52 protein-coding genes, 4 tRNA genes, 1 pseudogene and 1 riboswitch (2 of these 58 only partly in view) are annotated in these 57044 nt (G+C 57.6%); of the genes and pseudogenes, 22 read left to right on the forward strand and 35 right to left on the reverse strand.

Translation table 11 applies throughout. The annotated features are described in order from the left end of the window. The 5 genes from AC1MDT_RS15365 to AC1MDT_RS15385 form a co-directional block, all read right to left on the reverse strand. Window positions 1-828, reverse strand: the 5' portion of a protein-coding gene (locus tag AC1MDT_RS15365; protein ID WP_480417963.1) for an amino acid ABC transporter permease. 102 nt of this gene lie to the left of the window's left edge; 828 of the gene's 930 nt are visible here — the first part of the coding sequence; its start codon is at window positions 826-828; the stop codon falls past the left edge of the window. Next, window positions 825-1457 (reverse strand): amino acid ABC transporter permease, encoded by a 633-nt coding sequence (locus AC1MDT_RS15370; RefSeq protein WP_480417964.1) that lies wholly within the window; start codon window positions 1455-1457, stop codon window positions 825-827. The genes AC1MDT_RS15365 and AC1MDT_RS15370 overlap by 4 nt, the downstream gene beginning before the upstream one ends. A gap of 27 nt (window positions 1458-1484) precedes the next feature. Further along, a complete protein-coding gene (locus AC1MDT_RS15375) occupies window positions 1485-2273 on the reverse strand; it encodes a glutamate ABC transporter substrate-binding protein (RefSeq protein WP_480417965.1) in 789 nt (262 codons plus the stop codon). 90 nt (window positions 2274-2363) lie between these two features. Continuing rightward, window positions 2364-3128 carry an amino acid ABC transporter ATP-binding protein gene (locus AC1MDT_RS15380; RefSeq protein ID WP_480417967.1) on the reverse strand — a complete coding sequence of 255 codons (765 nt, stop codon included), beginning with the start codon at window positions 3126-3128 and terminating at the stop codon, window positions 2364-2366. A 50-nt stretch (window positions 3129-3178) separates the two neighbouring features. Continuing rightward, window positions 3179-4201 (reverse strand): asparaginase, encoded by a 1023-nt coding sequence (locus AC1MDT_RS15385; RefSeq protein WP_480417969.1) that lies wholly within the window; start codon window positions 4199-4201, stop codon window positions 3179-3181. Between the two features lie 160 nt (window positions 4202-4361). Between AC1MDT_RS15385 and AC1MDT_RS15390 the strand changes: the two genes are divergently transcribed. Beyond that, window positions 4362-5321 (forward strand): LysR family transcriptional regulator, encoded by a 960-nt coding sequence (locus AC1MDT_RS15390; RefSeq protein WP_480417971.1) that lies wholly within the window; start codon window positions 4362-4364, stop codon window positions 5319-5321. A gap of 202 nt (window positions 5322-5523) precedes the next feature. Continuing rightward, a pseudogene (locus AC1MDT_RS15395) lies at window positions 5524-6411 on the forward strand (AMP-binding protein); the annotation flags it as partial. A gap of 132 nt (window positions 6412-6543) precedes the next feature. Here the strand turns inward: AC1MDT_RS15395 and AC1MDT_RS15400 are convergent. After that, window positions 6544-7824, reverse strand: a complete 1281-nt coding sequence (locus AC1MDT_RS15400) for a haloacid dehalogenase-like hydrolase (RefSeq protein ID WP_480417972.1) — start codon at window positions 7822-7824, stop codon at window positions 6544-6546. Window positions 7825-8088: 264 nt separating this feature from the next. On the opposite strand from AC1MDT_RS15400, the gene AC1MDT_RS15405 reads away from it, so the two are divergent. After that, window positions 8089-8859 carry a DeoR/GlpR family DNA-binding transcription regulator gene (locus AC1MDT_RS15405; protein ID WP_480417973.1) on the forward strand — a complete coding sequence of 257 codons (771 nt, stop codon included), beginning with the start codon at window positions 8089-8091 and terminating at the stop codon, window positions 8857-8859. 178 nt (window positions 8860-9037) lie between these two features. On the opposite strand, the gene AC1MDT_RS15410 is transcribed toward AC1MDT_RS15405, so the two are convergent. Further along, a tRNA-Arg gene (locus AC1MDT_RS15410) sits at window positions 9038-9114 on the reverse strand. A gap of 188 nt (window positions 9115-9302) precedes the next feature. Continuing rightward, entirely contained in the window at window positions 9303-9875 is a 573-nt protein-coding gene (phnN, locus tag AC1MDT_RS15415) for a phosphonate metabolism protein/1,5-bisphosphokinase (PRPP-forming) PhnN (RefSeq protein WP_480417974.1), read from the reverse strand. A 384-nt stretch (window positions 9876-10259) separates the two neighbouring features. Between phnN and AC1MDT_RS15420 the strand changes: the two genes are divergently transcribed. Further along, on the forward strand, window positions 10260-10586 hold the full coding sequence (locus AC1MDT_RS15420) for an Arc family DNA-binding protein (protein WP_003178899.1): 327 nt from the start codon (window positions 10260-10262) through the stop codon (window positions 10584-10586). 99 nt (window positions 10587-10685) lie between these two features. On the opposite strand, the gene mgtE is transcribed toward AC1MDT_RS15420, so the two are convergent. After that, window positions 10686-12128 carry a magnesium transporter gene (mgtE, locus tag AC1MDT_RS15425; RefSeq protein WP_480417975.1) on the reverse strand — a complete coding sequence of 481 codons (1443 nt, stop codon included), beginning with the start codon at window positions 12126-12128 and terminating at the stop codon, window positions 10686-10688. A 319-nt stretch (window positions 12129-12447) separates the two neighbouring features. On the opposite strand from mgtE, the gene AC1MDT_RS15430 reads away from it, so the two are divergent. Continuing rightward, complete coding sequence (locus tag AC1MDT_RS15430) at window positions 12448-12966, forward strand: cell envelope protein SmpA (RefSeq protein WP_480417976.1); 519 nt, start codon at window positions 12448-12450, stop codon at window positions 12964-12966. Window positions 12967-12985: 19 nt separating this feature from the next. Here the strand turns inward: AC1MDT_RS15430 and AC1MDT_RS15435 are convergent. The 7 genes from AC1MDT_RS15435 to ltaE form a co-directional block, all read right to left on the reverse strand. Further along, window positions 12986-13062, reverse strand: a tRNA-Arg gene (locus AC1MDT_RS15435). A gap of 71 nt (window positions 13063-13133) precedes the next feature. Then, window positions 13134-13210: transfer RNA gene (locus AC1MDT_RS15440), tRNA-Arg, on the reverse strand. 107 nt (window positions 13211-13317) lie between these two features. Continuing rightward, window positions 13318-13408: transfer RNA gene (locus AC1MDT_RS15445), tRNA-Ser, on the reverse strand. A gap of 62 nt (window positions 13409-13470) precedes the next feature. Continuing rightward, the gene (gene csrA / locus AC1MDT_RS15450; RefSeq protein WP_002554426.1) at window positions 13471-13659 is read right to left on the reverse strand and encodes a carbon storage regulator CsrA; all 189 of its coding nucleotides are present in this window, start codon (window positions 13657-13659) and stop codon (window positions 13471-13473) included. Between the two features lie 187 nt (window positions 13660-13846). Continuing rightward, entirely contained in the window at window positions 13847-15088 is a 1242-nt protein-coding gene (locus AC1MDT_RS15455; protein ID WP_031319071.1) for an aspartate kinase, read from the reverse strand. 92 nt (window positions 15089-15180) lie between these two features. Next, on the reverse strand, window positions 15181-17805 hold the full coding sequence (gene alaS, locus AC1MDT_RS15460) for an alanine--tRNA ligase (protein ID WP_480417977.1): 2625 nt from the start codon (window positions 17803-17805) through the stop codon (window positions 15181-15183). A 146-nt stretch (window positions 17806-17951) separates the two neighbouring features. Continuing rightward, window positions 17952-18956, reverse strand: a complete 1005-nt coding sequence (ltaE, locus tag AC1MDT_RS15465) for a low-specificity L-threonine aldolase (RefSeq protein ID WP_480417978.1) — start codon at window positions 18954-18956, stop codon at window positions 17952-17954. Between the two features lie 196 nt (window positions 18957-19152). Beyond that, window positions 19153-19324, forward strand: a riboswitch (FMN riboswitch). A gap of 102 nt (window positions 19325-19426) precedes the next feature. Here ltaE and AC1MDT_RS15470 point away from each other — a divergent pair. Further along, the gene (locus AC1MDT_RS15470) at window positions 19427-19936 is read left to right on the forward strand and encodes a 6,7-dimethyl-8-ribityllumazine synthase (protein ID WP_007943897.1); all 510 of its coding nucleotides are present in this window, start codon (window positions 19427-19429) and stop codon (window positions 19934-19936) included. Between the two features lie 168 nt (window positions 19937-20104). Here the strand turns inward: AC1MDT_RS15470 and astE are convergent, their stop codons facing one another. The 7 genes from astE to AC1MDT_RS15505 form a co-directional block, all read right to left on the reverse strand. Next, a complete protein-coding gene (astE, locus tag AC1MDT_RS15475; protein WP_480417979.1) occupies window positions 20105-21115 on the reverse strand; it encodes a succinylglutamate desuccinylase in 1011 nt (336 codons plus the stop codon). A 12-nt stretch (window positions 21116-21127) separates the two neighbouring features. Continuing rightward, complete coding sequence (locus AC1MDT_RS15480) at window positions 21128-21415, reverse strand: hypothetical protein (protein ID WP_033056735.1); 288 nt, start codon at window positions 21413-21415, stop codon at window positions 21128-21130. 58 nt (window positions 21416-21473) lie between these two features. Beyond that, window positions 21474-22820 (reverse strand): N-succinylarginine dihydrolase, encoded by a 1347-nt coding sequence (astB, locus tag AC1MDT_RS15485; RefSeq protein ID WP_480417980.1) that lies wholly within the window; start codon window positions 22818-22820, stop codon window positions 21474-21476. Between the two features lie 164 nt (window positions 22821-22984). Then, window positions 22985-24454, reverse strand: a complete 1470-nt coding sequence (gene astD / locus AC1MDT_RS15490) for a succinylglutamate-semialdehyde dehydrogenase (RefSeq protein ID WP_480422799.1) — start codon at window positions 24452-24454, stop codon at window positions 22985-22987. Beyond that, window positions 24451-25476 (reverse strand): arginine N-succinyltransferase, encoded by a 1026-nt coding sequence (gene astA / locus AC1MDT_RS15495; protein ID WP_480417981.1) that lies wholly within the window; start codon window positions 25474-25476, stop codon window positions 24451-24453. Before astA ends, astD begins: the two co-directional genes overlap by 4 nt. Window positions 25477-25530: 54 nt before the next feature. Next, the gene (gene aruF, locus AC1MDT_RS15500; RefSeq protein ID WP_414907691.1) at window positions 25531-26550 is read right to left on the reverse strand and encodes an arginine/ornithine succinyltransferase subunit alpha; all 1020 of its coding nucleotides are present in this window, start codon (window positions 26548-26550) and stop codon (window positions 25531-25533) included. 197 nt (window positions 26551-26747) lie between these two features. Beyond that, on the reverse strand, window positions 26748-27968 hold the full coding sequence (locus AC1MDT_RS15505; protein ID WP_480417982.1) for an aspartate aminotransferase family protein: 1221 nt from the start codon (window positions 27966-27968) through the stop codon (window positions 26748-26750). Between the two features lie 286 nt (window positions 27969-28254). On the opposite strand from AC1MDT_RS15505, the gene AC1MDT_RS15510 reads away from it, so the two are divergent. After that, on the forward strand, window positions 28255-32970 hold the full coding sequence (locus AC1MDT_RS15510) for a dermonecrotic toxin domain-containing protein (protein ID WP_480417983.1): 4716 nt from the start codon (window positions 28255-28257) through the stop codon (window positions 32968-32970). Between the two features lie 8 nt (window positions 32971-32978). Here AC1MDT_RS15510 and AC1MDT_RS15515 read toward each other — a convergent pair whose 3' ends face one another. From AC1MDT_RS15515 to acs, 7 genes are all read right to left on the reverse strand, one after another. After that, entirely contained in the window at window positions 32979-33959 is a 981-nt protein-coding gene (locus AC1MDT_RS15515) for a GlxA family transcriptional regulator (RefSeq protein WP_480417984.1), read from the reverse strand. A gap of 113 nt (window positions 33960-34072) precedes the next feature. After that, entirely contained in the window at window positions 34073-34837 is a 765-nt protein-coding gene (locus AC1MDT_RS15520; RefSeq protein WP_480417985.1) for an ABC transporter ATP-binding protein, read from the reverse strand. Between the two features lie 27 nt (window positions 34838-34864). Continuing rightward, window positions 34865-35977 (reverse strand): M14 family metallopeptidase, encoded by a 1113-nt coding sequence (locus AC1MDT_RS15525; protein WP_480417986.1) that lies wholly within the window; start codon window positions 35975-35977, stop codon window positions 34865-34867. A 1-nt stretch (window position 35978) separates the two neighbouring features. Next, complete coding sequence (locus AC1MDT_RS15530; RefSeq protein ID WP_480417987.1) at window positions 35979-36677, reverse strand: ABC transporter permease; 699 nt, start codon at window positions 36675-36677, stop codon at window positions 35979-35981. Then, complete coding sequence (locus AC1MDT_RS15535; protein ID WP_090187128.1) at window positions 36674-37363, reverse strand: ABC transporter permease; 690 nt, start codon at window positions 37361-37363, stop codon at window positions 36674-36676. The genes AC1MDT_RS15530 and AC1MDT_RS15535 overlap by 4 nt, the downstream gene beginning before the upstream one ends. Before the next feature lie 91 nt (window positions 37364-37454). Then, complete coding sequence (locus AC1MDT_RS15540) at window positions 37455-38228, reverse strand: ABC transporter substrate-binding protein (protein WP_201120109.1); 774 nt, start codon at window positions 38226-38228, stop codon at window positions 37455-37457. A 700-nt stretch (window positions 38229-38928) separates the two neighbouring features. Further along, window positions 38929-40884, reverse strand: coding sequence for an acetate--CoA ligase (gene acs / locus AC1MDT_RS15545; RefSeq protein WP_480417988.1), 1956 nt, complete (start codon window positions 40882-40884; stop codon window positions 38929-38931). Window positions 40885-41349: 465 nt separating this feature from the next. On the opposite strand from acs, the gene AC1MDT_RS15550 reads away from it, so the two are divergent. From AC1MDT_RS15550 to AC1MDT_RS15575, 6 genes are all read left to right on the forward strand, one after another. Next, complete coding sequence (locus AC1MDT_RS15550) at window positions 41350-41613, forward strand: DUF2790 domain-containing protein (protein WP_201120111.1); 264 nt, start codon at window positions 41350-41352, stop codon at window positions 41611-41613. Between the two features lie 188 nt (window positions 41614-41801). After that, the gene (locus tag AC1MDT_RS15555; RefSeq protein WP_480417989.1) at window positions 41802-42116 is read left to right on the forward strand and encodes a hypothetical protein; all 315 of its coding nucleotides are present in this window, start codon (window positions 41802-41804) and stop codon (window positions 42114-42116) included. A gap of 526 nt (window positions 42117-42642) precedes the next feature. After that, window positions 42643-43893, forward strand: coding sequence for a ribonucleotide-diphosphate reductase subunit beta (locus tag AC1MDT_RS15560; protein ID WP_480417990.1), 1251 nt, complete (start codon window positions 42643-42645; stop codon window positions 43891-43893). 408 nt (window positions 43894-44301) lie between these two features. Further along, the gene (locus AC1MDT_RS15565) at window positions 44302-44835 is read left to right on the forward strand and encodes a BRO-N domain-containing protein (RefSeq protein ID WP_480422800.1); all 534 of its coding nucleotides are present in this window, start codon (window positions 44302-44304) and stop codon (window positions 44833-44835) included. 120 nt (window positions 44836-44955) lie between these two features. Then, the gene (locus AC1MDT_RS15570) at window positions 44956-45672 is read left to right on the forward strand and encodes an HNH endonuclease (protein WP_480417991.1); all 717 of its coding nucleotides are present in this window, start codon (window positions 44956-44958) and stop codon (window positions 45670-45672) included. Window positions 45673-46042: 370 nt separating this feature from the next. After that, entirely contained in the window at window positions 46043-47017 is a 975-nt protein-coding gene (locus AC1MDT_RS15575; protein ID WP_480417992.1) for a hypothetical protein, read from the forward strand. A 6-nt stretch (window positions 47018-47023) separates the two neighbouring features. On the opposite strand, the gene AC1MDT_RS15580 is transcribed toward AC1MDT_RS15575, so the two are convergent. Then, window positions 47024-47839, reverse strand: coding sequence for a sulfite exporter TauE/SafE family protein (locus AC1MDT_RS15580; protein WP_480417993.1), 816 nt, complete (start codon window positions 47837-47839; stop codon window positions 47024-47026). 112 nt (window positions 47840-47951) lie between these two features. On the opposite strand from AC1MDT_RS15580, the gene AC1MDT_RS15585 reads away from it, so the two are divergent. The 4 genes from AC1MDT_RS15585 (at window position 47952) to AC1MDT_RS15600 (ending at window position 49852) form a co-directional block, all read left to right on the forward strand. Then, complete coding sequence (locus AC1MDT_RS15585) at window positions 47952-48719, forward strand: AraC family transcriptional regulator (RefSeq protein WP_480417994.1); 768 nt, start codon at window positions 47952-47954, stop codon at window positions 48717-48719. Window positions 48720-48812: 93 nt separating this feature from the next. Next, window positions 48813-49130 (forward strand): helix-turn-helix domain-containing protein, encoded by a 318-nt coding sequence (locus AC1MDT_RS15590; protein WP_480417995.1) that lies wholly within the window; start codon window positions 48813-48815, stop codon window positions 49128-49130. Window positions 49131-49176: 46 nt separating this feature from the next. After that, window positions 49177-49539 carry a type II toxin-antitoxin system RelE/ParE family toxin gene (locus tag AC1MDT_RS15595; RefSeq protein ID WP_480417996.1) on the forward strand — a complete coding sequence of 121 codons (363 nt, stop codon included), beginning with the start codon at window positions 49177-49179 and terminating at the stop codon, window positions 49537-49539. Further along, window positions 49532-49852 carry a helix-turn-helix domain-containing protein gene (locus AC1MDT_RS15600; protein WP_461953613.1) on the forward strand — a complete coding sequence of 107 codons (321 nt, stop codon included), beginning with the start codon at window positions 49532-49534 and terminating at the stop codon, window positions 49850-49852. Before AC1MDT_RS15595 ends, AC1MDT_RS15600 begins: the two co-directional genes overlap by 8 nt. A gap of 44 nt (window positions 49853-49896) precedes the next feature. On the opposite strand, the gene AC1MDT_RS15605 is transcribed toward AC1MDT_RS15600, so the two are convergent. Together AC1MDT_RS15605 and AC1MDT_RS15610 are read right to left on the reverse strand one after the other, a co-directional pair. After that, a complete protein-coding gene (locus AC1MDT_RS15605) occupies window positions 49897-51375 on the reverse strand; it encodes an amidase family protein (RefSeq protein ID WP_480417997.1) in 1479 nt (492 codons plus the stop codon). A gap of 136 nt (window positions 51376-51511) precedes the next feature. After that, the gene (locus AC1MDT_RS15610) at window positions 51512-52552 is read right to left on the reverse strand and encodes an MBL fold metallo-hydrolase (protein ID WP_480417998.1); all 1041 of its coding nucleotides are present in this window, start codon (window positions 52550-52552) and stop codon (window positions 51512-51514) included. A gap of 215 nt (window positions 52553-52767) precedes the next feature. On the opposite strand from AC1MDT_RS15610, the gene AC1MDT_RS15615 reads away from it, so the two are divergent. Further along, on the forward strand, window positions 52768-53379 hold the full coding sequence (locus tag AC1MDT_RS15615) for a TetR/AcrR family transcriptional regulator (RefSeq protein ID WP_480417999.1): 612 nt from the start codon (window positions 52768-52770) through the stop codon (window positions 53377-53379). Window positions 53380-53505: 126 nt separating this feature from the next. Next, entirely contained in the window at window positions 53506-54045 is a 540-nt protein-coding gene (locus tag AC1MDT_RS15620; RefSeq protein WP_480418000.1) for a DUF1003 domain-containing protein, read from the forward strand. Between the two features lie 6 nt (window positions 54046-54051). Here AC1MDT_RS15620 and AC1MDT_RS15625 read toward each other — a convergent pair whose 3' ends face one another. Further along, entirely contained in the window at window positions 54052-54987 is a 936-nt protein-coding gene (locus tag AC1MDT_RS15625; RefSeq protein WP_480418001.1) for a LysR family transcriptional regulator, read from the reverse strand. Between the two features lie 21 nt (window positions 54988-55008). Between AC1MDT_RS15625 and AC1MDT_RS15630 the strand changes: the two genes are divergently transcribed. Together AC1MDT_RS15630 and AC1MDT_RS15635 are read left to right on the forward strand one after the other, a co-directional pair. Beyond that, complete coding sequence (locus tag AC1MDT_RS15630) at window positions 55009-55716, forward strand: CTP synthase C-terminal region-related (seleno)protein (RefSeq protein WP_480418002.1); 708 nt, start codon at window positions 55009-55011, stop codon at window positions 55714-55716. Beyond that, complete coding sequence (locus AC1MDT_RS15635) at window positions 55713-56036, forward strand: antibiotic biosynthesis monooxygenase family protein (protein ID WP_480418003.1); 324 nt, start codon at window positions 55713-55715, stop codon at window positions 56034-56036. Before AC1MDT_RS15630 ends, AC1MDT_RS15635 begins: the two co-directional genes overlap by 4 nt. Before the next feature lie 125 nt (window positions 56037-56161). Here the strand turns inward: AC1MDT_RS15635 and AC1MDT_RS15640 are convergent, their stop codons facing one another. Further along, on the reverse strand, window positions 56162-56488 hold the full coding sequence (locus AC1MDT_RS15640) for a DUF2025 family protein (protein WP_480418004.1): 327 nt from the start codon (window positions 56486-56488) through the stop codon (window positions 56162-56164). 235 nt (window positions 56489-56723) lie between these two features. Between AC1MDT_RS15640 and AC1MDT_RS15645 the strand changes: the two genes are divergently transcribed. Then, a protein-coding gene (locus AC1MDT_RS15645) for a glycerophosphodiester phosphodiesterase (protein WP_480418005.1) crosses the window boundary here: on the forward strand, window positions 56724-57044 show its start. It continues 807 nt past the right edge of the window; the window shows 321 of its 1128 coding nt (coding positions 1-321); the start codon lies at window positions 56724-56726; its stop codon lies beyond the right edge, outside the window.

The raw sequence follows: 57044 nt of genomic DNA on the forward strand, positions 1-57044 counted from the left end.
AGCGCCCTTTCCTGTTGTTGCTCGGGAGGTATACGCCTGCCGTCGTTCGATCCAACGTCTCAGAGCCAACAGCAGCGCACTGACAAAGCCATACATGACCGTCACGATAAACGCCGATTGAAGCAGGGTTTGCGGAGCGAAGCTGGATATCTGTTGTGACCGGCGCAACAACTCCTCGTAAGGAATGATGTAGCCCAGAGACGTGTCCTGAACAATCGCCAGGACCGCACTGATCAAGGCGGGCAACATGAGTTTCAACGCCTGAGGCAACACGATCCACACCATCGCCTGATGTTCGCGCATACCAATGGACAGCGCCGCTTCTCTCTGCCCACGCCCCAAAGAGAGGATCCCGGTGCGGACGATTTCCGCCGTCATTGCACTATGGTGCAGCACCATGCCGAAAACCAGATACCCCAGGGCCGACCAATTCAACCCCATGGAAGGCAGCAGGATGACGGTAAAAAGGATCAACAACAGCAACGGGACCGCACGAAAGCAGCCGATATAGCTGGCTGCCAGAGTACGCAACCAGAGTTTGGAGGATAACCGCGCAACCGCCAGAGGCAGTGCAAGGCTAAAGGCCAATATCATGCTGACCACTGCCGCCAGCAAGGTCGCCACCAGCCCATCAAACAGAAAGCGAAGTGTTCCAGGATGCAGGAAGATCTCCCAACGCTTGGCGTCGAACTGACCGCTCTCGTCCAACCTTAGACCCATCTCAATCAGGACGCCGAGCAGGAGTACCGCGCCAAACGCCGAGATAATACGGTTACGTCTTCTAGCAATCGGCCCTGGTGGTTCGTAAAGCACGTTATTGAAGCTCATCGTACTACCGCCATTTTTTGCTCCAGGTAGCGAAAGAACAGACCGGCTGGAAGGGTCAGCAGCAAATAGGCGGCCATGGCGCCGAGGAACGTCGGGACGGCCAGGGCGGTGTCGAAGTTGATCCTCTGCGCGGTGTAGGTGATATCCGCGACACCGATCGCAGCACCGATGGCCGATGCCTTGATTTGAATGATGAACAGATTACCCAGCGGCGCGATGACCGACTGCACAGCTTGCGGTAAAACCACTTCGCCGAGTATCTGATCAAAGCGCATCCCGATGCTTCGCGCGGCCTCGATCTGCCCGATCGACACGGTGTTGATTCCCGCCCGCACCACCTCACAAATCCAGGCAGCGCTATAGAGGCCCAGCACCAGAACCGTGGAAGTGAACAGCGAATAGATGAAGCCGAGCTTGGGTAACCCGAAGGTGAACAGCAGCAATAGCGCCAGAAGCGGCATCATCCGCATGAGCTCGACGTAACCGCTGGCGAACCAGCGGAACGTCGGCCATGGGCTTACCCTCATGACGGCTAAAAGCAGCCCGAGGGCTACGGCTATAGCAAAGGACAGCAGGGTCAGCTCGACGCTTATCGCGATGCCCCCAAGAAAGCGTTCGATATAAGACATCAAGGTCACCCCCACTGGATTTCCTTCTTACTGGATGACCGGCACTTGGGGGGCGCCCAAACCGGCTTCCAGATCTTTGTCGTACATTTTTTGCCATTGGCCATTACTGATCGACTTGCTCAGCTGCGTGTTGATCCAGTCACGCCAAACCTTATCTTCCTTAACGACGGCAATCCCGTAAGGCTCCTCGGTGAAGGGCGTACCGACGACGCGCATCTTGCCGGTTTGGCGAAGCGACTCGCCGACAAGCGTGGCGCCGTCGTCGACATAGGCATCGAAACGCTTGTCGATCAGCCCTTCGACGCACGCGGAGGCATCGCTGAAGGTCACTATTTTGGCATTCGGAGCCAACGGCTTGAGGTTACGCTCAACGGTGGTCCCGCTCAGTACGCAGACTGTCTTGCTGTCGAGGTCTGCGGTCTTCTTGATCGAATGATCGTCCGCCCTGACCAGGGTATCTTGCCCCGCGAGGTAATACGGGCCGGCAAACCCTATGACCTGCTTGCGTTCCTCGTTCACCGTCATTGTCGAGATGACCAGGTCAACCCGCTTGTTCTGGACCAGCGGGATGCGGTTTTCCGGCGTCGTGCTGACCCACTCAATGTTTTCTTCCGAACCCGTAAGCTGTTTGGCCAGCATCCTTGCCAGATCGGCCTCGAAGCCTTCGACCTCCCCGGTCATGGGATTACGCGAGGAGAACATCAGCGTATTCAGAGAGGTTCCAACGACCAATTTGCCTCGCTCGTGAATTTTGGCCATCGTCGAATCTGCCGCAAATTTCTCTGGGGTATCGGCGGATGCAAGGGTGGCGAACATGCAGGAAGTCAGAAGGGAGACGCTTAGGGCAACAAATCGATTAGGACGCATGGTTTATCTCTCTTTTTATTGTGGTTTCAACTAATTGATTCAGTGTGCGAGCACTTTGGAAAGAAAATCGCGAGCTCGCTCTGAGCGGGGAGCGCTGAAGAAGATTTCTGGAGGAGCACTTTCGACGATACGACCGGCGTCCATGAAAACGATCCTGTCGGCGGCGGAACGTGCAAAGCCCATTTCATGAGTCACCACCACCATCGTCATGCCGGTGCGAGCCAGCTCAACCATCACCTTCAAAACCTCATTGACCATTTCGGGATCAAGTGCCGAGGTTGGCTCATCGAACAGCATCACACTGGGCTTCATCGCCAGCGAACGAGCGAGCGCTACGCGCTGTTGCTGTCCACCCGACAATTCGGCGGGAAACGATTTTTCCTTGTGCGCCAGACCGACCTGGTCGAGAAGCTGCATGGCCCATGCTTCGGCATCACGACGATTCATGCCGAGCACTTTGCGTGGGCCCATGGCGACATTCTGCAGGGCTGTCCGATGGGCAAACAGATTGAAATTCTGGAAAACCATACCCACTTTGGCACGCATCTTCGCCAACGCACCGCCTTCTTCAGGAAGGCGTTCACCATGCAGAAAGATCTCGCCACTGTCGATCGCTTCCAGACGGTTGATGCATCGGCACAAGGTTGATTTGCCCGAGCCGGAGGGACCGATAACCACCACCACTTCACCCGGCTGCACTTCCAGGTCTACCTCAAACAGGACTTGCTGACTGGCGAAAAATTTGTTCACGGCACGTAGCGAGATGGCCGGGGTTTTCTGATCTTGGGAGCGAGTCGATAGCATGGCTTCTGCTCTGCGTTGGAGGTCTGACTCGTGCCTGCCGGCACCGCTTACTAGACGAACTTCAATTGAACGATGGCTTTCAACTGGCCCACTGGCGCGCCATTACAATTGTTCAATGCAGGATCAGCCCAAGGGGCCAATAGCGCACTCTCGCCTTCATCCTCCAGTACGCCTAACTGCTTGAGTACGGAAATGGTGATGGCAAACACGCTGGGGAAGTCACCATCACTGACCTTCACCGCCACGCCCAATCCGCGACTGCGGATACCCACCGTCTGCACGCCATCGGCGCCCGTTTTTGCAACCCAGTCTCCTTTGGATGCAAGGGTGATGGCAAGATCGGAGCGACCGGTACCGGAAACCATTTGAGGGTTATGACGCATGGCATCGAATAGGCGCTGCAAAACCGGACTGAGACTTGTGTCGCTCCCAGCTTCGCCACTGGCCAGACGCGCCCACAAAAGCGCAAGACGCGAGAGTGGCATTCCAAGATTTGGCGCGTTGCAGCCGTCAGTTCCCGTCCAAAGCTGACTTTCAGGAACTCGGGTCAGCTCTGCGACGACCCGGTGGATATCCCGTTGCAAGGGATGCTCCGGCGCCAGGTAAGAACTGCTCGGTAATCCGTGGAGGCGGCAGTAAGCAAGAAATCCGGTGTGCTTTCCGGAACAGTTGTGGTGACGTTGATCGAAGTGGAAACCCTGGGGTGGGAGATTGTCGCCACTGTAGAAATCCGGCATATGACAGCCACACTGCAGGTCAGATACTTCGTGCCCGATTTTCGCCAGCATCTTGCTCACGGCATCGACATGCGTGTCTTCCCCGGAATGGCTTGCGCACATCAAGGCGACCTGGTCCTCGGAGAAACCAAAGTGCTCTATGCCACCATCACGAACGAAAGGAACGGCCTGAAAGGGCTTGAGCGTAGATCGGGAAAACGTCATGGATGCCGGATCGCCAGCATAGGCTACTAACGCCCCGTCGCTATCAACCACAGCCACTGAGCCCCAATGAATGCGTTCCACATGTTCGTTTCGGGTAGCAATGGCGATTGGAACATGGGCAGGAAAATTCATGGGGATCTTCAAACTCCAATTAGTCACGGGACGATTCGTGGACGGGAAACAAGGATGTGCGCACGGCGATGAAAAATGAGTTTATATTCCGGTAAAAACTGATGGAACATCGAGTAAAGGAATTCGGTTTTGCATCCCGCGCAAAGGTAACTCGTCTGAAATGATGTTCGAAAATGCACGCATCGATCACTTTGGCGCGATGAGGTCGTTGGTAAAAGTCGTCGAATTGGGCAGCTTTTCCGCAGCGGCCCGAGAGATGCACGTCTCTCCTTCCACGTTGACACGCACCATTTCGGCGCTGGAAAAATCGCTGGGCACTACCCTGCTCCATCGAACCACTCATATCGTCGCGCTCACTGAGGCGGGGCAGATCTATCACGCGCGCGCACTGTCGATGATTGCCGACCTGGACGACACCCTGCGTGTGGTCAGTGACCTCAACCTTGCACCCAGTGGGCCTCTGAAACTCACTTCACCTGTGGCTTTCGGCAGGCGTTTTCTCGCACCGCTCATGGCCCCCTTTCTAAAGATGTACCCCGGTATCCAGATGGATCTGCGGCTGACAGACAATCACAACGATATGATCGTCGGGGGCTTTGATCTCGATATTCATGAAGGCGAGAACCATTTGGAGAACTTGATCGCCTATCCGATCTCCCGGAATGATTCGCTGCTATGCGCAACGCCTGAATACCTCGCACAGCATGGCCATCCCCAATCGCCTGCCGACCTGAGCGCACATAACTGCCTGGTGTACCTCCACCAGGACAGCGACCCGCATTGGTATTTTGTACGGGAAGAGGTAAAGCACTCGATTTTCCCGAAAGGCAATCTTCAGTCGGACAACTCGGAGCTGTTGCTCGAAGCGGTCTGTGGTGGCCTGGGAATAGCGGAGTTCGAAATCTGGTTGATTCGCGACCTGCTCTTGAACGGCCAATTGCAGATTGTTCTGCCGGAATATCGTTTGGTTAACTCGCTGACCGGAAGAAAAATTTACATGGCCTACCTGCCCAATCGACGCTTTTCGACAAAGGTCCGCGTGTTGCGCGAATTTCTCGAAGCGCACCTGCAAGGTATTGGCGAATTACCTCCTGGTTTCCTCAAGCATGAGGTGGAATAGACATCGGGTTGGCAACCTGAGCGCTACGTAGCTCGCACCCCTCTCCCCTTTACCGCTGCTGAGTGCCGGAGCGCATGAACGTTCTCGGCACTTGGTGCGCAATTGGCTTGGATCAGAGCACCTGTGTGCATTCCCAGTGACCAGCCATGGGCCCCATTAAAATGCAAGTCGTGTCGATTAGTACCGATAGGTTGCCTGCACTGAGGCGGCGGGCATCGCCATGGCGATCAATCCTATGCTTGAGTCCAAGCAGATGGCCGGCTTGCTGAATGCCGCGAAGGCATCCGTGGTGGTCACGCTGGCGCCGACTGCGGGCAGCGATCTGTGGCCCAAACTGGTTTCGCAGTTGGATCGGTTACCCATGGTCAAGTCTGTCGTTTGGGTCAGCATGGAGTCCTATGTCGCCGAACCGGTGCGTGAGCTCCTGAAAGCCGCGGCCCTGAAAGAGCGAGACTTACACAGGGGTATCGCGATCCACGATTGGCAAACGCTGATGAATGCTCAGGCGCACACACACCTGAAGAGCGGTCGGCAAATCCACCAGGATGAGTGCTCCTCCTACATCTGTACTGGCGGCACCACCGGGCTCCCCAAGATTGCCGCACGTTCCCATGGCTCGGAAGTATTCAATGCATGGGCCGGGGCCGCTCACTTGCAGTCACGCAGTGGTGGCCAGGTTATCTTTTGTGGTCTGCCGCTATTTCATGTCAATGCACAACTGGTGACTGGACTGATGCCTTGGACTCAAGGCGACCATGTGATCCTCGGGACGCATCAGGGGTATCGTGGCGAGGGGGTGATCCCACGATTCTGGGAGGTGGTCGAGCACTTCGGTATCAGCCTCTTTTCTGGCGTGCCAACTGTCTATGCTGCACTTCTGCAAAATGAATGGCAGGGCCGGGACCTGTCCAGTACGCGCAGTGTGTTCTGGGGACCGATGGCAATTGCGATCATGGGCGGCCTTACCGTGGCGACGCTGCTGACGATTTTCTTCGTCCCGGCGTTGTACGCCGCATGGTTCAAGGTTCGCCGCCAGACCGTCGTTGCCACCCAACAGGTGAGGGGTGACGTCGCGCTCGCTTCTGAGTGATGAGTGCCGTGGCACTGTGCTCCCAACCTCACCACTATCAGGAAGGATTGCTCAGCGCCGACGTCTTCAACACAATCGGCGAGTTGCACTGCGGCTCGCGGATGGCCACCGGCCACCCGCGAACCAGCGCCATCACGCCAGCAGCTTAAGCTCGTCTTTACCGTACTTGAGCGATTTCTCGTCTGGAATCATCAGGCCAGTGTGCTCGTCGCGCCCCTGCAGGACGAAGCGGGCGTTCGGGCTGCCCAGTTGGGTAGCGGCCTGTTGACTGTCGGCGCCGATCTCGCCCTTCTTCATGCGGTTGACGATCAGCCCCACCGCCGTATCGTTGAAGTCGCGCAGCATCCAGGCATCGCCATCGCTGTCGCCAGCCACCAACACCGGGCCATAGCCCTTCTGTTTAACCAGTATGTTCTTGATGCCGACGGTCTTGCCCGGACCGTAATTGAAGTGCCAGTCTGGCTGATAGCGACTGGTGTACTTGCCGTCTTCCATCGCCATGCGCAAGCCGATCACGTTCTCGGGCGGCACGCCGTATCCGTAATGGGGATTGCCCGCGAACACGCGTACCACATCGTCGATCGAGGCGGTGCTGACATAAACGTCGATGCCATTGGCGCGCAGCGTGTGCATCAGGCCGCGGATTTCCTCGTGGATGCGGATGCCATGAAAGTGCGTATCCGCCACCACCCCAGCCTTGCCCGGCAATGTGCGTGAACTCTCGTACTTGACCTTGCGCAGCGCGTCGCCGATAGCGTAGTTGTTGGACGCCTGCGCCATCGCCTGCAATTCAGCCGTGGTCATGTTCTTGTAGAAGTACAGAATCCACTTGTAGCCGATCTCCACCGGGTAACTGTCGCAGATTGCGTCGTACATGAAGTAGAGCTTGGCGAGAAAATCCTTGTATTGCTCGCTGGTCTGGATGTCTTCCAGGCTCTTGTCGCCGGCGAGTCCCTTGTAGTTGGCGTGCAACCAGCGGTAATCCGCTTCCACATCACTGGCGATGTCTTCCATCTTGACCGGCTGGCCGTCCACCGTGGTGTAGTCCTTCATGAACGCGCCGTTCGGTACGTCCTGGCGCAACACGGCGGCGAACTCATCGGGCGTCAGCTTGTACTGCAGATGATTGATCTGGTAGACCAGCAGCGCTTCTTCACAGTCGTTCATGATGCAGGTGTTGTCCCAGTCAAACACCGCGTACGGGCGCTGCTCTGGGCGGTAGGACGCGCTCTTGACACCGTGCTGGTCGATCACTGCCTGCAGGCGATTCATGTTGAGCGGCGACCAGCGCGCCGGGTCCAGATCGCCAGGCGTGGCTGGGGGCGTGGCGGCTTGCGTTATGCGGGATGACAACAACAGCGGACTGACGACGGAAACGGTAGCGAGGGTGTTCAGAAACTGGCGACGCTGCATGGCATAGCTCCTACTTCTAGACGAGAGGTTACAACCGAGGCGATGGCGAAAGCGTGTTTCGAAATACGGACGAGGGTAAGAACCCGTCCGGCCACGAGGCTAGCTTCAAATACACAAAATTACAATAATGCCTCAACATTACACAAATATGACGCGCAGGCTGCGCCAACCCAATGATCATGGGGCCGCGCCAAACTTGACAGCGACCGACGCCCCTCCACAATGCGTGCTCGGACAGCGATTCAAACAGCAGGGACACCCGGTATGTGGCAAGAAGAGCGTTATCAGCGGATCCGCGCACTGCTATCGACCTTGCAGCGCGTCACCACCGACCGCATCGTCACGGAGCTGAATGTTTCACGCGAGACTGTGCGGCGCGACCTGGTCGCTCTGGAAGAACAGGGAGAGTTGAAGCGGATACACGGTGGCGCCATCCGCGTTGAGGACGAAGCGCCAATCGCCGAGCGGGCGCAAAGCAACGTCAAGTTCAAGCGCGACCTCGCGCGCGCCGCGGTCAGCCTGCTGTCGCATGGGCAGACGGTGTTCATTGACGCGGGCACCACCACCGTCATCCTTGCCGAAGAGTTGGCCAAGCTGGGAGGGCTGACCGTGATCACCAACTCGTTCAACGTGGCACTGCAACTGCGCAACCCTACGGCGTCGGGCGCCCAGCACAACGAGGTACTCGTGCTGGGCGGTTCACTCGACGACCGTGCGCCGGCGACGGTCGGCAGCACCACGGTGGCGGAAATTGGCCGTTATCGGGCCGACCTCGCACTGTTGTCGCCGGTCGGTATCGACGCCCAGCGCGGCGCCAGCAACTACGACCACCGCGAAGCCGAAGTGGCGCGCGCCATGGCCGACAATGCCGAACGCGTGGTCATCCTCGCCGATTACAGCAAGATTGGCGTGGAGAGCCGCGTCGCCTACTGCCCGCCAGACCGCATCGACGTGCTCATCACCAACCACAAGGCCAGTACCGAAGCGGCGTTCGCCGCACTGAACGCCAAGCTGAAACGTATTGTCCTGGTGTAGCGGTGGCTTGGCGGTTGCATCAGCCAAACCGATCAGCTGATGCAACGCACAAGCGTTTGGCATAAAAAAGCCCCGCCTTGGCATTGCCCGGCGAGGCTTACTTTTTCCTGCTGCTGCCACCTTGCTGTCACAGAAAAACCGAACGGTCAGGAGTATGGCTGCAGAGGCGCAAAATATATGGTGTCCCAGGGCAGGTTCGAACTGCCAACCTTCCCCTTAGGAGGGGGATGCTCTATCCAATTGAGCTACTGAGACACAAGCTGCCCGCGAGGAACGCGGTACAAACAGACGGCGTGCATGTTAACGGCCTGCCCTGCGTTTGTCATGTCGTCCGTTGCGCTTATTAAGTGTAGGCAGAAGCGCAGCGCGGCATCCCTCTGCTCCTCGTGCCCATTGCATCACCCCAAAAAGCCATCAGCTCGCGCTAATCGTCGGGCGCAAAATCAAGTTCGATCCAATAGTGCGTTAACCCTCACCAAGTGCAACAGGCTAGCCACCGTGTTATCGAGGTCGCCCGAGTTATCGAGCCGATAAACCTTGGTATCGCCGATGGAACTGTCTGAAGTGAACAAATCGTTGCGTAGAAGTCTCGATTCAATCTCCGCTTGATTCTCACGACCACGTCGTAGCAGACGCTCTCGCAGGACGTCATCTTCCACTGTTAGAAGTACCGGCATCAGCGTGGGGTAGCGGCGCAGCGCCTGCGCAAAATGGCCGCGGGAGCCGTTGACCAAAACATGCCCGCCACCCTTGAGCCATAAATCCATTTCGATCGGAATACCATAATCAAGACCATTGGCGCTCCAGGACAGCGCGAAGTCCCCCTTAAGTCTGCGAAGCTCAAACTCCTCTCGGGAAACTCCGATGGCATCTTCACCTAATGATTCGGCTGATCGAGTGATGACTCGGCGCACCACTTCGCAATTGAGTGCCCGCAATGGCTCTCTAGCAGCGTCAATGAGGCTGTCCTTGCCGGATCCGGAAGGCCCCATCAAAAAAATCAGCCTGCCATCCATCCTGAATTCGCCTCCTACTGCACGTTTACGCTAGTAAATCGGCCATTTGCCACTATCCTGTACAATAAGGAACAATGATCGAATCCGCATAGCATGCACCTTCAGGCGTCTTCAGACATCCCCTGCAGGGCAAGAGGACGCGGTCAGCGATGCGGACCAGGGCACGCTTTTAAAACCAGCCCGCATTTCTGATAATTGGTGCTGGCATAACGCCTTTATCCAGTTCAATATTTGTCACAGAATTGACGCCAATGATCTGGCTATATTGAGGCATGATGCGAGCCTCTATCAATTCAGGTTGAACATTTGGCCAGAGCGCTTGTCCTATCAGACATCCTGCGGCCAATCCCGAGAACCGCTCCCCTGAACTAACCGGTTAAATATATGCGCCCATTGAAACAGGCAATTTATTCCAGCCGTACGGCTGACAAGTTCGTCGTACGTCTGCCAGACGGAATGCGTGAACGCATTGCCGAGGTGGCTCGCAATCATCATCGCAGCATGAACTCCGAAATCATCGCGCGCCTTGAACAGAGCCTTATTCAGGAAGGCGCGCTGGGTGAAGAATTGAGCATGCGCCTGGACAGCCCAGAGCTTTCGTTGCACGAACGCGAACTGCTGCAACGCTTCCGTCAACTTTCACACCGCCAGCAGAATGCTCTTGTTTCGCTGATTGCCCATGACGCAGAAATGGCCGCAGACGCTTCCTGATTCATCCGAAACTCCCCAAGCCAGCATGATTGCTGGCTTTTTTATGCCTGAAATTCAGGCATAAAAAACCCGCCGATTGGCGGGTTTAAGGCAAAGCGGTCAGAGCAGGAAGATGGTCGCCAGCCCAAGGAAGATAAAGAACCCACCGCTGTCGGTCATGGCGGTGATCATCACACTCGCGCCCATTGCAGGATCGCGCCCAAGCCGCGCCAATGTCATAGGGATCAAAACGCCCATCAACGCGGCAAGCAACAGGTTGAGCGTCATAGCGGCGGTCATCACCACGCCCAGGGACCAACTGCCATACAGCAGATAAGCAACGATGCCAATGACACCGCCCCAGACCAGGCCATTGATCAAGGCTACAGCCAACTCCTTGCGCATCAGGCGCGAAGTATTGCCGGTGCTGACCTGATCCAGCGCCATGGCCCGAACGATCATGGTGATCGTCTGGTTACCGGAGTTGCCACCAATACCCGCCACGATCGGCATCAATGCTGCGAGCGCCACCAGCTTCTCGATCGAGCCTTCAAACAGACCGATCACGCGGGATGCAATGAACGCAGTGATCAAGTTCACCGCCAGCCAGGCCCAACGGTTACGCAGAGACTTCCAGACCGACGCAAAAATATCTTCTTCTTCACGCAGACCCGCCATGTTGAGAACTTCGTTTTCGCTCTCTTCACGAATCAGGTCGACCATTTCATCGATGGTCAGACGACCGATCAACTTGCCGTTCTTGTCGACCACGGGGGCCGAGATCAAGTCATAACGCTCGAACGCCTGTGCTGCATCGTAGGCGTCCTCGTCCGGATGAAAACTCACCGGGTCACTGGCCATGACTTCGGAAACCTGTTTTTCCGGGTCGTTGACCAACAATCGCTTGATTGGCAAGACGCCCTTGAGCACGCCGTCGTAATCGACCACGAACAGTTTGTCAGTGTGGCTCGGTAATTCTTTCAGGCGACGCAGGTAGCGCAACACCACTTCGAGACTGACATCCTCGCGAATGGTCACCATCTCGAAGTCCATCAGCGCACCGACCTGCTCCTCGTCATAAGACAAGGCAGAACGAACGCGCTCGCGTTGCTGACTATCGAGGGTTTCCATCAGCTCGTGAACGACGTCTCGCGGCAGCTCGGAGGCCAGGTCAGCAAGTTCGTCGGCATCCATATCCTTGGCCGCAGCCAGGAGCTCGTGATCGTCCATGTCGGCGATCAGGGTTTCACGAACCGAGTCGGATACTTCGAGGAGAATGTCGCCGTCACGATCAGCCTTGACCAAATGCCAGAGCGTCAGACGATCGTCCAGCGGCAGGGCTTCAAGGATGTAGGCGACGTCGGCGGAGTGCAGGTCATCGAGCTTGCGTTGCAGCTCGACGAGGTTTTGCCGGTGAACCAGGTTCTCGACCCGGTCGTGATGCGGACCTTCCTGGCGGTGAGTCAGGTCTTCGACGACCCGCTGACGATGCAACAGCTCAATAACTTGAGCGAGGCGGTCCTGCAGGCTTTCTTGCGTTTTCTTTACTTCAACTTCAGACATAGGCGAACTCCACTCCCAGCAGCGGGGCACGCCGGAAGGATCAATCAGTCAATTCATGATTGGAAAAACGAGGTACTGAGTAACTACTGGGTAAGTCCATGGAGGTATTCCACAAGCCCCGGCGGGGCTGACGGGCGCAATGATACACCGCCCGACGGTTTTAAATGTTAAAAAATCGCGTCTGAAACAAGCGCTTGCGACACAAACCTGAGCACCGACCTGATCCATCGAAATGCGACGACTCATTCTGAAAAGAAAACACACCGTCACTGAAAATGTAGCAGCTACCCTTGAATCAGACCGTCATGGAGGACGTTTGATGCCATCGAATGCACGATGCTTTTTGCTGATCGCCCTGCTCTACCCCCCTCCCTGCGCGCTGGCCGCGACCATTCACCGATGCGAAGCGGCCAACGGGCGCATTACTTTCACCACGCTGAGCTGCACCACTGGAGAAAGCCTTTCGCTTCAGGAGGTGCGCACCTTCACTCCCGGCAACACGACCGCGCTCATGCCGGAAGCCGACTTCCGTGAAACATCAGGTATGAAAATCAGGAGGCGAGATCCGACGGTCGTCGGCCAGAGCGAGGACAAATGTGGAAACCTGATCAGCGCCCGGGAACGTCGCGAGGCCATCATCAATCAACGGATTGTGGCCGGCATGAGCCAACAGGATGTCGAGAGCGCCCTTGGCAAACCCGACAAGATCAGCATTCGGAATTCGGCCACAAGCTATCGCTACGACACCAAGCGAGGTCGTAGCGCACACGTCGAATTCGATGAGAGAGGATGCACGAAAGGAAAAGCCAAATCCCAGACGGCAAAAAGCCCGCGTTAAACGCGGGCTTTTTGTTGTTTGGTGCACTCGACAGGATTCGAACCTGTGACCGCTCGGTTCGTAGCCGAGTACTCTATCCAGCTGAGCTACGAGTGCATTTGTGTTTTTATACCAGATCACAACTGGTTGGAGCCAAGTCATTCGCATTACTGCAAACAACCCTTAAATGGTGCACTCGACAGGATTCGAACCTGTGACCGCTCGGTTCGTAGCCGAGTACTCTATCCAGCTGAGCTACGAGTGCATTTGTTGCCGCGCATTATAGGCCGTTTAATCTCTATGTAAAGCACTTTTTCTAGTAATTTCAAACACTTACCGAAGAAGCTAGATTACAACGTACTACGCAAATAATGGCGGAGAACGGGGGATTCGAACCCCCGACACCCTTTTGAGGTGTACTCCCTTAGCAGGGGAGCGCCTTCGGCCACTCGGCCAGCTCTCCGCAACACGGGGCGTATCTTAACCAACCTTTTCCCCGTTTGCAAACATAAAAAACGATAAAAATTAATGGCTTGGTTCTTCGTCCTTCTCTTTCTTTATACGCAGGTAAATTTCCTCACGGTGGACCGCAACCTCTTTCGGGGCGTTAACACCGATACGCACTTGATTTCCTTTGACGCCGAGCACGGTCACGGTGATTTCGCCATCACCAATAATCAGGCTTTCTGCGCACCGACGAGTCAGAATCAGCATACCTTTCTCCTCACGCATTTCATTTCAGGAACAACAGTCTGCAAAAAAAAGGCACTCGACCTACAACCGGAGCGATCGCAGCGCTACATGCCTGAGTATTGACCAGCGCGAGCAAAAGAACAGTTCCTGGGTCGCGCCATTCAAAAAAACAAAGGGCGCGGTCAGACCGCGCCCTTTGGCAAACGCATCACTCGCCCTGGCGGGCTGGCGCGTCCAGTTCGAAAGCTGTGTGCAGAGCGCGCACAGCGAGTTCCAGGTACTTCTCTTCAATCACTACGGAGACTTTGATTTCCGAAGTCGAGATCATCTGGATGTTGATGCTTTCCTTGGCCAGCGACTCGAACATACGGCTGGCCACACCTGCGTGGGAGCGCATGCCAACGCCGACGATCGAGACCTTGGCAATCTTGATGTCGCCGACGACTTCACGGGCACCGATCTCGCGAGCGGTGTTTTCCAGCACGGTTTGCGCGGCCTGGAAGTCATTACGGTGCACGGTAAAGGTGAAGTCGGTGGTGTTATCGTGCGCAACGTTCTGCACGATCATGTCGACTTCGATGTTCGCGGCACTGATCGGACCGAGAATCTTGAACGCAACGCCCGGGGTGTCTGGCACGCCACGGATGGTCAGCTTGGCCTCATCGCGGTTGAAAGCGATGCCGGAAATGATCGGCTGTTCCATGGTTTCCTCTTCATCAATAGTAATGAGGGTGCCCGGACCCTCCTTGAAGCTGTGCAGTACGCGCAGCGGAACGTTGTACTTGCCGGCGAACTCGACCGCACGGATCTGCAACACCTTGGAACCGAGGCTGGCCATTTCCAGCATCTCTTCAAAGGTAATCTTGTCCAGGCGCTGGGCCACGGACACCACGCGCGGGTCAGTGGTGTAGACACCATCGACATCGGTGTAGATCTGGCATTCGTCAGCCTTCAAGGCTGCCGCCAGCGCCACGCCAGTGGTGTCGGAACCGCCACGACCGAGGGTGGTGATGTTGCCGTGCTCGTCGACACCCTGGAAACCGGCGACAACCACCACACGACCGGCCTTCAGATCACCGCGAATTTTCTGGTCATCAATCTGCAAGATACGCGCTTTATTGTGCGCGCTGTCCGTCAGGATTCGCACCTGGTTGCCGGTGTAGGACACCGCTGGCACACCGCGCTTGATCAGCGCCATGGCCAACAGTGCAATCGTCACCTGCTCACCGGTAGAGACGATCACATCCAGCTCACGCGGAACCGGTTGGCCGTCGCCACTGATTTGCTTGGCCAGATCGATCAGACGGTTGGTTTCGCCGCTCATTGCAGACAGCACAACCACCAGGTCATCGCCGGCATCGCGGAATTTCTTAACCTTGTCGGCGACCTGCTCGATTCTCTCGACAGTGCCGACCGAGGTGCCTCCAAATTTCTGTACGATCAAAGCCATTTCAAAGCCGCCTCTGCCCATGAAGGGCGCCCAAATAAATCACTCAAACAGCGTTCCGGCCCGCCACTAGACTACGGGCCGGACACACTGCCTTATAAACCCTGCTCTACAAATGGAACAGTCAGGGCCAATGCAGCATCCAGTGCGCCAGCGTCAGTACCACCGCCCTGCGCCATGTCTGGACGACCGCCGCCCTTCCCGCCCACTGCCGCTGCGGCTTGCTTCATCAAATCACCGGCTTTGAGTTGGCCAGTCAGGTCTTTGGTTACACCTGCAACCAGTACGACCTTTTCCTCATGGACACTGCCGAGCAGGATCACTGCGCGGCCGAGTTTGTTTTTCAGCTGATCGACCAATGCCAGCAACGCCTTGCCGTCCTGACCGTCCAGACGCACGGCCAGCACCTTCACGCCTTTGACGTCCAGAGCAGAAGCTGACAGATCGTCGCCCGCCGCACTGGCTGCCTTGGCCTGCAACTGCTCGAGTTGTTTCTCCAGCAGACGGTTGCGCTCCAGCACAGCCGACAGCTTGTCGATCAGGTTGTCGCGGCTGCCCTTGACCAGGTTGGCCGCTTCCTTGAGTTGTTCTTCAGCAGCGTTCAAGTAGGCCAATGCCGCAGCCCCCGTGACCGCTTCGATACGACGCACGCCGGAGGCCACACCGCCTTCGCTGATGATTTTCAGCAGGCCAATGTCGCCGGTACGGTTGGCGTGGATACCACCGCACAGCTCGACGGAAAAATCACCGCCCATGCTCAGCACGCGCACATTGTCGCCGTACTTCTCGCCAAACAGCGCCATGGCGCCTTTTTGCTTGGCGGTTTCGATGTCGGTTTCTTCGGTTTCAACGGCGGAGTTCTTGCGAATCTCGGCGTTGACGATGTCTTCCAGCGCCTTCAACTGCTCTGGCTTGATGGCCTCGAAGTGGCTGAAGTCGAAGCGCAGGCGCTGACTGTCGACCAACGAGCCTTTCTGCTGAACGTGATCGCCCAGCACCTGACGCAGCGCGGCGTGCAGCAAGTGAGTCGCCGAGTGGTTCAGCGAAGTCGCGTGACGCACGTCAGCTTCGACGTGGGCCTCAACCGGAGCCCCAATGATCAGACTTCCCGATGCCAACACACCGTGATGCAGGAACGCACCGCCGGTTTTGGTGGTATCGCGCACGTCGAAACGGCTGTTGCCGGCCTGCAGATAGCCACAGTCACCAATCTGACCGCCGGATTCAGCGTAGAACGGCGTCTGGTTGAGAACGATCACGCCCTCTTCGCCTTCACTCAATACGTCGACTGATTGCCCGTCTTTATAGAGGGCAACGACTTTCGCCGCACCGCTGGTCGCTTTGTAACCGGTAAATTCAGTGGCCACATCAACCTTGACCAGGCTGTTGTAGTCCATGCCGAAGGAGCTGGCGGAACGGGCACGGACGCGCTGGGCTTCCATTTCGCGCTCGAAGCCTGCTTCGTCGATGGTCAGGCTGCGCTCACGAGCGATGTCGCCGGTCAGGTCCATCGGGAAACCGTAGGTGTCGTAGAGTTTGAACACTACGTCGCCCGGCACCACGTCACCTTTGAGTTCGGCCAGATCCTGCTCGAGGATCTTCAGGCCTTGCTCCAGGGTCTTGGCAAACTGCTCTTCTTCAGCTTTCAAGACGCGTTCGATGTGTGACTGCTGGGATTTCAGCTCAGGGAAGGCTTCGCCCATCTCGGCGACCAGGGCCCCGACGATCTGGAAGAAGAAGCTGCCCTTGGCCCCCAGTTTGTTGCCGTGACGGCAAGCACGACGAATGATCCGGCGCAGCACATAGCCGCGACCTTCGTTGGACGGCAATACACCGTCGGCAATCAGGAAGCCGCAAGAGCGAATGTGGTCAGCCACGACTTTCAGGGACGCCTGATTGTCGTTGGTGCAACCGATGGCCTTGGCCGATGCGCTCAGCAGGCTTTGAAACAGGTCGATTTCGTAGTTCGAGTGAACGTGCTGCAGTACGGCACTGATCCGCTCCAGGCCCATGCCGGTGTCGACCGACGGAGCAGGCAGCGGGTGCAACACGCCGTCTGCAGTGCGGTTGAACTGCATGAACACGTTGTTCCAGATTTCGATATAACGGTCGCCGTCTTCTTCCGGCGAACCCGGTGGGCCGCCCCAGATGTCGGCACCGTGATCGTAGAAAATCTCGGTGCAAGGACCGCACGGGCCGGTATCGCCCATGGTCCAGAAATTGTCGGATGCGTACGGCGCGCCCTTGTTGTCGCCGATGCGAACCATACGCTCGGCCGGAACGCCGATTTCCTTGGTCCAGATGTCGTACGCCTCGTCATCGCTGGCGTAGACGGTGACCCAGAGCTTTTCCTTCGGCAGGTTCAGCCACTGATCGGAAGTCAGGAAGTTCCAGGCGTAAGTGATCGCGTCACGCTTGAAGTAATCACCGAAGCTGAAGTTACCCAGCATTTCGAAAAAGGTGTGGTGACGAGCGGTATAACCGACGTTTTCCAGGTCGTTGTGCTTGCCGCCGGCGCGCACGCATTTCTGGCTGCTGACAGCGCGGGTGTACGCGCGCTTTTCCTGGCCCAGGAAACAGTCCTTGAACTGGTTCATCCCCGCGTTAGTGAACAGCAGGGTTGGGTCGTTGCCCGGAATCAAAGAGCTGGAGGCTACACGGGTGTGGCCTTGCTCTTCGAAGAAGCGAAGGAAGGCTTCACGGATTTCTGCGCTTTTCATTAGGTTCTTCCACGGAGGCTGCGGCCAAAGGCCTGTGCGAAACGTCAACAGACGAAGCGACGGCAAAGGGCCGCATTATATCGGCGTTAGTGACTAGGTACAGTGTGTTTGTACGTTACAAACAGTCAATTGGACCGCTAACACGGTCAGTTACGAGAAAAGTCGACAAATGTAGCGACGACCTGCTCGATTTGCGCACGACTGACGTCCATGTGCGTGACCATTCGCAGGCGACCGGCAGCGCTGAGCTTGATGCCCCGCTCGGCGGCAAAGGCCTTGATGGCTTCAGCCTTGTCGCCCATCGCCACGTATACCATGTTGGTCTGCACCGGCTCGACCTCATAACCCGCCGCTCGCAGGCCTTCGGCCAGAAGTTGCGCATTGGCGTGATCGTCGGCCAGCCGCTGGACGTTGTTATCCAACGCATACAAACCTGCTGCCGCCAGAATCCCGGCCTGGCGCATGCCGCCACCGACCATTTTGCGCAGACGCCGCGCCTTGCCGATCAATTCCGCTGAGCCACACAACACCGAGCCGATCGGCGCGCCCAAGCCTTTGGACAGGCAAACCGAAACGGAATCGAAATGCTGAGTGATTTCCCGGGCGTCGACACCGAGCTTTACCGCTGCGTTGTACAGCCGAGCGCCGTCCAGGTGCAGCTGCAAACCATGCTCGCGGGTAAAACTGCGGGCCTTGGCCAGATATTCCAACGGCAGAACTTTGCCCTGCATGGTGTTTTCCAGCGCCAGCAGGCGAGTCCGGGCGAAGTGGAAGTCGTCCGGCTTGATCGCAGCGGCCACTTGAATCAGGTCCAGCGAACCATCGGCCTGCACTTCCAGCGGCTGTGGCTGAATCGAACCGAGCACCGCTGCACCGCCGCCTTCGTACTTATAGGTGTGCGCCTGCTGGCCAACGATGTACTCGTCACCGCGCTCGCAGTGGGCCATCAGGCCCAGCAGGTTGCTCATGGTGCCCGTCGGGACAAACAGCGCGGCGGCAAAACCCAGGCGTTTTGCCAGTTCGGCTTCCAGACGATTGACCGTCGGATCTTCGCCGTAAACGTCGTCACCGGTGGCCGCTTTGGCCATCGCGTCGAGCATCCCGGCGGACGGTTGGGTGACTGTGTCGCTGCGAAGATCGATAACGCTCATGAATCTGGCCTCGGTAAGCAGGGGAAAATCCCTTTCAAGTAGGAATTACTGCGGTCATACCGACGAATAATCAACCCTTGAGTAGGAAAAGGCTTCTCGAACCGACGAAAAAGCCGATAGCAATCATCAGATAGCAGCGATGCACAGGCGAGAAATATGTGTTAAAAACGCTGCGCCGCCAGACAATCTGGCGGCAAAACGTTCTCAGGGCGGGGTGCAACTCCCCACCGGCGGTAATTGCGCGCAACGCGCATAGCCCGCGAGCGCTTGGCGACAGGCACGGCTATGGCTGTGGATGACGGCAAGGTCAGCAGACCCGGTGTGATTCCGGGGCCGACGGTCATAGTCCGGATGAAGAGAGAACGGGATTGGCACCAAAGGGCCGTCCGCGGGCATTCGTGCGAGCGAGCGTACCCTTAAATCCCATTCGATTCATAAGCCCTGTTTTTTACACAAACAGGAATCAGAACATGCAACCCACCGCAATCGACAGCAAAAGCAAAAACCATCAGGGCGAGCGCGTTGCGTTCATCCAGGCCTGCTGGCACAAGGAAATCGTCGACCAGAGCCGTAAGGGCTTCGTCGCCGAAATGATCGCTCAGGGTTATCAGGAATCAGAGATCGATTTCTTCGAAGTCGGCGGTGCCTTTGAAATCCCGCTGCACGCCAAGCTGCTGGCCAAATCCGGTCGATATGCCGGCATTGTCGCCGCAGGCCTGGTCGTCGACGGCGGCATCTATCGCCACGAATTCGTTGCCCAATCGGTGATCAGTGGCCTGATGCAGGTTCAACTGGAAACCGAAGTGCCAGTGTTCTCGGTGGTTTTGACCCCGCACCACTTCCATGCAGGCGAAGAACATCAAAAGTTTTTCTTCGAGCACTTTGTGCACAAGGGTCAGGAAGCGGCGAAGACTTGTGCGGATACGCTGCACAAGATGCGTGCGCTGCGTCGTAGTGAGCCACGCGCGGTAGCCGTCTAAAGCACAAAACCTTTGGTTTGGGTGGGGTCTTTGGCTTCACACAAACCCTGTGGGAGCGAGCCTGCTCGCGAAAGCGGTTTAACATTCAACGATGATGTCGTTTGTTAGTCCGCCTTCGCGAGCAGGCTCGCTCCCACAGTGGGTTTTATGTTGGGCCCGAGAAGGTGGTCAGGCCAGGTTTTCGTCAGTGGTCGGCACGATCAGGATGCCGGCGCGCAGGCCATTTTTCACCTTGGGGTTCGGGAAGATGATTCGGGCGCCCTCTTCCTCGATGATCCAGCGGGTCTGGGCGATGTCTTCGGCCAGCACATAACCCACTTCCAGCTCCGAAAAATTCTCGATGTCCGCCGGCAGGTTCAGGCGGAAGCTATCGCTGTGCTTGATGATTTCCCGCGCCACGCTAAACAGCTGCAAGCCATCCAGCGCCTCTGCGACCGGCGGTGGCTCATTACCCTCGATGATCTGCTGCAGGCGGGTTTCGAGCCGCGAGACATTCACCCCTTCGTTCTGCCCAAACGGCCGCGCCTTACCCAACTCAAGGGTGAAAGACTCGGCACCGAGCTTGTCGTAGGTGTAGGAGCTGAAAACGATGGACGGTTTGTTCTGCAACAGCACCGCTTCCATACCGGCAGCGCGCAGGCGAGCCAGTTCCAGACGAGAATGCTGGCGGCCTTCTTTCCAGGGATACAGCGCGAACTGCTCGATTTTCGAGCCACGAATCGCGGTATGCAGGTCGTAGTGCAGACGATTGCGGTCCGGCAGGCTGAAGAAACTCGCCGCTAGCCGCTCCAGCTCACAAGCGCGCAGGGCTTCGCAACCGCTGCTTTGTTCGTGACGGCCATTGAACAGCCGATTGACGTCCTGCTCGATGAAGCGCTCACCGCGACGGATCGCATCGGGGTTGCCGAACAGGAAAAGAATACGTGCGCGCGGCTTCAGGTCGCCGCGAGCGATGCCATGCAACAGGCGATCGAGCAGCTCGATCGGTGCTGTTTCGTTGCCATGGATACCCGCCGAAAGCAGCAGGTCCAGGCCATTGTCGCGCGCTTCAGGTGGCCGGACTTCCAGCGCACCTTCGCTCAACCAGCGCATCCGCACGCCTTCGACAGTCAGTTGAGTCTTCTCCGCCGGTTCGCGGCCGGCGAGGGTCAGTTCAAGCAGTTTGCCGAGGGCGAGCATAGAGCGGTTTCCTTAGTGGTCGTGTGCGCAATCCGGGCCGTGCACGTGGTCTTCGTCACCGACTTCAGCCGGTTCCATTTCCAGTTGCAGACTTACCAGATTAGTCGCCAATGGGCGCAGCAGCAGGTTAGCGTATTCAGCGTCACCTTCTTCGACGTCCACGCCGATCAGCAGTTGGCCACGGCCATCCTGCTGGATCCACAGCTCTTTGCCTTGCCACATGACCGCGACGCGGGTGCAGGAGGTTTCCAGTTGCGTGCCGTCGGTGTCTTCAAGGATCAGCTGCAGGGTATCGCTCATGTTTTACGCTCTCATTTGGAGATAGCGCGGCGCACTCATTTCAAGAGTGCGCCGACTTTCAATTGATCTGGAATGGATAAACCGAGCCCAGTTTAAGGATTTGCGTCAGTTCATCCAGTGCCGTCCGGCACTCAAGCAGCAATTGCGGGTCCGCGAGATCGTTTTCGGTCATGCGGTCGCGGTAGTGCTTGTCGACCCATTCGGTCAGCGTGCCATACAACGGTGCCGTCATGATAACCCCTTGGTTGACGGCCGCCAGTTCGGTTTCATTCAGTGCGACGCGCAACCGCAGGCAAGCCGGGCCACCGCCGTTCTGCATGCTTTGCTTGAGATCGAAGACTTTCACTTCGCGGATAAGCCCGCCAGCGCTGGTCAAACCTTGCAGGTACTGCCAGACACGCTCGTTACCGCGGCATTCTTCCGGCACGATCAACAGCATGGAGCCATCAGGACGGGACAGCAGTTGGCTATTGAACAAGTAGGAACGAACGGCGTCTTCCACGGTGACTGCGGAACGCGGTACACAGACCGACTGAAATTTCCCACCGACTTTTGCGAGCTTTCCTGAAAGTTCGGCCAGCATCTGCTCGGTGTCGAGGAACGCATCCTCGTGATAGAACAACACCTCGCCGTTACCGACGGCGATCACGTCGTTGTGGAACACGCCCTGATCAATCACCGAAGGATTCTGCTGGGCATACACCACGCCGTCCTCGCTCAAGCCGTGCAAGCGGGCAACGGCTTGGGACGCTTCAAGCGTCTGGCGTGCCGGGTACTTCTGCGGTGCCGGGTAACGGGTGTCGAACGCACTGCGACCGAACACAAAGAACTCGACGCCAGCTTCACCGTATTCACGGCAGAAACGGGTGTGGTTAGCCGCGCCTTCGTCACCGAATTGAGCCACGGCCGGCAATGCGGCGTGGTGAGCGAAGTGTTTCTGATCCGCAAACATTGCCCCCAGTACGCGACTGGTGGTCGGGTGTTCGATGCTGCGATGGTATTTGCAGTTCAGGTTGGCAGCGGTGAAATGCACGCGACCGTCGGCAGTGTCGGCACTCGGGCTGACTGTGGCGGCGTTGGCTACCCACATGCTCGATGCCGAGCAACTGGCCACCAGCAACGGCATCGCGTCTTTGGCCGCTTGCTCGATCACTTGGGCGTCGGTGCCGCTAAAACCCAGGCGACGCAATGCCGCCACGTCCGGACGCTCCTGAGGTGCGAGCACGCCCTGTTGAAAGCCCATTTCCATCAGTGCTTTCATTTTCGCCAGGCCTTGCAGCGCGGCTTCCTTCGGGTTCGAAGATTGCTGGCTGTTGCTCTGGGACGCGACGTTGCCGTAGGACAGGCCGCCGTAGTTATGGGTCGGCCCCACTAGACCGTCAAAATTGACTTCATAGGATTTCATCAGCGAGGCTCCACGAGAATCTGTTGTTATAGGCATCTGGTAACTGTTCAGTAAGACCGAGTCGCGGCCATCGCGAGCAAGCTCGCTCCCACAGGTTCAGCAGTGTTCACAGATGTTGTGTTCGACGCAGACCTTGTGGGAGCGGGCTTGCCCGCGATTGGGCATTACGCCATTTTCACGCCGGGCGTCAGGGCCGCTGGCAACACCAAGCTCGGGGTTTCCAGCGAGGCCACCGGGTACGCGCAGTAATCTGCGGCGTAGTAAGCGCTGGCGCGATGGTTGCCCGAGGCGCCGACACCACCGAATGGCGCGCTGCTCGCTGCACCGGTCAGTTGCTTGTTCCAGTTGACGATACCGGCACGGCTTTCCAGCCAGAACTGCTGATAACGCGCTTCGGAATCCGACAGCAAACCAGCCGCCAGGCCATAGTCGGTATCGTTGGCTTCAGCGATCGCTGCTTCAAAATCAGCGTAGCGGATCACCTGCAGCAGCGGACCAAACAGCTCTTCGTCCGGGCGATCCGCCACGGCGGTAACGTCCAGAATACCGGGGGTCAGCAAGGCCGCCTGAGCCTGAGGCTGGGTCATTTCCAGCAGCGCCACTGCGCCATTGGCCAGCAGGTGTTCTTGCGCATCCATCAGCGCTTTCGCAGCACCGAGTGAAATCACCGAGCCCATGAACGGTGCTGGCTGTTGATCAAACGCACCCACGTCGATGGTCGAGCTGACCGCCACCAGACGCGCCAGCAGCATGTCGCCCCAAGCGCCTTGCGGCACCAGCAAGCGGCGAGCACAGGTGCAACGCTGACCGGCAGAGATGAACGCCGACTGGATAATGGTGTAGACCGCGGCATCGAGATCAGCCACCTGATCGACGACCAGCGGGTTGTTGCCGCCCATTTCCAGCGCGAGGATTTTGTCCGGACGACCGGCAAACTGCTGGTGCAAGTGATTGCCGGTGCGGCTCGACCCGGTGAAGAACAAACCGTCGATGCCAGGGCTCGCCGCCAGGGCGATACCGGTCTCACGAGCGCCTTGCAGCAGGTTCAATACACCTGCGGGCAGGCCGGCTTCGATCCAGCACTTGACCGTTAGCTCGGCGACTTTCGGCGTCAGCTCGCTTGGTTTGAACAGCACGCTGTTACCCGCCAGCAGCGCCGGCACGATGTGGCCGTTCGGCAAATGGCCAGGGAAGTTGTAAGGCCCGAACACCGCCACCACGCCGTGTGGTTTGTGACGCAACACGGCAGTGGCGTCGCCCAGTGGGCCGCTCTTCTCACCCGTACGTTCGCGGTAGCTTTGCACCGAGATCGCAATCTTGTTGACCATGCTGGTGACTTCAGTCGCCGCTTCCCACAATGGTTTACCGGTTTCTTCACCGATGCAGCGAGCCAGTTCGTCAGCGTGATTTTTCAGCGCAGCGGCAAACGCTTCCAGCACGGCGATACGCTCGTCCAGCGTGCGACGAGCCCAGCCCGGAAAAGCCTGACGCGCGGCTTGCACGGCCGACTCAACTTGAGCAGCGGTGGCACCCTCGCCAGCCCACAGCACGTGTTGCGTCACCGGGTTCAGCGATTGGAACGCTTCGCCCTGTCCGGCCAGCCATTCACCTGCGATGTATAACGAATTCATTATTTCGACTCCCGAGCAGCGGACAACGGAACGGCGCGCACTTGATCGCCTGCGTTGAGTTGAAGACGTTTGGCGGTCAGTGGATCGACCACCAACGTGCCGGCGGCGAAGCGTGCAGGAGCGGCAGTCATCCGGCAGTCTTCGCGCTTACGGTTGTGAATCAGGAAAGGTGTGGCGTCGTCACCCGGCGTGCCGATGGCCAGTACCAATGCCTGACTGTCACGCACCGCACGGATCTTGCTGGTTTCGCACTCGACCGCCGGGCCGGCGTCGAAGATATCGACGTAGCCTTGATAGCTGAAGCCTTCGCTTTTGAGCATGGCCAGCGCCGGCTCGGTGTCTGGGTGCACCTGGCCGATGACGTTGCGTGCGTCTGGCGACAGGAAGCAGGTGTACAGCGGGAATTTCGGCATCAGTTCTGCGATAAACGCTTTATTGCCGACGCCAGTCAGGTAATCGGCCTGGCTGAATTCCATCTTGAAGAAGTGACGACCGAGGCTTTCCCAGAAAGGTGAACGCCCGGCTTCGTCGGACACGCCGCGCATCTCAGCGATGATCTTGTTGCCGAATAGCTGCGGGAACTCGGCGATGAACAGCATCCGCGCCTTGGCCAGCATGCGGCCGTTGAGGCCAATGCGGTAATCAGCGTGCAGGAACAGCGAGCACAGCTCGGAGTTACCGGTCAGGTCATTGGCCAGGAACAGCGTCGGAATTTCGCGGTAGATGTTCAGCTCTTGCGAAGCGCTGACGGTCAGGCCAACCCGGAAGTTATACCAAGGCTCGCGCAGGCCGACGGCGCCAGCGATGGCGGAAATGCCCACCACGCGGCCATTGTCGTCTTCGAGCACGAACAGGTAGTCCGCATCGCCCCGCCCGGCTTCGCCGCGAAAAGTCTTCTCGGCCCAGCCGACCCGATGGGCCAGCCGCTCTTCGTTGGCCGGCAAGGTGGTCAGGCCGGTGCCGGTGCTGCGGGCCAGGTCGATCAGAGCGGGTAAATCGCTGCTGCGTACGGGACGAACGATCATGCTATCTCCTCAAACGGGCCGCTTGCGCCACCCGCGAAACACTTCTGTAAGACGTTAAACCGCCACCAGGCGCACGCTGGCACCTTCACCGACGCCCAAGGCATCAGCCGCTTCCAGATCCAGGGTCACGGGTTTGCCCGGCGCATAATCGAGCTCGAGCAACACGGCGCGGTAATCCTGTAACTGGGCGTTGGCGACCAGGTACTGACGACCGACGCCTTTGACCGGCTCGCCAATTTTTACCGGGACCACACGGCTCTGGGCGATCGAACGGATCCCCGAGACGCGGGCATGCAAGGTCGGGCCGCCGTCGAAAATATCGATGTAATGATCGGTCTCGAAGCCTTCGCGCATCAGGATGTCAAAGGTGATCTGTGCCCGGGGGTGCACCTGGCCCATCGCTTCTTGAGCGGAGTCCGGCAGCAGCGGCACGTAGATCGGGTAATGCGGCATCAGCTCGGCGAGGAACGTCCGGCTTTTCAGGCCACACAGGCGCTCGGCTTCGGCGTAGTTGAGGTCGAAGAAGTTGCGACCGATGGCGTCCCAGAACGGCGAATCGCCATTTTCATCGCTGTAACCGACGATCTCGGTCACGACGGAATCGGCAAAGCGCTCGGGATGGCTGGCAACGAACAACAGGCGACCGCGGGAGTTGAGCTCCGACCAGGCCGAACCCACCAACTCAGGCAACACGTAGAAACTGGTCAGCAAGCTGTTGCCGGTCAGGTCGTGGCACTGGGAGAGCACGTGGATCTTGTTATGAATCTTCAGCTCGCGGGAGGCGTGTACGAAAGTTTCATTGCGGAAACTGTAGAACGGCTCTGAATAACCCGCCGACGCAACGATCGCCGAGCATCCGGCCAGTTTTCCGGTGGCGGTGTCTTCGAGGACGAAGAAATAGCTCTCTTCGCCATTGAAGCTGACTTCGGCGGCGAATGAAGCTTCGCTTGCGGCGATCTTGTCGCTCAGGCGTTCAACGTCATCCGGCAAGGAAGTGACACCAATCGGGCTGTCCGCAGCCAGACGCTGTACCTCGCCCAGATCAGCCATTTGCGCGGGGCGCATCACCAGCATGGTGTCACTCCTTTCTCGAAAAACTCTTTGAGGGAAATAAGCCGGGCCTTTTGTAGGAGCGAGCTTGCTCGCGATGGTGGATCAGCAACATTGATGTCGGCTGACTCACCATCGCGAGCAAGCTCGCTCCTACAGAAAAGCGGGCCCGGCATAAAAATTGGGTTCGACGCCCGACATATCGGGCGTCGAAGGGTCTATCAGGCTTGTGTCAGTTTCGCCACGGCACGTTCGAAGCGGTCCAGACCGGCATCGATATCGGCGTCTTCAACCACCAGGCTTGGCGCGAAACGCACCACGTCCGGTCCTGCTTGCAGAATCATCAGGCCTTCACGCTCGGCGGCGTTGAAGATGTCTTTGGCCTTGCCTTTCCAGGCATCGCTCAGCACGCAACCGAGCAGCAGACCCAGGCCACGAACCTGAGTGAAGAGGCCGTACTTCTCGCCGATCTGTTCCAGGCGAGCCTTGAACTTGTCGTGCTTGGCGTTGACGCCGGCCAGCACTTCAGGGGTGTTGATCACATCGATCACGGCTTCGGCAACAGCACATGCCAACGGGTTGCCGCCGTAGGTGGTGCCGTGAGTACCGACAACCAGGTGTTTGGCCAGCTCTTCGGTGGTCAGCATCGCGGCGATCGGGAAACCACCGCCCAGGCTCTTGGCGCTGGTCAGGATGTCCGGCGTGACGCCGTAATGCTGATAGGCGAACAGCTTGCCGCTGCGGCCCATGCCGGTTTGCACTTCGTCGAATACCAGCAGCGCGTTGTGCCCGGTGCACAGTTCACGGGCGCCTTGCAGGTAAGCCAGCTCGGCCGGCAATACGCCGCCCTCGCCCTGGATCGGCTCCAGAACAACCGCGCAGGTCTTGTCCGAAATGGCGGCTTTCAAAGCTGCCAGATCGTTGTAAGGCACATGGGTGATGCCGGTGATTTTTGGACCGAAACCGTCGGAGTACTTCGACTGCCCACCGACGTTAACGGTGAACAGGGTGCGACCGTGGAAGCTGTTCAGTGCCGCGATGATTTCGTACTTCTCGCTACCGAAACGATCGAAGGCGACGCGACGGGCCAGCTTGAAAGCGGCCTCGTTGGCTTCGGCGCCGGAATTGCAGAAGAACACACGTTCGGCAAAGGTAGCGTCGATCAGCTTATGCGCCAGGCGCAGGGCCGGCTCATTGGTGAACACGTTGGACACGTGCCACAGCTTGTTGGCTTGCTCGGTCAAAGCACCGACCAGCGCCGGATGCGCATGGCCCAATACGTTAACGGCAATCCCGCCGGCGAAGTCGATCAGCTCGCGGCCAGATTGGTCCCAAACGCGGGAACCAGCGCCACGCACAGGAATGAAAGCGGCAGGCGCGTAGTTGGGAACCATTACCTGGTCGAAATCGGCGCGTTGTACCGCAGCGTGCTCAACGGACATCGGAGTCTCCTGAAAAGGAACACTCGCCTGAAACTGGCGAGCGATGAGGGGATTGTAAGGACAGTTTTCAGCCCGGCCTTGCCGCCAAGCGACAACTTCTTATAGCGCAAACCCCGGTTTCAGCCGGGTTTACGGCAATGCGACATATAGCGTCGCAAAGGCGCAGTTTAAACCGCTGGCACAGGTTATAGGCAGCGTCGTCGAGCGGTGCGGTAAATATGTACCGCACCGAACACTTCATCGTCTGTTTTGCTGGCGTCTTATCCACCTGCTAAGGGACTAGCGCATGAATCAACACGAACCTGAGCGTGCCGCTCATCCGGACACTCACTTTCATCACGTTTACCGGAATTTGCCGACGTGGGTATTAGAGGCTTCGGCCGACACCCATCGCGCGCTGAAGAACGCCAGCCTTGAAGCACCTCACTGGCATGGCACCGCTACTCGCCAACAACAGCAGACATTGAAAACGCTCAGCCAGGAACATTGGAACCAGCGCAATCGTCTGGGCGCGATGCTGGCGAATCTGCAAAATGCTCGGGATTTTGCCGCGCCGCTATTGAGCGCAGCGCTAAAACAACGGTTCGGCCTGGAACTGGATGTCAAAACGACCTTCTTGCGCCTGTACATCCCTCAAACCATTCCCTGGCTTGCGATCAAATCCGGGGCGGCTCGCACATGGACGGTGTCATTGCTCGATGCGGCGCTGCATAACTTTCAGGTCTCGGAGACTGAGCCTGACGCCTATGAGTCCGCGTCGACGTTTATCACCGAACCCTCGCCCACCGGGCAGTTCGATACGCTGCCCGCGATCAAGCGCCAACTCTCTGTCCAGGACTTTACGCGTTTGTGCCGGGAGCTGGACATTGGCGCCCAGTACGAGGCTTACCTCAAAGACAATCTGGGCTTGACCAATCCGGTGGCCGGAGCGGTTTTGAAGTCAAACGTCATCGCCACGCACAAGGCCGCACTCCGATCCGCGCTGCAAATGGCTTACGTCCGAGAAGATTTGCCGGACGATGCCTGTCTTTCGATTCTAGGCATTCTGGAGGGCCGTGCAGGTGTGCAGCTGGACGGCCAACTGCTGCACTGCCACGACCTGACAATGATGTCTTCGGAGCTGACCGGCATCGTCATTTTTGCACCCAGGCTTGAGCGTGCCCGGCAGGCCACGCGGATCATTGTCTACATTCCCGATGATCCGGAACATCCGCTCAAACAGTACCCGGACACCCTGGCCTTCATGGCAGAGCTGACCCGCAAACTGCGCTCGCCCGCTTATCAGACTTTTTTCAGCCGGTTCATCGATCATCAGCAACGGGGATATTTTTTCGCCGACCTCAATCGTCGTCTCAGCGCCGTTACCTGGCATCAACGCCAGTACGGCGACCCGTTGCCGAGCTGGCGAGAAACTCCCATCGACAAACCCAACCTTCAGTTTTCACTGAGCCCGTTCAAAACAGCTCTGTGGACCCACCTCTATCAACAGCAACTGAACAAGATCCTCAATGACGCGCGCACCATCGCCGTTTCCACCGCCAATGCCGACCGAACCGCGCGATGGGCGCTTTGGGATGCCTTTAGCAAAATAGCGTCAACGATTCTTGAAGTGGCGACGTTTGTGGCCCTGCCATTTGTTCCGTTCCTGGGGGAGTTGATGCTGGCCTACATGGCCTATCAGGTACTCGACGAAACTTTCGAAAGCATTCTGGATTGGGCCGAAGGATTGAAAACGGAAGCGTTCGGGCACCTGATGGGCGTCATCGAATCGGTCGTTCAGCTGGGGACATTCGCCGTGGGTGGCGCCATCGCCGTCGGCGAGCTAAGGCCTCTGCTGTCTCGCGACACGCTGGCGTTTTTCGACAAGTTCACCCCGGTCAACGCGTCCGATGGCAAATCCCGCTACTGGAAGCCGGACCTTTCACCCTATGAGCAGTCAGCGCCCCTGCCGACAACGGCCAAACCCGACCGACTCGGCCTGTACCGGCATGAGGGAAAAACCCTGCTGTCCATCGACGACAAGCTCTATGCGGTAACAAGGAACGGCGAGACCGGTCAATTTCAAATCCAGCATCCGAACCGCACCGACGCTTACCAGCCCCCCCTGCGACATAACAGCCACGGCGCCTGGCAGACCGTGCTGGAGCAACCGCTAAGCTGGGATCGGGATACCGTCATGCGTCGAATCGGCCATAGCGTCGAGTCGTTCAATGCTGTCGAGCGCGAGCAAATCCTGCGCATCAGCGGCTATCACGACAACGTGTTGCGCGAGATGCATGTCGACAACCTGCCACCACCTTCACTGCTGACCGACACTATCAAGCGCTTCAAAATCGATCGGGACATCCAGACACTCAGCGAACAGATCGGCAGCGCAGATCCCGAGCACTATCAGGCCCTGACCAACCGCAAATCTTTGTTCGAATCCCGCTATCGGGAACTCGAAAGAACCAATGATCGGCAAACGCAGCTACTGCTCGGCGAGGTATCGGGATTACCCACCGATGTCGCACAAGAACTGGTGCGCAACGCAACAGGTACCGAACTGCTGCAACTGCGCAACGGACGTGTGCCCCGGCGCCTCAAGGATGCGGCGCAAAAAGCCATGGAGGCTGTGCGGGCGAGTCGCGCCTACGAGGGGCTTTATTCCGATGCGCTGGAAACCGTGGATACCCATCGACTGGCCTTGCACAGCCTGGACTCGCTGCCCAGCTGGCCCGATACCCTGCGCATCGAGGTGAGGGACTACTCCAGGGAAGGCGTACTGAGCGACAGCATTGGCCCGGCCGATGCACCAACCCTTAAAACACTGGTGCGCACGGAAGACGGCATGTACCAAGCTCACGAGAGCAGTCAACCGCCCGGTGATTTTTACACCGCCCTACTGCAAGCGCTGCCGGAAACGGATCGCAATGCGCTGGGCCTCTCCATGGAAGACGGCCCGACACTCCGACAACGCATCTCGAAGCAGGCGCTGGAACAACCGGCATTGCGCAAACTGTTTGCAAAAAATCCCCATCGGAAACCTTTCTATGACCCGACCACCATGCGCTTGCCTGGGGGTACCGACGGTTACGGCCGCAGTCACCCTACGTCGCCCACCCTCAACGATCGGGTTCCCGAGGTTTACCCCAGCCTTACCGAAGAGGAGCTGCAATCCGTCGTCGCCCGTTTACAGCAGCACCCCGATGGCGCTCGCGTAGAGCTTTCTCGCCTGGCTCGCGAACTTGAAGAACTGCATCGAGACCTGGATACCTGGAGAAACGACACGCCCACCGTTCATCCCGAAACCGGGCTCCCTCTGAGTGATCTGGAACAACAGGGCCAGAAAAACAATCGCCGGTTGCTGGCCCAGGAAATCCAGAATAGCTGGCGCCGACAATCGGCCCGAGACATGGACGCTCCTGGCGACAGCGACCGATATGTACTGCGATTCGAGGAGCCGATCCTGGGCGATCTGCCAGTGTTGACTGCCGACTTCAGTCACGTGTCACTGCTTGCCCTTGAAGGCAGCCATGCGGAGCAAGGCATTCACGCATTTCTGCAACGTTTCAATGACCTTCGCCGCCTCGATTTGCGCCGCTTCGCCCTGACCACCCTGCCCGACGCCATCCCCCGGATGGCCAATCTCGACGCCCTGATACTCAGCGATTGCGCAATTAAGTTTGACGCTGCCGCGTGGTCCAAACTGTCGTCTTTGAAAAAAATCGTGATGCTGGACCTGTACAAGAATCCGTTTGAAACCGTACCCAACGTCGAATCGATGACCGAGCTCGTTCATCTGGATCTGAGCGATGCGGGCCTCACTGAGATCCCGGCCAGCGCAGTGAAGCATCCCAAGCTAGACGCCCTCATGCTGATGAACAACAAGATCACCGAATTGCCTGCCGGGTTGTTCGACAGCCATGTCTACGAAAAACGCGGAATACACCTTTCGCACAACCCGCTCATCGACACGGCACGGCAAATTATCAAGCATCACTACTTTGATAATTCATACGATCTGGGTGCCTTCGCCCCCGAGGCGGACACTGATCGAGTCAGGGCGCTGTACCCGAACATGGACGTTGAGCAGGCCAGCGACTTCGTCTATGAGCTGCCCGGCACCCTGGACGACGGTCGCATCGAGTTGGCGCGCCTGGAAGCGGAGTTGACCCGGCTCGGCAACGAGCTGGCTATCTGGACGGCCGATCTGCCGCCCCAACACCCGCTGACGGGCGAACCCTTCGATGCGCAGCAACAGCTCCTCGAACATGCAAACCGCGATGAATTCAAACAGGCGGTCGAGCAATGCTGGCGGCATGAAAGCGAGCTGGACGATTTCAATGACATGCTTGAGCCCACCCACGAACTCGTGATTCGCTCTGTGATAAATGGGGAGTTGCCAACCCTGAGCGCCGACTTCAGCCATGTGTCGGCACTAGAGCTGCAAAGTGCCAATGGCGTGACCCGCATTGGGCGTTTTCTGGACGGCTTTCCCAATCTCAAAAGCTTGAGGCTGCGCGACTGCAATCTGGGCGACATTCCCGATGCGGTGTTCAAGATGGGTCGATTGAGTTCACTGTCCATGCCCAACTGCCGGATTACTTTGTCAGCGGAGTCGGTCACCGCACTCACCGCGATGGAACAGCTCGATTACCTGGACCTGGGTCGCAACCCGCTGGGCAAAACGCCCGATCTAAGCCAAATGAAGGGACTCGCTACCGTCCTGCTCCATGACACCGGCATCACCGAAATACCGCAAGGACTGTTCCAGCTGGAGGAACTGGATTGGGCCGACCTGAGCACAAACGCGATCACGGAAATGCCCAGCGAAGTATTGGAAGCACCCACGGAGACCGCAGAGAACATCAGCTTTAGAGGCAACCCGTTTTCCGAGGAAAGCCTGCTACGGCTAATCAGCTACTTCGAACGCACGAGTGTAGATTTCGGTGTGGAAGAAGTAATCAACCGAGGCGAGATGGAAGTATCGTCCACCGACGGTTCCGAAATCGACGAATAAAGCCGCCTTCAACCGCGCTCTGACGGCACCGACGACAACTCAAACGGGCTGCTGCTGCGCCGCTGGTTGCGATCTTCGCGCGGCGTGGCGCCGAAGAAATTGCGGTAGGCGCTGGAGAAATGCGGCCCCGAGGAGAAACCGCACGACAAGCCAATCTGGATGATCGACTTACTGGTTTGCATCAACATCTGCCGGGCCTTGTTCAGGCGCAGTTCCAGATAGTACTGGCTCGGCACGCGGTTGAGGTATTGCTTGAAAATCCGCTCCAGTTGCCGACGGGACACGCACACATGCTGGGCGATTTCGTCGGTGGTCAGCGGCTCTTCGATGTTGGCTTCCATCAGCAACACCGCCTGGGTGAGCTTCGGATGGCTGGAACCCAGGCGGTTTTGCAGTGGAATACGCTGACGTTCGCCGCCTTCACGGATGCGTTCGACCACCAGTTCTTCCGACACTGCACCCGCCAGCTCGGCACCGTGATCGCGGGCCAGCACGGCCAACAACAAGTCGAGTACCGACAGGCCGCCACATGCCGTCAGGCGATCGCGATCCCAGTCGAACAGATGACTGGTGGCGATGACTTTCGGAAAACGTTCGGCGAAATCGTCCTGCCAGCGCCAGTGCACGGCAGCTCGATATCCGTCGAGCAAACCGAGCTGAGCCATCGGGTAAACACCGGCCGACAAACCACCCATCACACAACCGGCGCGCACCAGTTGCTTCAGTGCACTATTGAGCGCCGGCGCGAGTGTGGTCGGTGGCTCATCGGCGAGCAGAAACAGTTTCTGAAAGTTTTCGAGCTTGCCGGCCCACGGTTCACCCGGCAATTGCCAGGCACCTTCGACCGACGGCTCAGCCTGCAAAAACGACAATTCGTAGACAACGTCCGGGTGCACACGCTGGGCAACACGCAAGGCCTCCTCAGCCAGCGAAAGCGTCAGGGCTTTAGTGCTGGGCCAAATCAGGAAACCAATTCGATGGGCAGTCATGGCGGGCAATCCGAAACGAAAACAGTGTTAGAAGCCGAAAGCGGCTGCAACCAAATTAGACCATTTGGCGCGCGGTGCGCAGCATGACCTAATTTGGTGCGGAACGGGAGTGATTACTTCAGGCTGCCCGAGAGGAATTGTTGCAGGCGTTCGGACTGTGGATTGACCAGCACCTCACGCGGATTACCACTTTCTTCGACGACACCTTTGTGCAGGAACACCAGCTGGTTGGACACTTCACGGGCAAAGCCCATTTCGTGCGTGACCACCACCATGGTCCGGCCTTCCAGCGCCAGGGCCTGCATGACTTTCAGCACGTCGCCCACCAGTTCCGGGTCGAGCGCCGAGGTCGGCTCGTCGAACAGCATGACCTCAGGCTCCATGGCCAATGCACGGGCAATCGCTACACGCTGTTGCTCGCCGCCGGACATGTGGCCTGGGTAAGCATCTTTACGATGCGCCACGCCGACCTTGTTCAGGTAATGCTCGGCCTTCTCGCGGGCTTCGGCCTTGGACATGCCGAGCACGTGGACCGGCGCTTCCATGATGTTTTCCAGCGCGGTCATGTGCGACCACAGGTTGAAATGCTGGAACACCATCGACAGGCGCGAACGCATGCGTTGCAGCTGTTTCGGGTCGGCTGCTTTCATCGCGCCTTCCTTGTTCGCCACCAGTTTCAGCTCTTCGTTGTTGAGCAGAATCCTGCCCGCGTGCGGCTGTTCCAGCAGGTTGATGCAGCGCAGGAAAGTACTTTTGCCGGAGCCACTGGAGCCGATGATGCTGATCACATCGCCAGCTGCCGCTTTCAGGGACACACCCTTGAGCACTTCGTGACTGCCATAGCGTTTATGCAGGTCTTGGACTTCAAGCTTGTACATGCGGTCGGTTCTCACAAAAACAGTCAGTCAGTCGTTGAGCAAGCGCCCGTGACGCAGCGCTTCGCGCCCCGCCACCTTGGCCAGCCAGAAACCGGGTTGGGCGTAACGCAGCCGTTCAATGGCAAACAGCACCCCGGACGTACCAGCACACACCGTGCTGACCCGATCCGATAACGGATCGATCACTTCAAAAATTTCGTCGCCGGCTTCAATCCATTCACCGGGTTTACGCAAGAAACTGATCACGCCTGGATGCGGCGCGAACAGCAATTCGGTGCCTTCGAACGGCAGTCCTTCGCAAGGGGCTTGCGCAGGTTTCGGCCATTCGCCGCTGATCAACCCTTGCTCAGCGAGGAACGCCAGAATGCCTTCCGCATAAGCACAGGCTTCGGCGCGACCGGTATCGGCCTGCCCCCCTAATTCGATAGTGGTCGCCAGGCAAGCCAACGGAATCTGCGCCTGCGGGAACTGCCGTGACAGACGTAGCCACGGCAGCGAGCAGGCTTCATCGAAGGAACTGCCGCCAGAGTCTTCCGCCAGCAGCCCCACTTTCACATTCAGGTGCGCGGCGAGCGATCGCCATTGCGGCCAGTGCTGCGGCAAGGCGTACATGTGCAGCGCCGCTTCGGCGTCGCAATGCAAATCCAGCACAACATCGGCGGTGCAGGCATGGCTGAGCAAGATGCGCTGCATGCCTTGCAACTGACTCGCGGCCGGTGGCAATGCGGCGAGCGCATCAGCCATGGCCTGACGGATCAAACGGATATTGGCGTGCGGATCATCACCCAGGTGCCCTTCCACCTCAGCGGCCACTGGCGCGCTCAGCTCGACGAAATCCCGGTTGAAGTTCTTGCCGCTACCCGCCTCGAAACGCCCTTGATGATTACCTTGCAGCAGTTGACCGAGGCCCAGTGGATTAGCCACTGGCACCAGTTCGATCACACCATTGAGCAAGCCTTGGGCTTCGAGTTCGGTCAGGCGCTTTTTCAGCTCCCAGGCCGTGCGCATGCCCGGCAGTTCATCGGCGTGAAGGCTGGCCTGGATGTAAGCCTTGCGCTCGCCACTGCCAAAGCGGAACACCGAAATCTGGCGTTCGCTGCCCAGGTGGCTCCACGGCAATGAATGATCGATGCGTTCCATATCAGTGCTTCCGCGGGGCCAGATAGCCCAGCCAGCGGCGTTCGGCCAGTTTGAACAACTTCACCAGAATGAAGGTCAGGCACAGGTAGAACACGCCGGCGGTGATGTAGGCTTCGAACGGCAAGTAGAACTGTGCGTTGACCGTGCGCGCGGCACCGGTGATGTCGATCAGGGTCACGATCGATGCCAGGCTGGTGGTCTGCAGCATCATGATCACTTCGTTGCTGTACTGCGGCAGCGCCCGGCGCAGGGCCGACGGCAGCAGGATGCGCTTGTACAATTTGTAGCGCGACATGCCCATTGCCTTGGCGGCTTCGATCTCGCCGTTCGGCGTGGCACGCAGGCTGCCAGCGATGATTTCGGCAGTGTAGGCGCTGGTGTTGATCGCAAACGCCAGGCACGCACAGAACGTGGCGCTGGACAGCCATGGCCACAAGAAGCTTTCACGTACGGCTGCGAACTGCGCCAGACCGTAGTAGATCAAAAACAGCTGCACCAACATCGGTGTGCCACGGATCACATAGGTGTACAGCCAGGCCGTCATGTTGACTGCAGTGTTTTTCGACACGCGCATCAGACCGAGCGGCAACGCACACAGCAGTCCGAAAAACAGCGACAGCGCGAGCAATTTGAGGGTGGTCACCAGGCCGCCGAAGTACAGCGGCAGGGCCTCCCAAATGACGTTGTAGTCGAAGATCATAGATCAGCCGCCCTTACGCCTACCGAGTAGCGCTTCTCAAGGTGACGCAATGCCAGCAACGAGACACTGGTGATCACCAGGTACATTGCCGCCACTGCGAGGAAGAAGGTGAAAGGCTCGCGGGTGGCATCTGCCGCCTGCTTGGCCTTGAACATCATGTCTTGCAGACCCACCACCGAAATCAGCGCGGTAGCCTTGGTCAGTACCAGCCAATTGTTGGTGAAGCCAGGAATCGCCAGGCGAATCATCTGTGGCACCAACACCCGGAAGAACACCTGGAAACTGCTCATGCCGTACGCCATGCCGGCTTCAGCCTGACCTTTGGGGATCGCCATGAACGCGCCACGGAAGGTTTCCGACAGGTACGCGCCGAAGATGAAGCCCAGGGTGCCGATACCGGCGGCCAACGGGTTCAGGTCGATGTAGTCGTTAAAGCCGAGCATCGGTGCGACGCGGTTAAGCAAATCCTGACCACCATAGAAAATCAGCAGGATCAGCACCAGATCGGGAATCCCGCGGATGACCGTGGAATACAGATCGCCCAGCCAGGCCAGCCAACGGACTGGCGACAGACGCAACGCAACGCCGATCAGCCCCAGAACGATGGCCAAGGCCATGGACGACAAGGCGAGCTGGAGCGTCAGCCATGCGCCATCGAGGATGACAGCCCCGTAGCCTTTCAACATGATTCAGGTCCTCGAAAGTTTGGATGAAAAAATGGCGCAAACCTCAGAGATCCTGTTGCTTGCGCCATTTCGGACTTGTCGCCGCAGCGTATTACTTGCCGTAGATATCGAAGGCGAAGTACTTGTCCTGGATTTGCTTGTACTTGCCGTTCTCGCGAATGGCAGCGATCGCGGTGTTGATCTGGTCTTTCAGCGCGTCACCCTTGCGAACCGCGATGCCTACGCCGTCGCCGAAGTATTTGACATCGGTAAAGGCCGGGCCAACGAAGGCGAAACCTTTGCCGGCGTCGGTTTTCAGGAAACCGTCATCCAGCAAGGTCGCGTCCGCCACGGTACCGTCGAGGCGACCCGCCGCCACGTCGAGGTAAATTTCGTTCTGCGAACCGTAAGGCTTGATCTCGGCACCCAGCGGGGCCAGGACTTCGCGGGCGAAACGCTCGTGGATCGAACCACGTTGCACGCCGATGTTCTTGCCCTTCAGTTCAGCCAGGCTGTCGCTGACTGGAGTGCCAGCCTTCATGACCAGGCGAGCCGGGGTGTTGTAGTACTTGTTGGTGAAGTCCACGGACTTCTTGCGGTCTTCAGTGATCGACATCGACGACAGGATCGCGTCGATCTTGCGCACTTTGAGTGCCGGGATCAGACCGTCGAACTCTTGCTCGACCCACACGCACTTGACCTTCATCTGCTCGCACAGGGCGTTGCCGATGTCGTAGTCGAAACCGACGATGCTGCCGTCCGGTGCTTTGGAAGCGAACGGAGGGTAAGCCGCTTCGATACCGATTTTCAGCGGTTTCTCATCGGCGAACGTTGGCAGGGACAGCACGGACAGTGCCAGGGCGCCGAGCAGCACGAGTTTCTTCATGTGGGGACTCCATCGGTAAAGGGCTAAAACGGCAGAGTGAGCGACAGCCCAATATGCGAACGAGTGGTACCGAAATGCGATGCCGCGTCGTAGGAACCGCGCGTTTTTCTCAACGCGAGCAACGACGAGCGAGTGATCGGCATTCTAACGACAGGCCCGAAGCCGATATTTCTTCAATGCGACAACTAATTACAGAAGCACCGAGAAAGCCGCTTGGGCGCGTTGACAGCCCTGCAAATTCATGCAGGAGCAAAAGACAGTGAACCGATATCTATTGCAAATTGCGGGCCTATTATTGGCAAAGCCTTCTAATCCGGCAAGCGCAGCGTAGTGTCTTATTTTTCAGAGGGAAAAATGAGGCATGGAAGTAGGACATTTCGTTTCCCAATGCCTCGTATCCGAGCGAGCGGTTACACATTCAGTTACTTGAATGGTGACGGGTAACAGTGGGAATCGGCTGACAGATGAAGCCGATAATTATTGGGAGTTGTTTATGTGGCGTCTGATGGATCGCTATCGCGAGCAAGCTCGCTCCCACATTTGACCGGGTTGCCACGCCGATCCCGCATGCACCACAAGCCCCCTGTGGGAGCGAGCTTGCTCGCGATGAGGCCGGAGCAGCCAACACAAAATCTCAGACAATAAAAAACCCCACCAGACTCAACACCTGGCAGGGCTTCAATGACTCAAAAACCGCTACTTACGCAACGTTCATGGTCTTGTGCGTATCAATCAAATGCTGCACCACACCCGGATCCGCCAAGGTGGAGATATCGCCCAACCCGTCGTATTCGGCGGTAGCAATCTTGCGCAGAATCCGGCGCATGATCTTGCCCGAACGCGTTTTCGGCAAGCCCGGTGCCCACTGGATCACGTCCGGCGAAGCAATCGGGCCGATCTCTTTGCGCACCCAGTTTTTCAGTTCCAGGCGCAATTGCTCGGTCGGTTCCTCACCACCGTTCAGGGTGACGTAAACATAAATGCCCTGCCCCTTGATGTCGTGCGGCACACCGACCACAGCGGCCTCGGCCACTTTCGGGTGAGCGACCATCGCGCTTTCGATCTCGGCGGTGCCCATGCGGTGACCGGACACGTTGAGCACGTCGTCCACGCGGCCGGTGATCCAGTAGTAACCGTCTTCGTCGCGACGGGCACCGTCGCCGGTGAAGTACATGCCACGGAAGGTCTTGAAGTAGGTATCAACGAAGCGGTCATGATCGCCATACAGCGTGCGCGCCTGGCCTGGCCACGAATCGAGAATCACCAGGTTGCCCTCGGCAACGCCCTCGATGATATTGCCCAGGTTATCCACCAGCGCCGGCACCACACCGAAGAAGGGGCGTGCCGCCGAACCCGGCTTGAGCGCGTGAGCACCCGGCAGCGGGCTCATCAGCGTGGCACCGGTCTCGGTTTGCCACCAGGTATCGACGATCGGGCAACGGGATTGGCCGACGTTCTTGTAGTACCAGTCCCACGCTTCCGGGTTGATCGGCTCACCGACCGAACCCAACAGACGCAAGCTGCTGCCGTCAGCGCCTTCAACAGCGGCTTTGCCCGATGCCATCATCGCGCGAATTGCAGTCGGCGCGGTGTAGAGGATGTTGACCTTGTGCTTGTCGACGATCTTCGCCACCCGCGTGATATCCGGGTAGTTCGGCACGCCTTCGAACAGCAAGGTGGTCGCGCCATTGGCCAGCGGGCCATAGACAATATAGGTGTGGCCAGTGACCCAGCCGACGTCGGCGGTGCACCAGTAGATTTCGCCCGGACGATAGTCGAACACACGTTCGTGGGTCATCGCCGCGTACAGCAGATAACCGCCAGTGGTGTGCTGCACGCCCTTTGGCTTGCCGGTCGAACCGGAAGTGTAAAGGATGAACAGCGCTTCTTCGGCGCCCATCTCTTTTGGCGCGCAGACACTGCCCGCCACTTTCATCAGGTCTTCGTACCAGATGTCGCGATGCTGGTTCCACTTGATGTCGCCACCGGTGCGCTTGCACACGATAACTTTCTGAATGCTGCTGGTTTCCGGGTTGGTCAGCGCGTCATCGACGTTGCTCTTGAGCGGGATCTTCTTGCCGGCACGCAGGCCTTCGTCCGCGGTGATCACCACTTTGGATTTGCAGTCGATGATCCGGCCTGCCAGGGCTTCCGGCGAGAAACCACCAAACACCACCGAGTGAATCGCGCCGATCCGGGTGCACGCCAGCATGGCGACCACGGCTTCGGGGATCATCGGCATATAGATAGTCACCACGTCGCCGCGGTGCACATCCTGGCCGCGCAGGGCGTTGGCGAACTTGCAGACTTGTTCATGCAGCTCGCGGTAGGTGATGTTGCGACTCTCGGCAGGGTCATCCCCTTCCCAAATAATCGCGATTTGATCGCCGCGCTCGGCCAGATGACGGTCGAGGCAGTTGTAGGAAACGTTCAGGGTGCCGTCGGCGAACCATTTGATATCGACATGGTGATCGTCGAAGGACGTCTGCTTCACCGTGGTGAAAGGCTTGATCCAGTCGAGGCGCTTGGCTTGTTCGCGCCAGAAACCGTCCGGGTTGACGACGGACTGCTGGTACATGGCCTTGTAGGTCGCTTCATCAGTCAACGTGTTGGCCAGAACCTCGGGACGAACGGGATACAGAGAAGCCGCACTCATCTTTCTTACCTCGGTGGAATAGTTGTTTTTGTATAACCCTGTTGTAGCCGGGCCGGGCCTATAGAACCATTCGACGATGGTAGTAACAAGCCCCTACAAAATGCCCGGAACGCCCGTCCCAAACATCACGTATCCCCTTGTAGGAGCGAGCTTGCTCGCGATAAACCTGAGAACACCGCAGGGTGTCAGACGTGGCGCGCTATCGTTAACGACCATCGCGAGCAAGCTCGCTCCTACAACGTTATTCGTTGATTGTTACGGAATTTGTCAAAGGTGTTTATCAAAAGCACGCCTATATGAATTTGAACCCCGCGCCTAAAATCAGCCTCGCCAACAAGGCAAACACTGATTAACCAAGTTGCAGCCCCCACGAAGGCAGTTAATCCAAGACTCTTTAGTAAAGCTCCACACGCAACCCCAAAAAGGTTGCGTGACCCCATTCGACCTCTAAAAGGTAAATTTGAAATGAAAGCTTTATTGGTTCTGGCCCTCAGCAGCCTGTGCGCAACCGCCATGGCAGACGAGGTCCCGACTGATGTCGCACAGCAGCAGCCGGTAGTTGAGGAATACACTTACTCCACTCACCTGGACATCGCCAAAGTTGTCTCCATGAGCGAAGTCCCGAATGTTTGCGAAGTTGTTCCGGTGAAAATGGAATACGACGACTCCAAAGGTCAACGCCACATTCTGCGCTACAGCGTCATGGGTAACGGCTGCTCCAGCGGCTGATCACCCGCTTTCACTTCCCCCCAAAGGTTCGACCCATCCGCCCGCTGTTCAGGCAGTTGAAGCGCCGAACCTTATATATCGATTTATTAGATTTATTTAAGCATTTATTTGCGATTTTTAATCAAATTAGTCGGCGTAATATGAATTCCACGCCCAAGCAAGAACGCCAACGAACCTGGAGCACTACCATGAAAACCCAACTGATTCTCACCCTGACCCTGTCTGTATTGGCCGCCAACACCTTCGCCGCCGATGGTTACGACCGCACGGGTTCGGCTGCATTTACCACCGAAGCGGCTGTCGCTGCTGACGGTTACGACCACACCGGATCGGCGTCCTTCGCTGCCGATGGTTCCGATCACATTGGCGCAGCCAAACTCGCTTCTGACGGCTTTGATCGTACAGGCGCCGCTAAAGTCGCTGCTGACGGCTCGGATCACACCGGTGCAGCCAAGGTCGCTGCCGATGGTACAGACCATGTCGGTGCAGCTCGTCTGAGCTGATCATCGAGCGTGACGTTACAGCCCGACTTCGGTCGGGCGTAGTTGTGTCTGGAGCCATGGAAAACCGACTCAAAACACAAGATGTAGTGAAAAACGCGGTTTTTGACTATTTTCTGAACAAAATAAATCGCTAGGCAAAATTTAAGAAAAAAAATCTGCACCCGTGATAGCCAGCCAAAGCCCTGTAAACCCTCGCTCCGACCGAAAAACCTCTCCCGCCGACCGTTCTCAGCGCCACTTCGTCGCACCACGCGCCGGTTTTTTTCCCTATAATGCGGCGTAAATCGGGCCTGCAATATTCCCTTACAGGGGATCAAGCCAATCTGAAGCCCACGCAGAAGCTGTTCATGTTCTCTGCGCCCATCAGTGGCTTCGGAACACCCGTACAAAATTCTGTTTATTGCCTGCGTTGTACTGCTGCAAAAAACGATTTCCTTTAGATCCAACGCGGCCAGAGCGGTCGTGTGAAAAACCGACTATCCATTTTCACACGGGCATCTGGCCCTCACGCAGGAGACGACACGTCATGCTGAGCTGGGACGAATTCGACAAAGAAGACAGCGCCGAAGCTGTGGTAAAAGGCGCCAACGCCGGCCACGCTACTGAAGCCAACATGGACCGCCTCGACACCGCTGGTGGTGTTGCCGCTCAGGAAGCTCGCGCTGTCACCGCGTCCGACTCCGCCGCTATCGCCCGTGCCAAAGCGGCACTGGACACCCTCGACGTCGCCGAAGGCCTCGCCGAACTCGAAGGCGCCTCCGCCCGTGTCGCCGTCGACGAAAAGCGCATGATCAACTGCCGCGCCGACCTCAACCAACTCGTACCGTTCAAGTACGACTGGGCCTGGCAGAAATACCTGGACGGTTGCGCAAACCACTGGATGCCGCAAGAAGTCAACATGACCGCCGACATCGCCCTCTGGAAAGACCCGGAAGGCCTGACCGACGACGAGCGCCGCATCGTCATGCGCAACCTCGGCTTCTTCTCCACCGCCGACTCCCTGGTTGCCAACAACCTGGTCCTGGCCGTGTACCGCCTGATCACCAACCCGGAATGCCGCCAGTACATCCTGCGCCAGGCGTTCGAAGAGGCGATCCACACCCACGCCTACCAGTACTGCATCGAATCGTTGGCCATGGATGAAGGCGAGATCTTCAACATGTACCACGAGATCCCATCGGTCGCGAAAAAAGCCACCTGGGGCCTCAAATACACCCGCTCGATCTCCGATCCGAAGTTCGAAACCGGCACCGTCGAAACCGACAAAGAACTGCTGCGCAACCTGATCGCCTACTACTGCGTTCTGGAAGGCATCTTCTTCTACTGCGGCTTCACCCAAATCCTCTCCATGGGCCGCCGCAACAAAATGACCGGCGTCGCCGAGCAGTTCCAGTACATCCTGCGTGACGAATCCATGCACCTGAACTTCGGCATCGACGTGATCAACCAGATCAAAATCGAAAACCCGCACTTGTGGGATGCTGAGATGAAGGAAGAGGCGAGCCAGATGATTCTGCAGGGGACTCAGCTGGAGATTGAATACGCTCGCGATACGATGCCTCGTGGGGTGTTGGGGATGAATGCGGCGATGATGGAGGATTATCTGAAGTTCATCGCTAACCGTCGTTTGTCGCAGATTGGTTTGAAAGAAGAGTATCCGGGGACTACGAACCCGTTCCCTTGGATGAGCGAGATTATGGACTTGAAGAAAGAGAAGAACTTCTTTGAGACTCGGGTTATTGAGTATCAGACTGGTGGGGCGTTGAGCTGGGATTGATTTCCGAGCTCACCGCGATTTGACGATTGCTATCTGAATCGAAAAATCGAAAAAGCAAAAGCCCCGATCTGATCGGGGCTTTTTTATTGGTGAATGAATAACCATTTTTTTGCCTACGCGACGACGCCAAAATTCCTACAAAACTTACAGCTGCTTCCGCATTGATGCCTGCTCAAAGCACCTCTAAGCTCCATTTCAGGTGCCTAAGAAACGCCCAACGTAGAAGCTACTTTCCTCACACAGAATCGCACTTGTCTCAAAGACATATGCGCAAACTTGTGTTTGAAAGAGACTGCTTGTTGGGGTTCTTAAATCCTCTACGTCGGGTTCTGGCCCTCTCAAAACTCACACGTAGAGGTACTGGATATGCCGACACAAAGCCTGCTTGACTCTCCCTCCGTTTCGGTCATGCCAGATCCGTTCATTCCGAAACTCTTCACACGCCACAATATCCATCTCCATGCCCTCCTCCTGGAAAATCAACCTTGGTTTTGCGCGCGCGATCTCGGTCGCTTAATGGGCGTCCATCTGAACGATCGTGTGGTTAGTAAGCTGGACGAGGATCAGCGACATACGTTGTTGATTGAATATCACGGCCAACCGGAGAAACGGTTGATGCTTAGTGAGTCCGGAGCGTATGCATTGCTGGTCTATCACTACGCGCCGGGGCATCGGTTGTTGCGCGAGTGGTTGACCCATCAAGTGGTGCCGGCCCTGCGTGACTCGGGACTATCGAAAAATTCAGATCGGCCGATGTTGAGTTTGTTGGATTGGCCGGAGATGTCGTTGAGTCTGCTGCATTGGCAGGATGAAGGTTGGATTCGGCTACGAGACATGCCTTATCTGTTGCTCAATCGCACGCGGCGGCGGGTGCCGGTGGTTAAGCCTTGGTGGCGGAAAGTTGTGGAAGTGTTTCAGTCTTCGAAGCATTCGGCGGGTTAGTGCAGCGATGCATTTGTAGGATCGATTGAGCGATGCGTCGGTCTTTCCTGTAGGAATTTTCGTAGACAGTCGTAATGGCCACTCAGTATCGTCCGAGGGTTTCTAACCCTCGGCGATTGTATGGATATCGAAAAAGATAAGAATGACTGGAGCGACGAGGAGCTTGAGGCGGCAGTCGAAGGCTACTTGAAGATGTTGGCGATTGAGAAAAGTGACCAGAAGCTCAATAAGGCACATGAGAATCGCCTTTTGCGCGAAGGGGTGCTGATTAATCGCAGCAGAGTCTCCATCGAGTATCGGATGCGTAATATTTCCACCGTACTCCATGATTTGTGCCTCCCTTACATTGTTGGATACCTGCCTGCTAAACATCTTGGAGCTGGCGTAACCCAGCGCGTACGCGCAGCAATGATTGCAAAAGGTGCTTTCAACCCTGACGACTATGCACCTACTGCGGATGATCAAGCGTTAAACGCCAAGGTTCTGAAGCTTGAGCAGCGCGAGTTGGTAGGCATCCCTCGCGGTATAGAGAGGCCGCAACGCGTCAGCGGAACGACCTCTTCATTTTTACGAGATCCGCTGATCAAGGCCTGGGTACTTAAGAATGCCAACGGGGTTTGCGAAGGTTGCGGTCAGGACGCACCATTCAAGCTGCCAAATGGATTGCACTTTCTAGAAGTCCACCACGTTAAACACCTGGTCAACGAGGGCGCGGATTTGGTGACCAACGCTGTCGCGCTGTGCCCGAACTGTCATCGTCGCTGTCACTATTCCAGCGATAGGAATGAGTTCACTGCTTCGCTTTATAAGAGAGTGAATCGGCTAGAAGATGAGTAGCTGAGCTAAACACTAACCGTGGCGAGGAAGCTTGCTCCCGTTCGACTGCGAAGCAGTCGCCGAGTGAACAACTCGTTTGGTCTGACGTACCGTGTTTGCTGGTTTTTGGGTTGCCTTGCAACCCAACGGCGGCCCCTCGCCACAGGTTGGTGCCAGGCTTGGTTAATGCGGTGATGCTGGGAGTCGCGGTCAAGCTCGCTCCTGCAACGGGCCTATGTTTGCGCAAACAAGCGCTACGAAGGCTTGCTCTGATTTTGTAGGAGCGAGCTTGCTCGCGAAAAACCTGGGAACGCTGCGGGGTGTCAGACTTTCCGCATTATCGTTGATGAACATCGCGAGCAAGCTCGCTCCTACAAGGACCCTATCCACCATGAAATTCGACCTCGCCTACTGCCTCAGCCTCGACGACAAGTTGTCGATCTATGACGTGCGCGATTTGAATTTCGACGAAACCCTGCAGTTCGATTCCGCCAAGGAGCACTTCCAGTGCCCCAACGATGCCTGTCGTTTGGCCTTCGATGCGGCGAATGTACTGACGACGTTCAACGCCAAGAATGTGAATTACGTTCGCACCCCGCACTTCAAGAACACGCCCAGCACCCGGCATGTGGCGGATTGTCCTTATGTCAGTCTCAAGGCGCACGCGGACGGTGCGGAAACGGATGACAGTCGCGAGGAGCATTTCCCGTCGGAGTTGTTGCTGACTCGGCGTCAGTATGTGCGTAAGCCATCGAGCCCTGCAGTGGTGGCGGATGTTATGCAAGATGCCCCAACGCCATCTTCTGCGGCCAGCGACATAGAGCATCCGAGCCGTGAATCAGCGCCTGACAAGACCAGTGTCTTCGCCCACCCGGTGGAGTGCTTTGTGTCGAACTTCGAGGACAAGGAGCTGCTCAAGCGCATGCCGCTGAAGATTGGCGAGCACACGGCGCCTTATGGGTCGTTCTTCAAGAAGATCGAATACCTGACGGACAACAAGGGGCTGATTTACTGGGGCAAGATCAAGGAGATCAAGGATTACACGCAGAGCTTCCGCATCGATTTCGAGCAGAAGGTTTGGTTCAAACAAGCGGACGAGGCGAAGAAGAAACCTTATTCAGTCAATGTTTACCTGAGCAAGAAACTGATCGAGAACTACCGCAAGCGCAAAGCGTTTCTGGAAGAAATCAAGCACGCCATCGACAGTGAAGCCGAGTTGTATTGCTTTTTCTATGGCGTGACGCCGGAGTTGAAGCAGGTGCCGAGCAAGAAAAACCCCGAGCAGACGTTCGGGGTGTTCAGTGCGAATATCGAGAACCTGGATCACTTCATTATTCGGGAAGCACCGGGGTTGGAGGCAAAGTGACGGCATTCAATTCAGGCACATGCTGATCATCACCAACACAAGCAATCCAATATAGACCCAAGCGTGTAATCGATCCGGTATCCGTCCGATCCACGGCGCGGCCAATCGAATCCCCACCATTGACCCCATCGTCAAAACGGCAAACGCCAGCAGATCCACATACCCGATAAACCACGCGCCCAGATCAAACTCGGTAAACCCCGCCATCGCCATGTAAGTCACCGTCCCGGCCAGCGCCACGGGCAGGCTCAACGGATTAGCCATGGACGTCGCCTGCGACATGCTCAACCCGCATCGACGTAACAATGGCACGGTCATGACGCTGCCGCCTACGCCGAGAAAAGTAGCGATAGCACCAATTCCTACGCCACCACCCGACACCTCTGCCCTCCCCAATCGACGTGGGATTTCGTTGTGGGACTGCGTAAGAAATCCGCGTCGGAACAAACAGTCGACGATGGTCACGCCCAAGTAGGCGATGAAGGCATACCGAATCACCTCACCACTCACCCGCATCGCGGCCACGGCGCCGACTACCGCGCCTAAACCGATGAACCCACCCAACGGCCACAGGTATTGGCGAATCAGATTACCGGCACGGTGATGTTTTCCAGTGGCGACCAACGCATTGACGATCATCACGCAGGTCGAGGTGGCCACGGCGATGTGCATCGCCGATTGGCCGATAGGGTCGTCGGCACCGTGGTTGGCCATGAGCATGCGGTACAGCAATGGCACCACGACGAAGCCGCCGCCGAAGCCGAACAATACGGCGGTGACGCCGGTCATGCAGCCGAAAAATGCCAGCAGGAGATAGAACATCGCACGTCGTCCGTTGATTGAGAGCGGTCGACGATAGAGCGACGCGCCTTGGCCTGCTTCAGCAAGTCAGCCAATATTGTTTGCGTTTACGCCAAATGCTAGAGGCCGCTCAATGCGCAATGTTTCGATTGATCTGCTGGATGACACGCCACGGCCGGTGGTGGCGATCGGTACGGATTATTCCTACGGTCACGTGTTGCCCCGTCATACACACCGGCGGGCACAGTTGTTGTACGGCGCTACCGGGGTGATGCAGGTCAGCACGCACGATGGCAATTGGGTTGTGCCGCCGCAGCGGGCGGTGTGGATTCCGGCGGGGGTGGCACATGAAGTGTTGATGCTCGGGGTGAGCACTCGCAGCCTGTATATCGAGCCGACGGCGGTTGATCTGGGGAGTCGTTGTCAGGTGATCAGTGTTTCGCCGTTGATGCGGCATTTGCTGATGGAGGCGGTGGAGATTCAGCTGGCGTACGACGAGGCCGGGCGCGATGGGGCGTTGATCGATTTGCTGCTGCACGAACTAACGCGCAGTGCTCACTTGCCGTTGCACATTCCGTTGCCGGTCGATGCGCGGCTGCTCGGGTTGTGCCAGGGCTTTTTGCAGCGGCCCGATGCTCATCAGTCGCCGCAGCAATGGGCCGATCAATTGCACATCAGTTTGCGCACGTTCAATCGTCTGTTTCGCCAACAGACCGACCTCAGTTTCAGCCAGTGGCGCCAGCGCGCTTGCGTGGTGCTGGCCCTTGCGCGGCTGGTGGAGGGGGAACCGGTAACGCGGATTGCGCTGGATTTTGGTTATGACAGCCCGGCGGCGTTCTCGACGATGTTTCGTCGCGTACTGGGGCAGGCGCCGTCCGTCTGGTTAGGCGGGGCGAAATAAAACAAATCAAAAAATGAGTTTGATCCGGGCGCAAAACAACTGTACAAAAACACAGTAATTTTTGAATCAGCACTCTCGAGCCCGGAGAACACCATGGCCTCTTATGCGATGAAAATCACCCTGGAACGTATCGCCCTCTTCCAATTCACCCCCGCCCATTGCGCCCAGGCACGGGCGATGTTGGGTTGGAGTGTTGATGAGCTTTCCCGGGAGTCTGGCGTTTCGGTCGACGCGATCGAGCGGTTTGAGGCCGAGCGCGATGTGCCGGATGTTATCCGACTGACGTTGGCGTATCGGTTTGAATCGGAGGGACTGGTGTTCTTCCCTGGGTTTGCGCCGGGGCGGGGGATGAGTGTGAAAGGGTCTGCGGTGAATCCGGTGGGGCGGGCGGATTTTGCGATGGTTGAGTGAGAGAAATCATCGATTGACGATTATTCCCATATAGGTATATTTTCGCATGAGTACAAGGAAGTCGCTCTGGTGGATTTGTAGCAGTAAAAAAGATCTCAAACAGATGCCCAGCGAGGTACAGGACGTTTTTGGTTACGCGCTTGATTTGGCACAAGACGGGGCAAAACATCCTGACGTAAAACCTTTGAAGGGTTTTGGTAATGCCGGTGTGCTTGAGGTGGTCGAGGACTTCGATACGAACACTTATCGCGCCGTTTACACCGCCCGTTTTGGTAATGCCATTTATGTTCTGCACTGTTTTCAGAAGAAGTCGACTTCGGGTATCAAAACCGCGCAGTGCGACATCGATTTGATCAGGAAGAGACTTCAAGCGGCGCAGGATCACGCAAAAGGATCAGGAAATGATTGAAATCGAAGAAAGCAGTGGGAACGTCTACGAAGACCTATCGACGCCCAACGCCAATGAAATGCGCGTCAAATCCCAACTGGCTGCAAAAATTGGCGAGATCATCAAAGCGCGCCATCTGACCCAGGTTCAAGCGTCTGAAATTCTGGGCCTGTCCCAACCCAAGCTCTCTGAAATGTTGCGTGGAAAGTTTCGCGGCATCAGTGAAGCCAAGATGATGGAATGCCTTTCCCTGCTTGGGCGAGACGTGCAAATCGTGGTCAAGTCGGCCCCCCGCTCAAGAAAGGAAGGCCGAATCGAGGTGGTTTTCGCCTGATGCGTGAGGCTTGGCAGCTGCGACCTGGCCTGCCCCATCAGTGACTAGGGCTTGAACGCAGGTGTCTGCCGCGCCTGGGAAGCTTGTTCATAACCATAAGCCAATGCCAAAAGCGTCGCCTCACTCCATCGGGTGCCGAAGAACAACACCGAGGTGGGCAGGCCGTAATCGTCGATTCCGGAAGGCATCATGATGCCGGGATAGCCCGCCAGCGGTATGACGTTCAAACCTGGGGAACCCACGTCCAACACCAGGCCATCCAGTTGATGCGTGACCACTAAGCCGTCGATGACAGCTGCATTTTCACTTTGAATTTTTTGCCAAAGCTCGTTGTACGTACGCTCGTCAAAATCAATGTTGCTGGCCGCGCTCAACGTGGTTTGCCCATAACCCTCGGCGCCGGGCGCGTTGTCGTTGTATTGCAGCAGATCTTCCAGGCTCTGGATTGCAAGACCGGTTCGCGTCGCAAGGTAGTCGGGAAGGTGCCGCTTGATTCCCATCGAGAACGCCCTGTCTACGGCCTCCGGCGTTTGCGATTCAGGATCATTGAATTCCACCGGGATCAATGTGGCCCCTGCGGCCTGCATCACTTCCAATGCCTGTGAGAACTGAGGGTCGCTCTGTGCAGCCTCGTCGCTTGTATCGAACTTGACCGGATAACCAATGCGCCGTCCGACCAATGAGTTCGGAAGTAGCAGTGCCGTGTAGTCCACACCACTGATGGCAGGAGGTTTTTTGATCAGTTCGGCGTCGTCGTTGCCCGTCATCGCATTCAATAGCAGTGCAACCTCGCGAACGGTACGCGCCATAGGCCCGGGGGTATCGACTTTATGACTCACCGGGACGATGCCACTGCGACTCAGCAAACCCACGGTAGGCTTGAGGCCCACCACGCCGTTGACGGACGCCGGGGCGATAATCGAGCCGACGGTTTCCGTTCCGACTGCCAGCGGTGCAAAACCTGCGGCAACTGCCGCGCCGGAGCCTGAGCTGGAACCGAATGGCGATTCGCTCAACACGTGCGGATTTTTGGTTTGCCCACCTCGGCTGCTCCAACCATCGGGAATGGCGGGATCGCGAAAATTGGCCCATTCACTGAGGTTGGTTTTCCCCAGAATCACCGCACCGGCCGCTCTCAACTGTTGGACGATGAAGGCATCCTGAGCGGCGGGCTGTCCGACCATGGCCAACGAGCCGGCGCTGGTCTGCATCTGATCGGAGGTATCGATATTGTCTTTGAGCAATACGGGAATGCCGTGCAGGGGTCCCCGAATGTTTCCTCGTTTTCGCTCTTGATCGAGCATCTCGGCAATGGCCAAGGCATCGGGGTTGAGTTCGATGATCGCGTTGATCGCCGGCCCCTGTTTATCCAGCGCCTCGACCCGGTGTAGCAGGTGCCGTACGAGCGCTGCGGCACTCAGCTGATTGCGTTCCATTCTTTGGCTGATTTCATCGACACTTAAATACTCCAGCGCCGATTCGGCTGTCGGCGTTTGCACATAGCCGTTTAACGTTACATCCATGTGGTAAAGATCCTTGTGATGACTGATAGCGAGTGAATGAGCTCACTCGTTTTCCCAGCCTACAGACGCCGCCGGAAATGTCCGTCATCACTTGTCGCTGGATCACGTATGAATATTCGACCCCATCTGTAGCCGCTCAGCCAACACTCTGTTGGTACACCTGCTGCTCGACTTCATACCACCAGGCGCTCCCACGCTGCGGATGCATCACATTAAACGCTTCACCCATTTGCGGCGTGGTAATCGATACGTTCCGTTCCCAGGCCAAGGCCAGAATCCGGTCGAACGGTTCGTACCAGGCGTGCATCGACAGATCGAACGTGCCGTTGTGAATCGGCAGCAACCACCGGCCTTTCAGGTCAATGTGCGCTTGCAGGGTTTGCTCCGGCTGCATATGAACATGCGGCCATTCAACGTTGTAGGCGCCGGTTTCCATGAGCGTCAGGTCGAAGGGGCCGTACTGTTCACCGATGCGTTTGAAGCCGTCGAAGTAACCGCTGTCGCCGCTGAAGAAGATCCGCGTGTCGCCGTCGATCATCACCCAGGAAGCCCAGAGCGTGCTGTTGCCATCGAATAGACCGCGACCGGAAAAGTGTTGCGACGGTGTGGCGATGAATTGGATGCCGTCAACCTCGGTGCCTTGCCACCAATCGAGTTGGCGGATTTTGCGGGCGTCGATGCCCCACTTGATCAGGGTGTCGCCCACGCCCAGCGGTGTGAGGAAGTACTTGGCCTTGTCCGCCAGTGTGAGCACGGCCTGATAATCGAGGTGGTCGTAGTGATCGTGGGACAGGATGACGGCTTCAATCGGCGGTAATTCTTCGAGGCTGATGGGCGGCTGATGAAAGCGCTTCGGGCCAGCCCATTGCACGGGCGACGCGCGTTCGGCAAAGACCGGGTCGGTGATCCAGAACTTGTCCCGCAGCTTCAGCAAAACCGTGGAATGACCAAGGCGGTAGACGCTGTGATTGGGCGCGGCGATCAACGCGTCGCGGGTCAGGGTTTGTACCGGGACGGGCGCCGTCGGGCGAGTGTTGCGCGGTTTGTGGAAGATCATGTTCCACATGATGCGCAGCATTTTGCGAACACCTTCGCGCTGCACCGGCACATGGTTTTTGAAGTGCCCTTCTACCTGGCGGGAAGCTTCAGGTTCAGCTGGGGAAGTTGAAGTAGCCATGACTGAATGACTCCAGAAGAACCGCAAAGATTGCGGTTTTCCACGGTGGGACGAAAATGGCCAAAGCACGCACGCATCAGCCGAACCTTTGAATGTTCACTGGGCAGGATTAACAAAACATTACACTGTACAGTGTAGTTTCAAGGTTGCATCAAACCCGATCACAAGTAAACTACCGAGTGTAATTTTCCTCCACCTTCTGCCGAAGCGTACTTATGACAGCTCCACAGCGCCTCACCGACCGAAAACGCGAAGCCATCATTCAAGCGGCGATTGCCGAATTCCGTGCCAACGGGTTCGACATCTCCAGCATGGACAAGATCGCCGCCACCGCCGGTGTGTCGAAGCGCACGGTGTACAACCATTTCCCCAGCAAGGAAGAGTTGTTCGCCGAAATCCTCAATCAATTATGGGCGCGAGTAACGGCAGAACAGGAAACGCCCTACCGTCCGGAGCTGCCCCTGCGTGATCAGATGCGCCGGATGCTACTGGCGAAATTGCAGATGCTGGGGGATAACAATTTTCTCGACCTGGCACGGGTGGCTATCGCAGCGACCATTCATTCTCCCGAACGCGCGCAGAACATGGTCGCTCGAATGGGTGAACGCGAAGAAGGCTTAACCGTGTGGATTCGCGCCGCTCAGGCCGATGGCCGACTGAATCCGGTCGATCCGGAGTTTGCCGCACAACAGGTGCAGGGACTGCTCAAATCCTTTGCGTTCTGGCCGCAGGTTTCCATGGGGCTCCCAGGCCTGTCGCCCGAAATGCAGACCACCGTCGCGGAGTCGGCGCTGGACATGTTTCTGGCCTGCTACCAGCTGCCATAAATGACAATGTTCAACGTTTTTCCGATTACAAGTTTGCTCTAAAAGAAGATTCATCAATGTGTTTCAGAATGAAACTTGCGCTGGGGTTATAGTGCGCCTCAGTCCCCGCGCCCTGCAGAGAGCATCATGACCACCACGACGACCGACACCAAAGCCACCGCCCCTGTCGACCACCTGCGCTTCCATCGCCCTCACGCACATCTGGCGACGACGTTTGGCAACGACAAGTTTGCCCTGCGCGCAGAAGCCTTTGCGCGGTTCTTCGGTACACCGACCTTTCTCGGCGCGCAGACGCTGATCGTGGTGGTGTGGATTTGCCTCAATCTATTTGGCGTGGCCCACTTCGACCTCTACCCGTTCATCCTGCTCAACCTGGCGTTCAGCCTGCAAGCGGCTTACGCCGCGCCACTGATTCTGCTGGCCCAGACCCGTCAAGCGGCGCGGGACAAAGCCCAGTCCGAGGCCGATGCGCTACACCGCGAAGCATTGGCCGTGGCCAACAGCGAGCGTCAGGCTCAAGCGGCGCAGAACTCTGCGCAACTGCTGGAACTGCTCGAGCAAAACACCCGCCTCACCGAGCTGACCAAGACCCTCACTGAACGCATTGAAAGCCTGACCTCGGAAATGCATCAGCACTTTGTGGGCAAGGAACAGCCGAAGGTCTGATCCACCTCAAGGCGACTTCAGCGCCCGCCCGAGCTCATCGAACAACGTCACCACCGAGCGCAAGGCACGACAGTCCGGGCGGGTCAGCAGCCACAGCGCGGTGTCGTAACCGTCTAACGGCGCACTCAACGGCTGCAGCTCGCCAGCGATCAGGAAGTCCGGCAATGCCGCGACACCCAGTCCGGCCCGCACCAATTCGGTCACCGACAACATGCTGTTACAGCGATAAGCCGGTGTTACCCCCGGCAATGCTTGCCGGCGCCACGCGACGGTAGGGTGATCGGGAAGGAAGTCATCCGGGGCGATCCAGGTCAGTGCGGCCAGCGCCTCAGACTCGACCGACTTCAGATAGGCCGCGCTGGCACAGACTCGATAGGAAACGTCGGCCAGGCGTCGGCCCACCAAATGCTCGGGCGGGGTGCGGGTCAGGCGCAAGGCAATGTCCGCATCCCGGCGACTAAGGTTGGCGAAATCGTTGGACGTGCTCAACTCGAGGGTCAGCGCTGGATAGCCGGGCATGAACTGCGCCAGCGCGGGTAGGAGCAAGCCTTGCAGGACTGAATCGGTGCAGGTCAGGCGCACGGTGCCGCTGATGACTTCGCCGCCCTGCTCCACGCCAATGCGCGCCGCGTCCAGTGCTTGCTCGGCCCGTTCAGCCTGTTCGGCCAAGGTTTGCGCCAGGGTGGTCGGCAAATAACCGGCACGGCTCTTTTCGAACAGCTGCTGGCCCAGCGCGGCTTCGAGTCGGCGCACGGCGCGAAACACCGTCGAGACGTCGACCTTCAACAGCGCCGATGCCCGCGCCAGAGAGCCGCCGCGCACCAATGCGAGGATCAGGGACAGGTCGGGGTAGTCCAGCCGATAGTGCGTCGCTGCATTGATCATTTGGGATAACGCCAATATTGAATGCGTGAACGCCAATCTATAGTGGGTGCCAGGCATCAACAAGCATCGAGGTCACTCATGGAAGCCAGCACCCTGCGCATCGCCCTGATCGGTGATTACGACCCGCACGTCACCGCCCACCAGGCAATCCCCATCGCCCTCGACATGGCCGCCAAACACGCCAACACGGACGTGCGATTCGAGTGGCTGGCCACTGACCACATCAACGCCAGTACCGCGCTGCATGACTTCGACGGCTTCTGGTGCGTGCCCGCCAGTCCTTATCGCGACATGGACGGCGCATTGCGTGCGATCCATTTCGCCCGGGAGCAACAGCGACCGTTCCTCGGCACCTGTGGCGGGTTCCAGCACGCGGTGCTTGAGTTCGCTCGAAACGTGTTGGGCTGGGAAGATGCCGAGCATGGCGAAACCAATCCTGAGGCGACGCGAGCCGTGGTCTCGCCACTGAGCTGCTCACTGGTAGAAGCCGCAGACAGCATTCAGCTGGTTGAAGGCTCGTTGATCGCCAACGCGTACGAAAGCGCCGAGATTGTCGAAGGCTATCACTGCCGCTACGGAGTGAATCCAGCGTTTGAACGTGAGTTACTGACCGAGCAGTTGTGCGCCGTGGGCCACGATTCGCTGGGGGATTTGCGGGCCGTGGAGCTCAAAGGTCACCCGTTCTTTGTCGCGACCCTGTTTCAACCTGAACGTGCGGCGCTGAAAGGCATTCTGCCGCCGCTGGTTCGTGCGTTGATCGAAGCGTGTGCGTGGCGTAAATCATGATCGCTCAAACACCAGCAACGCCTTACTACACCGTGATTTTCACCTCACTGCGCACCGAAGGTGATCAAGGATACGCCGAGGCGGCCGAACGCATGGTCGAACTGGCGCGTGAGCAGCCGGGGTTTCTAGGGGTGGAGTCGGCTCGTGGCGAGGATGGGCTCGGGATTACGGTGTCCTATTGGGCCAGTGAAGCGGCGATCCTGGCGTGGAAGCATCATCCCGAGCACAGCGCGATTCGTGAGCGTGGGCGTTCGACATGGTATGCGAGTTGCCATACGCGGGTGTGCAAGGTTGAGCGCGATTATCTGTTTCAGCAGTAATAGGTGCGGTGTCTTTTAGGCCGTCATCGCGAGCAAGCTCGCTCCCACAGGTTTTGTGTACGACACATTTCCCCTGTGGGAGCGAGCTTGCTCGCGATGGGGCCAGTACATACAAGGCAAAAATATCAGACACTCACTAAGCTGCGCACCGCCGAAATCTCCGGCACTTCCCGCCGACTCATATACACCCTCAGCGGCTCGGTGATGTTGATCCGGTCATCAACATTCTGATTCAGCAGCAACTGAATCAACTCACGTTTAAGCGTCATGGCCTGCTCCGCCCCCGGCGCCCAGACAAACTCGCTCACAGGAATAATGCCGTCGTCCGCTACGTCCATGCCGAAGGCATCTTCACTGAAACGAACAAGGTAATGGCCGGTCTTGCGATTGAGGCCGACGAAGCCTTTGAGTTGGTCGGCGGCCTGGCAGATAAGCTCGGAAGTGATGCGCATATAAACCTCACAAAAAGTCGTAAAGGACCGATGATCGATGGTTTACACGCAAGGCAAAGCGAACGGGTTTCCCTCTGCCGGAGAAACGCCTCGGCCAAGAGTACTGCAAGGAACCGCACAAAAGCGCCGAATAAATTGGCTTTGAACAGGCTAATGTCGGTCTGGCGATAGCGCCGGCAGCATTCAGTTGTTAAAAGAGACCTTTGTGAAAACACATTGCGAAAGGATCTCGACCATGCCCGCCACCTTCACTCAGAGCGCCCTGCTGCTGAGCCTGATGCTCGGTTTCTGCCAGGCACAGGCTGCCAGTGAGCCCAGCCCCACCGCACTGGCGACCACGATGGACATCCCGCACCCGGCGGTCATCGCTCACCGCGGCGCGTCGTTCGATGCCCCCGAATCCACCGCCGCAGCCTACAAACTGGCCCGCGATCTGGGCGCCGACTACCTGGAAATGGACCTGCAACGCAGCAAGGACGGCGTGCTGTTTGCCCTGCACGATAACAACCTGCAACGCACCACCGATGTGGCCACCCGGTTCCCTGAGCGCAAGGAC

The sequence above is a fragment of the Pseudomonas sp. ASL7 genome (assembly GCF_056680375.1).

Bases quoted from the DNA above. Each gene is read 5' to 3' on its own strand.
- AC1MDT_RS15370 (WP_480417964.1), bottom strand. From the start codon at position 1,457: ATGTCTTATATCGAACGCTTTCTTGGGGGCATCGCGATAAGCGTCGAG.
- AC1MDT_RS15375 (WP_480417965.1), bottom strand. From the start codon at position 2,273: ATGTTCGCCACCCTTGCATCCGCCGATACCCCAGAGAAATTTGCGGCA.
- AC1MDT_RS15380 (WP_480417967.1), bottom strand. From the start codon at position 3,128: ATGCTATCGACTCGCTCCCAAGATCAGAAAACCCCGGCCATCTCGCTA.
- AC1MDT_RS15385 (WP_480417969.1), bottom strand. From the start codon at position 4,201: ATGAATTTTCCTGCCCATGTTCCAATCGCCATTGCTACCCGAAACGAA.
- AC1MDT_RS15390 (WP_480417971.1), top strand. From the start codon at position 4,362: ATGATGTTCGAAAATGCACGCATCGATCACTTTGGCGCGATGAGGTCG.
- AC1MDT_RS15400 (WP_480417972.1), bottom strand. From the start codon at position 7,824: ATGCAGCGTCGCCAGTTTCTGAACACCCTCGCTACCGTTTCCGTCGTC.
- AC1MDT_RS15405 (WP_480417973.1), top strand. From the start codon at position 8,089: ATGTGGCAAGAAGAGCGTTATCAGCGGATCCGCGCACTGCTATCGACC.
- phnN (WP_480417974.1), bottom strand. From the start codon at position 9,875: ATGGATGGCAGGCTGATTTTTTTGATGGGGCCTTCCGGATCCGGCAAG.
- AC1MDT_RS15420 (WP_003178899.1), top strand. From the start codon at position 10,260: ATGCGCCCATTGAAACAGGCAATTTATTCCAGCCGTACGGCTGACAAG.
- mgtE (WP_480417975.1), bottom strand. From the start codon at position 12,128: ATGTCTGAAGTTGAAGTAAAGAAAACGCAAGAAAGCCTGCAGGACCGC.
- AC1MDT_RS15430 (WP_480417976.1), top strand. From the start codon at position 12,448: ATGCCATCGAATGCACGATGCTTTTTGCTGATCGCCCTGCTCTACCCC.
- csrA (WP_002554426.1), bottom strand. From the start codon at position 13,659: ATGCTGATTCTGACTCGTCGGTGCGCAGAAAGCCTGATTATTGGTGAT.
- AC1MDT_RS15455 (WP_031319071.1), bottom strand. From the start codon at position 15,088: ATGGCTTTGATCGTACAGAAATTTGGAGGCACCTCGGTCGGCACTGTC.
- alaS (WP_480417977.1), bottom strand. From the start codon at position 17,805: ATGAAAAGCGCAGAAATCCGTGAAGCCTTCCTTCGCTTCTTCGAAGAG.
- ltaE (WP_480417978.1), bottom strand. From the start codon at position 18,956: ATGAGCGTTATCGATCTTCGCAGCGACACAGTCACCCAACCGTCCGCC.
- AC1MDT_RS15470 (WP_007943897.1), top strand. From the start codon at position 19,427: ATGCAACCCACCGCAATCGACAGCAAAAGCAAAAACCATCAGGGCGAG.
- astE (WP_480417979.1), bottom strand. From the start codon at position 21,115: ATGCTCGCCCTCGGCAAACTGCTTGAACTGACCCTCGCCGGCCGCGAA.
- AC1MDT_RS15480 (WP_033056735.1), bottom strand. From the start codon at position 21,415: ATGAGCGATACCCTGCAGCTGATCCTTGAAGACACCGACGGCACGCAA.
- astB (WP_480417980.1), bottom strand. From the start codon at position 22,820: ATGAAATCCTATGAAGTCAATTTTGACGGTCTAGTGGGGCCGACCCAT.
- astA (WP_480417981.1), bottom strand. From the start codon at position 25,476: ATGATCGTTCGTCCCGTACGCAGCAGCGATTTACCCGCTCTGATCGAC.
- aruF (WP_414907691.1), bottom strand. From the start codon at position 26,550: ATGCTGGTGATGCGCCCCGCGCAAATGGCTGATCTGGGCGAGGTACAG.
- AC1MDT_RS15505 (WP_480417982.1), bottom strand. From the start codon at position 27,968: ATGTCCGTTGAGCACGCTGCGGTACAACGCGCCGATTTCGACCAGGTA.
- AC1MDT_RS15510 (WP_480417983.1), top strand. From the start codon at position 28,255: ATGAATCAACACGAACCTGAGCGTGCCGCTCATCCGGACACTCACTTT.
- AC1MDT_RS15515 (WP_480417984.1), bottom strand. From the start codon at position 33,959: ATGACTGCCCATCGAATTGGTTTCCTGATTTGGCCCAGCACTAAAGCC.
- AC1MDT_RS15520 (WP_480417985.1), bottom strand. From the start codon at position 34,837: ATGTACAAGCTTGAAGTCCAAGACCTGCATAAACGCTATGGCAGTCAC.
- AC1MDT_RS15525 (WP_480417986.1), bottom strand. From the start codon at position 35,977: ATGGAACGCATCGATCATTCATTGCCGTGGAGCCACCTGGGCAGCGAA.
- AC1MDT_RS15530 (WP_480417987.1), bottom strand. From the start codon at position 36,677: ATGATCTTCGACTACAACGTCATTTGGGAGGCCCTGCCGCTGTACTTC.
- AC1MDT_RS15535 (WP_090187128.1), bottom strand. From the start codon at position 37,363: ATGTTGAAAGGCTACGGGGCTGTCATCCTCGATGGCGCATGGCTGACG.
- AC1MDT_RS15540 (WP_201120109.1), bottom strand. From the start codon at position 38,228: ATGAAGAAACTCGTGCTGCTCGGCGCCCTGGCACTGTCCGTGCTGTCC.
- acs (WP_480417988.1), bottom strand. From the start codon at position 40,884: ATGAGTGCGGCTTCTCTGTATCCCGTTCGTCCCGAGGTTCTGGCCAAC.
- AC1MDT_RS15550 (WP_201120111.1), top strand. From the start codon at position 41,350: ATGAAAGCTTTATTGGTTCTGGCCCTCAGCAGCCTGTGCGCAACCGCC.
- AC1MDT_RS15555 (WP_480417989.1), top strand. From the start codon at position 41,802: ATGAAAACCCAACTGATTCTCACCCTGACCCTGTCTGTATTGGCCGCC.
- AC1MDT_RS15560 (WP_480417990.1), top strand. From the start codon at position 42,643: ATGCTGAGCTGGGACGAATTCGACAAAGAAGACAGCGCCGAAGCTGTG.
- AC1MDT_RS15565 (WP_480422800.1), top strand. From the start codon at position 44,302: ATGCCAGATCCGTTCATTCCGAAACTCTTCACACGCCACAATATCCAT.
- AC1MDT_RS15570 (WP_480417991.1), top strand. From the start codon at position 44,956: ATGGATATCGAAAAAGATAAGAATGACTGGAGCGACGAGGAGCTTGAG.
- AC1MDT_RS15575 (WP_480417992.1), top strand. From the start codon at position 46,043: ATGAAATTCGACCTCGCCTACTGCCTCAGCCTCGACGACAAGTTGTCG.
- AC1MDT_RS15580 (WP_480417993.1), bottom strand. From the start codon at position 47,839: ATGTTCTATCTCCTGCTGGCATTTTTCGGCTGCATGACCGGCGTCACC.
- AC1MDT_RS15585 (WP_480417994.1), top strand. From the start codon at position 47,952: ATGCGCAATGTTTCGATTGATCTGCTGGATGACACGCCACGGCCGGTG.
- AC1MDT_RS15590 (WP_480417995.1), top strand. From the start codon at position 48,813: ATGGCCTCTTATGCGATGAAAATCACCCTGGAACGTATCGCCCTCTTC.
- AC1MDT_RS15595 (WP_480417996.1), top strand. From the start codon at position 49,177: ATGAGTACAAGGAAGTCGCTCTGGTGGATTTGTAGCAGTAAAAAAGAT.
- AC1MDT_RS15600 (WP_461953613.1), top strand. From the start codon at position 49,532: ATGATTGAAATCGAAGAAAGCAGTGGGAACGTCTACGAAGACCTATCG.
- AC1MDT_RS15605 (WP_480417997.1), bottom strand. From the start codon at position 51,375: ATGGATGTAACGTTAAACGGCTATGTGCAAACGCCGACAGCCGAATCG.
- AC1MDT_RS15610 (WP_480417998.1), bottom strand. From the start codon at position 52,552: ATGGCTACTTCAACTTCCCCAGCTGAACCTGAAGCTTCCCGCCAGGTA.
- AC1MDT_RS15615 (WP_480417999.1), top strand. From the start codon at position 52,768: ATGACAGCTCCACAGCGCCTCACCGACCGAAAACGCGAAGCCATCATT.
- AC1MDT_RS15620 (WP_480418000.1), top strand. From the start codon at position 53,506: ATGACCACCACGACGACCGACACCAAAGCCACCGCCCCTGTCGACCAC.
- AC1MDT_RS15625 (WP_480418001.1), bottom strand. From the start codon at position 54,987: ATGCCTGGCACCCACTATAGATTGGCGTTCACGCATTCAATATTGGCG.
- AC1MDT_RS15630 (WP_480418002.1), top strand. From the start codon at position 55,009: ATGGAAGCCAGCACCCTGCGCATCGCCCTGATCGGTGATTACGACCCG.
- AC1MDT_RS15635 (WP_480418003.1), top strand. From the start codon at position 55,713: ATGATCGCTCAAACACCAGCAACGCCTTACTACACCGTGATTTTCACC.
- AC1MDT_RS15640 (WP_480418004.1), bottom strand. From the start codon at position 56,488: ATGCGCATCACTTCCGAGCTTATCTGCCAGGCCGCCGACCAACTCAAA.